Source organism: Pseudomonas sp. UBA6276, from assembly GCF_002438365.1.
Classification (GTDB): domain Bacteria; phylum Pseudomonadota; class Gammaproteobacteria; order Pseudomonadales; family Pseudomonadaceae; genus Aquipseudomonas; species Aquipseudomonas coleopterorum.
Map to the genome: position 1 here is coordinate 1 of NZ_DJUS01000106.1, position 43,928 is coordinate 43,928.

Below are 43,928 nucleotides of genomic sequence, written 5' to 3' on the forward strand. Positions count from 1 at the left end.
GCCTGCGCTTTTGCCGCTTCCTGCGCCTGCAGACGCTCTTTTTCCAGCGCCTTCAGACGCTGCTGTTCCGCGGCCTGCTTCTGCTGCAGCTCTTCAGCCTGCTGCTGCGCCTGCTTCTCACGCTGCTGCTCGGCGCGCTGGCTGTCGCTTTTCTGGTTCTGTTGACGGTTGTACTGCTCTACCACGGCGCCAGGATCGACCATCACCGCGTCGATATCGCTGCCGCCGCCTCCGCCGCTCGCCTCAATATTCTCGTTGAAGGAGCTCCAGATCAGCAGGGCGATCAGTACCACGTGCAGAGCCACCGATATAATTATCGCGCGCTTTAACTTCTCGTTTTGCTCGGTTGCCTTCGACACACTCGGTTCCCAAAAAACGGTTCGACTTTAAATCGGCTGCGTCATCAAACCGACAGATTTAACGCCTGCCTGATGCAGCAGGTTGAGCGCTTTAATAATTTCGTCATAGGGCACATCCTTTGCGCCGCCGATTAAAAAGACGGTTTTCGGATTCGCCTCGATGCGACGCTGCGCTTCGCTCACCACCTGTTCCGGCGGCAACTGCTCCATACGATCGTGATCCACTACCAGGCTGTACTGACCGACGCCTGAGACCTCAACGATCACCGGCGGATTATCGTCGCTGGAGACCGTTTTCGAATCGGTGGCGTCCGGCAGGTCCACTTCTACGCTCTGGGTAATAATCGGCGCTGTCGCCATAAAGATCAGCAGCAGCACCAGCAGGACGTCGAGCAGCGGAACGATATTAATTTCCGATTTCAGGTCGCGGCGGCCGCGACCACGTACTCTGGCCATGGGTTACCTCCGCTTACTTCGCGCTGTCGCTGGAGAAGGCCTGACGGTGCAGGATGGCCGTGAACTCTTCCATAAAGTTGTCGTAGCCCTGCTCCAGCTTGTTGACGCGCTGGTTCAGTCGGTTGTAGGCCATGACCGCCGGAATCGCGGCGAACAGGCCGATCGCGGTGGCGATCAGCGCTTCGGCGATGCCCGGCGCAACCATCTGCAGCGTCGCCTGCTTGACCGCGCCCAGCGCGATAAAGGCGTGCATGATGCCCCATACGGTGCCGAACAGGCCGATGTAGGGGCTGATAGAGCCGACGGTGCCGAGGAAAGGAATATGGTTTTCCAGCGTTTCCAGCTCGCGGTTCATCGAGATGCGCATCGCGCGGCTGGCGCCTTCCACCACCGCTTCTGGCGCATGGCTGTTGGCGCGGTGCAGACGAGCGAACTCTTTAAAGCCGGCGTAGAAGATCTGCTCTGAACCGCTCAGCTCTTCACGGCGTCCCTGGCTCTCCTGATAGAGACGCGACAGCTCGATGCCGGACCAGAATTTATCTTCAAAGGCTTCCGCCTCGCGTCCCGCCGCGTTCAGAATTCGGGTGCGCTGAATAATGATGGCCCATGAGGCAATAGAAAAGCCGATCAAAATCAACATGATAAGTTTGACCAGAAGGCTCGCCTTCAGGAACAAATCAAGAACGTTCATGTCAGTCACTGCTTGAACTCCGCGACAATAGACTTGGGAAGCGCAATCGGCTTCATAAGATGTGGGTTAATGCAGGCAATCAGGACTTCTGCTTCATTCAGGACTCTGCCTTCTGCATTCACGATACGCTGGGAAAATGTCATGGTTGCGCGCGTCATAGCGGTGACTTCGCTCTGGATCTCCAGAAGGTCGTCAAGACGCGCCGCCGCAACATAGTCCACCGTCATGCGCCGCACCACAAAAGAAACCTGCTGTTCCAGCAGCGTTTGCTGATTGAAATGGCGCTGACGCAGCATTTCGGTACGTGCTCGTTCATAAAAAGCGATATAGCTGGCATGGTAAACCACGCCACCAGCATCGGTGTCTTCGTAATAGACCCGACACTGATGAGCGAACACCTGAACCCCGTTTTGCGCGCGCATACTCTAGTGCTTACTCCTCAGGTTGCCAATCCGCCCAGGCAACTGTTTTTTCGTTGCGTGTGCAGGCAAAGCGCAGGCGAAAGCTGCGTCAGCCCCTAGGACCACGCAAACCCGAATTAGATCGCTGCGCAATGGGCCTTTCATGCGTCGACTTCCTCGGACTGGGCATCACCAGCAGGCATGTCGCCCAACCGGTTGGGAATGTTCAAGCCGAAATGCAGGTAGGCGTGGCGAGTGACGACGCGCCCGCGCGGGGTTCGCATGATGTAGCCCTGTTGAATGAGGTAGGGCTCCAGAACATCCTCGATGGTGTGCCGCTCCTCGCTGATGGCCGCCGCCAGGCTGTCGACGCCTACCGGACCGCCGTCGAATTTCTCGATCATGGTCAGCAGAAGGCGCCGGTCCTGATGGTCGAAGCCGCGCTCGTCGACGTCCAGCATGTTCAGAGCCAGGTCGGCGATGGGCTTGGTGATGTGACCCTTGCCCCGTACCTGGGCGAAGTCCCGGACCCGGCGCAACAGCCGATTGGCGATTCGCGGCGTACCGCGGGCGCGCCGGGCGATCTCGAAGGCGCCTTCATCTTCGATCGCCAGCCCCAGAATGTTGCCCGAGCGGCTGACGATGGTTGCAAGGTCCGCCGTGCTGTAGAACTCCAGACGCTGGACGATGCCGAAACGGTCGCGCAGCGGGTTGGTCAACATGCCGGCGCGGGTAGTGGCACCGACCAGGGTGAACGGTGGCAGATCGAGCTTGATGGAGCGTGCCGCCGGCCCCTCGCCGATCATGATGTCGAGCTGGAAATCCTCCATGGCGGGATACAGGACTTCTTCGACGATGGGCGACAGCCGGTGGATCTCGTCGATGAACAGCACATCGTGGGGTTCCAGATTGGTCAGCAGGGCCGCCAGATCTCCCGGCCGCTCCAGTACCGGGCCCGAGGTGCTCTTGATCGACACGCCCATTTCCTGGGCAATGATGTTGGCCAGGGTCGTCTTGCCCAGCCCTGGCGGGCCGAAGATCAAGGTGTGGTCCAACGATTCGCTGCGCCCGCGTGCGGCCTGGATGAACAGCTCCATCTGCTCGCGCACGGTGGGCTGGCCGATGTACTCGGCCAGGCTGAGCGGGCGGATGGCCCGGTCCTGTACTTCTTCGCGATCGCGGCCAGTGGCAGCGATCAGGCGGTCGGCTTCGATCACTTAGATCATTCCCTTCAACGAGCGGCGGATCAATTCCTCGCTGCTCAGCCCCTTGGCATCGATGGCTGCCACGGCGCGGCTGGCTTCCTGGGGCTTGTACCCCAGGGAGATGAGCGCGCTGACGGCATCGGCTTCGGCGCTGCTGACCGGCGCAGGCCCCTGCGGCCCACTGGGCACCAGTTCGAACATGCTCGGCGTGGTTTGCCAGGCCTTGAAGCGATCCTTGAGCTCGACCAGCAGGCGCTCGGCTGTCTTCTTGCCTACGCCGGGCACCTTGACCAGCGCCGAGGTGTCCTGTGCCTGCACGCAACGCACCAGCTCATCGACATCCAACCCTGACATCAGTGCCAGGGCCAGTTTGGGACCGACGCCGTTCAGGCGGATCAGCTCGCGAAACAGCTCACGCTCGCGCTTTTCATAGAAGCCATAGAGTAACTGAGCGTCTTCGCGCACCACCAGATGGGTGTGCAAGGTCACGGTTTCGCCGACCGGCGGCAGGCGATAGAGCGTGGTCATCGGCACTTCGAGCTCATAGCCCAGCCCGTTGACGTCGAGAATCAGGTGCGGAGGCTGCTTTTCAGCCAGGGTACCGCGCAGGCGTCCAATCACGTTTGAATCCTTTGTCGGAAGGCGCAGTCACGCCCTGCTCATGCTGGCCGGATCTTCGAATCCGTGGCCATCATTGCAGGACTTGGGTGAGCTGCAAGCAAAAAAGTTTGAAACGATGTAAGCCGCTAAAGACGCAGGCGTCCACCGCGGCTGCGGGCGGTGCTCAAGCCATGGGGCATCAGGCTCGAACGGGTGTGCGCGTGGGTCAGTGCGATTGCCAGGGCGTCGGAAGCATCGATCTGGGGTTTCTGGGTCAACTTGAGCAGGTGCATGACCATCATCTGTACCTGTTCCTTGTTGGCTGCACCGGTACCGACGATGGCCTGCTTGACCTGAGTGGCGCTGTACTCGGCAATCTCCAGCCCCTCCTCGGCCGCCGCAACGATGGCCGCACCCCGTGCCTGACCCAGCTTCAGGGCCGAGTCGGCATTGCGAGCCATGAACACCCGCTCGATGCCCATGGTCACCGGACCGTAGGTCTGGATCACTTCGCGCACACCGCGAAAAACGATCTGCAGACGATCGTGCAGCAGCCCCCCGCCCGTACGGATGCAGCCTGAAGCTACGTACTCGCAGCCTCGTCCGGTTTCACGCACGACGCCAAACCCGGTGATGCGCGAGCCTGGGTCGATTCCAAGAATTAAAGTCATAAAGCCTGCAGTAGTGAGAAACACGGCTGATGCCTTCGCGGGTCATCTACCCGCGAAGAGGCCAGCCCTGTCGAAGCATGGCTTCGATGAAACAAACAGGCCGGTCAGCCGAGCTGTTCCATCACGGCATCGGATATTTCGGCATTGGAATAGACGTTTTGCACGTCGTCCAGGTCTTCGAGCATGTCGATCAGTTTGAGCACCTTCTCGGCACCTTCCGCGTCCAGTTCGGCGCTGGTGGTCGGGGCCATGACGATTTCCGCCTCGTCGGCCTTGAAACCCGCCGCCTGCAGCGCATTGCCCACCGCGTAGAAGCTGGCGAACGAGGTGAACACGTCCATCGAGCCATCAGCGTGGGTGACGATGTCGTCGGCATCGGCCTCCATGGCCGCTTCCATCAGGGCATCTTCATCAACGCCCGGAGCGAAGGACAACTGCCCCTTGCGCTCGAACAGATAGGCCACCGAGCCATCGGTGCCCAGGTTGCCGCCGCATTTGCTGAACGCATGGCGCACGGCGGCGGCGGTACGGTTGCGGTTGTCGGTCATGCACTCGACCAGCACCGCGACACCACCGGGACCATAACCCTCGTAGCTCAACTCGACCACGTCATCGCTGCCCGCCGCTCCGGTACCCCGGGCGATCGCACGATCGATGATATCGCGGCTCATGTTGGCGCTCAGCGCCTTGTCCAGCGCCAGCCGCAGACGCGGGTTGGACCCTGGCTCGCCGCCACCCTGACGGGCTGCGACAGTCAGCTCACGAATCCACTTGGTGAAGATCTTGCCCCTCTTGGCATCCTGGCGCTCTTTGCGGTGCTTGATGTTCGCCCACTTGGAATGACCAGCCATAACGCAACTCCGATTTCTGTGTGTTACCCATACGACCCTGCCTCGGCAAGGTTTTCCACTGCCCAACGCAAGGGCGCATCCGAAGATGCGCCCTGTCAGCCGTCACTCAGCCTTGGGCTGTTCGCGCAGACGAATGTGCAGTTCACGCAGTGCCTTGGCATCGACGACGCCAGGTGCCTGGGTCATGACATCGGCGGCACTTTGTGTTTTCGGGAAGGCAATGACTTCCCGAATCGACTGCGCGCCGGTCATCAGCATGACCAGACGATCCAGGCCGAAGGCTAGGCCGCCGTGTGGTGGCGCGCCGTATTTCAGGGCATCGAGCAGGAAGCCGAACTTCTCTTCCTGTTCCGCCGCTTCGATGCCGAGCAGACGGAACACCGCCTGCTGCATGTCCTTGCGGTGGATACGGATCGAACCGCCGCCCAACTCGGTGCCGTTGAGCACCATGTCGTAGGCACGCGACAGCGCTGTGGCCGGATTGGCCTCCAGCTCGGCCGGGGTGCATTTGGGGGCGGTGAACGGGTGGTGCAGCGCGCTGAAGCTGCCGTCTTCGTTCTCTTCGAACATCGGGAAGTCGACGACCCACATCGGCGCCCATTCGCAGGTCAGCAGGTCCAGATCGTTACCCAGCTTGATGCGCAGCGCGCCCAATGCCTCGCTGACGATCTTGGCCTTGTCGGCACCGAAGAACACGATGTCGCCATCGACCGCACCGACGCGATCCAGGATCACGTTGAGGTTGGCTTCCGGGATGTTCTTGACGATCGGCGACTGCAGGCCTTCGACGCCCTTGGCGCGCTCGTTGACCTTGATGTAGGCCAGGCCCTTGGCGCCGTAGATGCCGACGAACTTGGTGTAGTCGTCGATCTGCTTGCGCGGCATGCTCGCCCCGCCTGGAACGCGCAGTGCGGCAACGCGGCACTTGGCATCGTTGGCCGGACCGCTGAAGACCTTGAATTCGACGTCCTTGAGCTGGTCGGCAACGTCGACCAGTTCCATCGGGTTGCGCAGGTCCGGCTTGTCCGAACCGTAGCGCCGCATGGCTTCTTCGAAGGTCATGTGCGGGAACTCGCCGAATTCGACGTCCAGCACTTCCTTGAACAGCTGGCGCACCATGGTTTCGGTGAGACCGATGATTTCCTTCTCGTCGAGGAAGCTGGTCTCGATGTCGATCTGGGTGAACTCAGGCTGACGATCGGCACGCAGGTCTTCGTCGCGGAAGCACTTGGCAATCTGGTAGTAACGGTCGAAACCGGCCACCATCAGCAACTGCTTGAACAGCTGGGGCGACTGCGGCAGAGCGAAGAAGCTGCCGGGGTGGGTACGGCTGGGAACCAGGTAGTCACGCGCGCCCTCGGGTGTGGCCCGGGTCAGGATCGGCGTTTCGACATCGAGGAAGCCGTTCTCGTCGAGGTAGCGACGGATGCTGGTGGTGATGCGCGAGCGCAGGCGCAGCTTCTCGGCCATCTCGGGACGGCGCAGGTCGATGAAGCGATAGCGCAGGCGGGTTTCCTCTCCGACGTCGGAGTATTCGTTGAGCGGGAACGGCGGGGTTTCCGCTTCGTTCAACACTTCGAGCTCGTAGCCGAGCACTTCGATGGCGCCGGACGCCATGTTCGGGTTGACCGCGCCGGCCGGGCGCGCGCGGACCTTGCCGGTGACCTTGACCACGTACTCGCTGCGCACGCGATCGGCGGCGGCGAAGCTGTCGGCGCGATCGGGGTCGAAGACCACCTGGGCCATGCCTTCACGGTCCCGAATGTCGAGGAAGATCACCCCGCCATGGTCGCGACGGCGATGGACCCAGCCGCACAGGGTTATTTCCTGACCTTCCAGGGTCTCGTTCAGTTGGCCGCAATAGTGGCTGCGCATCATAGTAGTGGTTTCACTTCTCGTAATTCATGATTCGATGACGGCGTGTAGCTGGACACGCGGCACCCTGGACATCGTGCAGGAGCGGGCGGGAGCCGGACAACTCACTCGGCCTTGTCGCCACCCGCCAGATTCTTCTTGTTGCCGGTCTTGAAGTCGGTCTCGTACCAACCGGTGCCGCTCAGGCGGAAACCCGGCATGGAAAGCATCTTCTTCAATTTCGGCGCCTGGCAGGCAGGGCAATCGGTCAAAGGCTCGGCGCTGATCTTTTGAATGACTTCCATCTGGTGACCACAGGAAGCACATTGATAGTCGTACATCGGCATGGGTAGTGTCTCGGCAACCAAATAACCGCGGCGCGAGCGGCGCCAGGGTGAAACGCGGGATTATATCCGGTTAATCGGCGCCGCGCAGCCGTCCAAGGTAACAGACGACGCACGATCGCGCCCCATCAGGTGAGTGACGCAGACCACGCGCACCAGCCCGCTGAAATTCTTCACGCCGCCGTGACGCAGGTGGACTTCGCGGTCGACGTAGGAAAGCAGTGCGTTCACCGTGCACTCATTGGCCAGGGCGATGCGTTCCAGGATCTCCCAATAGATCCGTTCCAGACGCAGGCACGTGGCGAACCCGTTCAGGCGAACCGAGCGGGAGACGGGTCGAGCCATGCCCATGTCGAAGTTTTCTGCGTAGGGATCGACGGCAAGCCTGCTCGATCGGTCGAGCTGTCGTGCTCGGGTGATGATGTTTCCTTCCATGGATCCGTGCCTCCTTGATGATCGCCACCTCCAACCCTGGAGGTGTGCTGACGGATCTATGGAAGCGTATCGAGGCGCGATGCCGACAGAGGAATAAAGAGTTGCAGGTGTGCGAAGGGCGGCGTCGTTGCGTAGGAGCGAACCATGCTTCGACCGGACGCAAAGCGCCAGGATCGATACGGCGGACGCCCTGCTGGCGCGGGTGCCGCCGCACCAAGAAGGATCAGCCTTCGAGCAGCGAACGCAGCATCCACGCGGTCTTCTCATGCACCTGCATGCGCTGGGTCAGCAGGTCGGCCGTCGGCTCGTCACTGACCTTGTCCAGCAGCGGGAAGATGCCTCGGGCAGTACGGGTAACGGCTTCCTGACCTTCGACCAGTTGCTGGATCATGTCCTGGGCCGAGGGCACGCCCTCTTCTTCCTTGATCGAAGACAGACGGGCATAGATGGAATACGCGCCGGGCGCCGGGAAGCCCAGGGCACGAATACGCTCGGCAATGGAGTCCACCGCCAGTGCCAGTTCGGTGTACTGCTCTTCGAACATCAGGTGCAGCGTACGGAAAGCCGGGCCGGTGACGTTCCAGTGGAAGTTGTGGGTCTTGAGGTAGAGCACGTAGGTGTCGGAGAGCAGACGGGACAAGCCGTCCACGATCGATTTGCGATCTTCTTCGCTGATGCCGATATCGATTGCCATGTAATGTCCTTGTAGACGATGAATATACACCCCACTGGTGGACGCCCACTTTACCAAGACCCATCGACCCGCGCAGCCTTTGCCTTGCTCGCTTTGCGTCGACTATCCGCCCGACGGCGGTGGGCGGCACTCCGGCCGATTTGAGAAGGATCCGGCTTTGCTGTTAAATAGGCCGCGTGTCGCCCGGCGATTCATCAAGCCGCGGTGCATAGGCTGATCCCTGCAGATGCCCGGCAATTCTTGTCACCCCAACGCTGTGCGTGGTGCGGTATCAGCTCTTCCTGTATGCCTGATCTTAGAGTGAGCCAATCGAATGTTGAAAATCGTCCACCTCCTGACGGGCGCAGCGGCCGTGCTGCTGTCCTTCATACCAAGCCTGCGGGCCGATGTAGCGCCTTACCTGCAACAACCCGACGCAATCTACCTGGCGCTGTTCGGTCTGCTCAATCTGCTTTTGGCGCCAGTGATACCACGCTGGAACAAAGGTCCACGTCATCTGTTGCAAAACCTGGTCAGTGTCCTGCTAGTCGCCTCGGTGATCACCCAGACCCTGACATTGCTGGTACCGCTGCCGGCCATCGGCATCCTGCCGGGTCTGCTGTGCGCACTGCTCGCGTGCCTGGCGCACCTGTCGATCAGCTTCTACCGTGCGTCACCGGCGCCCAGCGCCGTGCAGTACGACATGACCAACCGCGATACGGGCACCGTCAAGTGGTTCAACACGTCCAAAGGCTTCGGCTTCATTTCGCGTGACTCGGGCGACGACATCTTTGTGCATTTTCGTGCCATTCGTGGCGAAGGTCATCGGGTATTGGTCGAAGGCCAGCGCGTCGAGTTTTCGGTGATGAACCGTGACAAGGGGCTGCAGGCCGAAGACGTGATTGCGGCATCGCCACGTCGCTGAATCCAGCAGGCAACAAAAAACGCGGGCACTGCCCGCGTTTTTTATTGCCTCGAAAAAATCTCAATAATGAGGCGGCGGCGCTTCCTGAGTGGCCGTCTCGAACTGGCCGACCATTTCTTCCTGCCGCTTGAGCAGTGCTGCGAGCTGCATCTGCAGGCGCTCGATGGCCCGCTGCTGCAGGATCAGCTCGTCGCTGAGCGAGGACAAGGTGTCATCCTGAAACGCCAGGCGCGTCTCCAGTTCCATCACTCGATCTTCCAGGCTCATGCCCTGCCCTCCGCGAAAACGAATTCGTCGCCCAGCAGGCTTGCCAGTTTTTCACGAACCGATGCCAGCTGCTCAGCGGTATAGGGTACCGCTGGCAACTTGCCCCAGACCGGCGCAGGCCAGGCGGCATCGGCGCGATACCGGACGATTACATGCATGTGCAACTGGCTGACTACATTGCCCAGGGTGGCAATATTGATCTTGTCGGCGTCATAGCCTTGGTGAAGCAACTTCGCCAAGGCATGGGTTTCATTCCACAGCATTTGATGGTCCGCCTCGTTCAACTGGAAGACTTCGCTGATATCGGGACGATGTGGCACCAGAATGAACCAGGGATAATTGGCATCATTGCTGAGCAGCAGACGACACAGTGGGAAGTCACCCAGGACATGAGTGTCTTGGGCAAGTCGGGCATCCAGGCTGAACACGGGCGTTCTCCAGAAAGCGGGATGGGGGACCGGGCCATGGCCACGAATCGTCGAGCACCAAGGATACCGTGCCTGGTCGATTTTTTTCGAGGTTGTCGCGCATTCAGCTGATCTACTGCGCCACGCGAGCCCGTCAGTATGCCCGGAACAGGGCACAGTGCTGGTGCCCTTCGCCCCAGGATCGCTCGCCTCGTTCAACCCTGAGCGGCACGCCCTGTGCGGACTTCACGCGTTCCATTCAGTACTACACGTAACTACCTGACCAGCGGTACTTCTTTAGGCCAGCGCCACGTTGCCAATTTCATAAGCTGGGCTAGCCTTGCGATTCGAGACGTCACTTTTCGCACCAAAAAGATCCACCAGGGACGCTGTCGGTGCACGCAGACTTCGGAATCTACCCACTCTTGTCACCCTACGGTAACGTTTGCGCTGCGAAATGGGAGGTGATCGCAATCACGACACAGTGACCGAAAAAACAGGACAGGGCTCGACAGGCTGGATTCCCGTGGGCTTCGCCGAGGAGAAGCAAGAAAAGTGAAAAATATGTGAAGGCCTGGCACGTTTGTGCACGCTTGTTGCATTCATCATCGCAAGGTTCAGCGGGGACGTGGGAAGACGATACCCGGGGACAAACAGTAAACCGCCGTATGACGTTTTCATGCGTTTGCAACTTGGCATTGTCAACGACTCAATTCACGGCAGTGCATAAAAGGCAACACGGATGAAACAGCGTTAGTGCACACGCGCAAGCGAAGTGCAGTTGCAAGCGCGAACTTGAAAGTATCGCCAACATGGCTGGCGTGGTATACGTTCCGCGCCGTCATAAAAAGAAAGAACTGCCTCAGATAAAAAAACAGGTGAGGCAGTGGTTACTCTTCTTAAAACCAAAGGAGCAAATCACGATGCGCGTGATGAAGTGGAGCATGATCGCACTGGCTGTAACAGCCGGCACCTCGCAGTTGGCTTTGGCGTCCGCCCAGGACGATTCCAAGGGTTTCGTGGAAGACAGCACCCTGAACCTCAAGCTGCGCGCCCTGTACATGAACCGTGACTACAAGCACGGCGCGGGCAACCCTACCGCTGGCAGCGACAAGGGCTATCGCGAAGACACCGGCCTTGGCGCCCAGATGTTCTACGAGTCGGGCTTCACCCAGGGCACCATCGGTGCAGGTGTGGATGCAATGGGCTTTGGTTCGGTACGCCTGGACGGCGGTACCGGTCGCCGCAGCAACGGCCTGTTCGCAGCCGATGACGAAGGCAACCTGGAGCACAGCCAGACCAAGGGTGGCGCGGCCGTCAAGTTCCGCTTCTCCAATACCGTGCTCAAATACGGCCAACAGATCGTTGCCAGCCCGGTCTTCGCGACCGATGACGGTCGTCTGTTGCCTGAAGTCGCCACCGGCACCTCGATCACCAGCAACGAAATTCAGGACCTGACCCTGAACATCGGCCGCTTCACCTCGATGAGCGCGCAGACCGGCATGGGTCGCGACTCCCTGGGCCTGAAGTCCGCCGACATCGCCGGCGCTACCTACGCCTTCACCAAGAACTTCACCGGTACGGTTGCAGCGTCCGACGTGGAAGACTACTGGAAGCGTCAGTACGTCAACCTGAACTACACCCTGCCGATCGACGATCTGCAGTCGCTGAACTTCGACTTCAACGCCTATCGCACCAAGAGCCAGGGCGAAGACCTGGGCGGCGACGTCGACAACAAGATCTGGAGCACCGCGGTTGCCTATAGCCTGGGCGCGCACAAGTTCACCCTGGGCTACCAGCGCAGCTCCGGTGACACCGGTTACGCCTATGGCGTGGACGGTGGTGGCACCGTGTTCCTGAACAACTCCGTACAGTACTCCGACTTCGTCGGCGCCGAAGAGAAGTCGTGGCAGGTTCGCTACGACCTCAACATGGCTACCTACGGCGTACCGGGCCTGAGCTTCATGACTCGCTATATCACTGGCGACAACATCGAAGCCAGCAACGGCGAAGAAGGCAAAGAGCACGAGTGGGACTTCGAGACCAAGTACGTGGTTCAGCAGGGCCCGATCAAGGACATGTCCTTCCGCCTGCGTAGCGCCGTCTACCGCGCCAACAACGCCTACGACGCCGACTACGGTCCGTCGAACAACGATCTGCGCTTCATCGTCGAGTACCCGCTCAGCATCATGTAATTCGCTGCGGGTAGCTGCACCCTTGAAAAGCCCGGCCCCGCCGGGCTTTTCTGCGTCTGGGTTCCCGTGCTCCGCAAAGCGCGGCCCTATGCCTGTACGTCGTCCAATCACGCCCGTACAATGCCAGGCCTCGATAAAATTTCGCCAAGACAACGGTCAACCATGCGCACCAGTCAATATCTGCTCGCCACACAGAAAGAAACCCCTTCCGATGCCGTCGTGATCAGCCACCAGCTGATGCTGCGTGCCGGCATGATCCGCAAGCTCGCCTCGGGCCTGTACACGTGGCTGCCGATGGGTCTTCGGGTGATGCGCAAGGTTGAGCGGATCGTGCGCGAGGAAATGGACGCCGCCGGTGCCCTCGAGGTGCTGATGCCGGGTATCCAGCCGGCAGAACTGTGGCAGGAATCGGGTCGCTGGGAGCAGTACGGTCCTGAACTGCTGCGCCTGAAGGACCGCCACGACCGTGAGTTCTGTGCAGGCCCCACCCACGAAGAAGTCATCACCGACCTGATGCGCAACGAGCTGAACAGCTACAAACAGCTGCCCATCAATCTGTACCAGATCCAGACCAAATTCCGTGACGAGATCCGTCCGCGCTTCGGCCTGATGCGTGGCCGCGAATTCATCATGAAGGATGCTTACTCCTTCCATGCCGACCAACCGTCGCTGCAGGTCACCTACGACCGCATGCACCAGGCCTACAGCAACATCTTCACTCGCCTGGGCCTGAAGTTCCGCGCTGTGGAAGCCGACAACGGCTCTATCGGCGGCGCCGGCTCCCACGAGTTCCATGTGCTGGCAGAGTCTGGCGAAGACGACATCGTGTTCAGCGATACGTCCGACTACGCGGCCAACATCGAGAAGGCCGAAGCGATTCCACGCGAGACCGAGCGTGGCGCCGCGCAGGAAGAACTGCGCCTGGTCGACACGCCCAATGCCAAGACCATCGCGCAACTGGTGGAAAACTTCGGCCTGCCGATCGAGAAAACCGTCAAGACGCTGGTGGTCCATGCCGCCGAAGAAGGCAAGTTGATTGCCTTGGTCATCCGTGGCGATCATGAGCTGAACGAGATCAAGGCGGCCAATCAGCCTCAGGTCGCCAGCCCGCTGGTCATGGCCAGCGAAGCCGAACTGCGTGAGGCCATCGGTGCAGGTGCAGGTTCCCTGGGCCCGCTGAACCTGCCCCTGCCGTGCATCATCGATCGCTCCGTCGCCTTCATGAGCGATTTCGGCGTAGGCGCCAACATCGACGACAAGCATTACTTCGGCGTCAACTGGGAACGTGATCTCCCGCTGCCTGAGGTGGCCGATCTGCGCAACGTGGTTGACGGCGACGCCAGCCCGGATGGCCAGGGCACCCTGACCATCAAACGTGGTATCGAGGTAGGTCATATCTTCCAGCTGGGCACCAAGTACAGCGAAGCCATGAAGTGCCAGGTACTGGGCGAGAACGGCAAGCCGGTGACTCTGGCCATGGGCTGCTACGGGATTGGCGTATCGCGCGTGGTCGCAGCGGCCATCGAGCAGAACAACGATGCCGGGGGCATCATCTGGAGCGACACCCTGGCGCCCTTCCAGGTGGCACTGGTACCGCTGCGCTACGAAACCGAACAGGTCCGCGAGGCCACCGATCGGTTGTACGCGCAACTGACCGAAGCGGGTTTCGAAGTGCTGCTGGACGACCGCGACAAGAAGACCAGCCCCGGCATCAAGTTCGCCGACATGGAGCTGATCGGCATTCCTCACCGGATCGTCATCAGCGACCGCGGCCTGGCCGAAGGCAACCTGGAATACAAGAGCCGTACCGAGGACGCAGCCCAGGCTTTGCCTGTCGACGAAGTCCTGTCTTTCATCCAGGCTCGCGTGCGCCGCTGACAGACTCGAGAAACCATGTTCAAGCGAACTACCATGGCCCTCGGGGGTGCTGCCCTGTGCAGCACCCTGCTGGTCAGTGGCTGTGCCAACCAGATGTCGCAGCGCAACGAACACGAAGAGCGGATCGAGCGCAAGCTGCTCGAACACAGCCTACAGATCGACCTGGGCAAGCCCGAGGTCCTGCAGACACCGCAACGCCGCGTGCGCATTCGCGAACTCAAGGACTTCGAAGTCACGGCGTTCGAGACCACCCGTCACTACGATCGCTACACCCCCTACCAACCCTGGCGCGAGGTCTACGAGATTCCGCTGGGCGCAGTTGCCGTGGTGGCGGGTGTGGGCGCCAATGTGGTGAACGTGGCGACATTTGGCAGTCTGCCCGATAGCGTTACCAAGGATTGGGTCAGCTATGGATTTGCCGGCCTCAATCCGTTCATGAACGTGCAATCCAACGGCCGCGCCGAGCAGAACCTGGCCAGCATCGACGAGGTGCAGACCGACAAGCGCGTGGAGCACAACAGCACGCCCTGGAGCGAGCGGCCCGTTCAGGTCGGCACCGGTCGCAAGACCTTCGACCTGGAGACCGATGCCAACGGCGTATTGCGCATCAACCTGCTGGACAGCCCGTTCGCGGAACAGGATCTGACCCGTGTCACGCGCTTGCAGCTGAGCGTGGTGGACGAGGACAGCCAGACCCGCGCCAGCGCCCTGCTGCCGGTCAGCCCGGATCTGCGCGGCAAGCTTGCCGAAGCGCACAGGCTGATTTTCGATGACCTGGAAGGCGACGAGGTGGGTCAGTGGGTGTTTCGGGTCAAGCGACTGGCTGAACTGGGTCTGGAAGATGAAGCCAGTGAGCTGGAACAGAGCCTGATCGAATTGACCCGCAACGATCCTGAATTGCAGCAGGATTTCCTCAAGTCGCTGCGCAAGGAAACCGGGCGACTGGTTGCCGATCCTGGGACCTGAGCCCGCCGATCAGCGCTCGCTGAACAGTTCCAGTTGCTCGTGAGCGCCACGCAGGTCCAGCAGACGCACGCCGATGCCCAACAGCCGCACCGGCTTGCCACCCCGGGCGAAGGCCTGACCCAATAGCTGCTGGTAGCTTTCCAGGTCCCTGCCCGCCCCCGCCTGCTCCAGGGTGGTCTGGGTGAAGTCGTGGAACTTCACTTTGACGAACGGCTTGCCGGGGCGGTAGCTGCTGTCGATCCGCCCGATGCGTTCTGCCAGGGTCTGCATCAGCTCCGGAAGCTTGCCAAGGCAGCTGGCCAAGTCCGGCAGGTCTGCCTCATACGTGTTTTCCACGCTGATGGACTGCCGCCGGCTATCGTTCTGCACCACACGATCGTCGATACCGCGGGCCAGGCTGTAGAGGCGCTCGCCGAAGCTGCCGAATTCGCGCACCAGCGCCAATTTGCTCCACTCACGCAACTCCAGGCAGCTGTCGATGCCCAGGCGCGCCAGCTTGTCGGCAGTGACCTTGCCCACGCCGTGCAGCTTGGTAACCGGCAAGGCTGCAACGAAGTCCTCGACCTGGGGCGGGGTGATGACGAACAGCCCATCGGGCTTGCGCCAGTCGCTGGCAATCTTGGCCAGAAACTTGTTCGGCGCCACGCCGGCCGAAACGGTGATGTGCAGACGCTTGGAAACCTTGCGCCGAATGTCCTGAGCGATACGCGTGGCGCTGCCGGAAAAATGCGGGCAGTCGGAGACGTCGAGGTAAGCCTCGTCCAGTGACAGCGGCTCGATCAGGTCGGTGTACTCGCGAAAGATGCCCTGAATCTCCCGCGATGCTTCTTTATAGGCATCCATGCGGGGCTTGACGATGGTCAGGTCGGGACAGAGTTTGACTGCATGACGTGAACTCATGGCCGAGCGTACGCCATAGGCGCGCGCCTCGTAGTTGCAGGTTGCGATCACGCCGCGACGCTCCGCAGAGCCACCGACGGCCAGAGGCTTGCCGGCCAGCCGCGGGTCGTCACGCATTTCGATGGCGGCGTAGAAGCAGTCACAGTCGACATGGATGATCTTGCGCTGCGTCATGGTCTGGGCGGGGTACCGGGCGGGTAATGGATCGTACACATACCACGGTATTATCCCACTCGCAGCGCTAAGCGCCATCACCAAAGGCTGACGGCGCTGTCTCGGCTCATCGGAAAAACATCGGGAATACCGCTGAAAGCCCCGGCCGGCCTGACTCTTCCGGCCACTGGCAAAGCTAAGCGATTGATGGAAAAGAGTTTTCTTGAAATCAGGGTTTGACAAGCGCGCGCTGCGCTGTAGAATAGCCCACACAGACGCGGGATGGAGCAGTCTGGTAGCTCGTCGGGCTCATAACCCGAAGGTCGTCGGTTCAAATCCGGCTCCCGCAACCAAACAACGAAGAAGGCCACTTGAAAAAGTGGCCTTTTTTGTTGCCTGCGTTTTGCCCGACCGCTGATTATTCAATCAGGTCGTCAGGCCGATCCACATCGCGGTAGATACCCAGGTCATCGCACGCCACACGATGCAGGTGTTCTTCGGCAAACAGTCGTCGTGCACCTTGATCGCCACGCAACAGCAGCAGCTGTTCGCGGAAAGCGCGGCCAAAGCCCACCGGGTGCCCCTGCCCTTGCGGGCCATGGGCGATGCTGATGCGCTCCAGCGCCATGGACCGGCGCACCTTGGCGAAGGTGCCAGCAGTCACGAACGGCATGTCGCCCAGGCACACCAACCAGCCATCGGCATTGGCACTGGCTTCGACGCCGGTGCGCAGGCTGTCGCCCATGCCTGCGGAGTCGAGAAGCACCACTTCGCAGCCGTAAGCCTGGGCGACCTCTATCACTTGTGTCTTGTGCGTACGGGTGACCAGCACACGACGCTCGACTGCCTCGCCGAGATTGCGCAGCACCTGCTCGATGACGCTGCGCTCGATGCCATCCAACCCTCGGCACCGGGCGAGCAGTTTGTCGCTGCCCTGCCCTGCCGCTTCCTGAAAACGCCGACCCTCTCCCGCAGCGAGGATCAGGGCGCAAGGTGCAATAATGGCTGACATGTCGTTGAGCTCCGGTGATCACATGGCGCACTGCAGATGGAATGGCGTCGCGATCAATACAGGTTGGGTTCCATTTCCAGCGCTACGCCAAAGCGCGACTGGATATCGTCCTGGATCCGCTGAGCCAGCGCATACAGCTGCTTGCCTGAGGCGCCGCCGTAGTTGACCAGCACCAGCGACTGCAAGCGGTGCACGCCAGCGTCGCCGTCGCGATAGCCTTTCCAGCCTGCGCGCTCGATCAACCAGCCGGCCGCCAGCTTGAAGAGCCCATCGGCCTGGGGATAGGCCACTGCATCGGGATGCTCGCGGCGAATGGCGTCCAGCACCGGCGCGGTCACTACCGGATTCTTGAAGAAGCTGCCGGCGTTGCCCAGTTCGGCAGGATCGGGCAGCTTTTCGCGACGAATGCTGCAGATGGCGGCACTGACGTCGTTGGGCGTGGGGTGCTGGATACCCTGGTCGGCCAATCGTTGACGCACAGGGCCGTAGTCCAGATGCACCGGCGCCGAGCGCGACAGCTTGAAACGCACACGCAGGATCACCCAGCGTCCGGGCTGGCGCTTGAACACGCTGTCGCGATAGCCGAAGGCGCAGTCGGTGACACTGAAGTCGCGGACCTGCAGCGTGTCCCGGTCCAGCGCGGTCAGGCCGGCGAACACGTCCTTGATCTCGACACCGTAGGCACCGATGTTCTGCATCGGTGCCGCGCCCACGGTGCCGGGGATCAGGCTGAGGTTTTCCAGCCCCGCCAGACCCAGCTCGAGCGTCTGCAACACGAAAGGATGCCACGGCTCGCCGGCTTCGGCTTCCAGCAATACCTGATCGCCATTTTCTTCGAGCACACGGGCACCACGGTTGTCCATGCGCACCACCAGCAGCTCGCTCAGGTCAGTGGTCAGCAGCAGGTTGCTGCCGCCACCGATGACCAGCACGCGCAGATTCCTCGTCGCCGCCCACGCCAGTGCCTGCTCGAGTTCGCCATCGCTGTGCACGGAGACGAAGAACGCCGCTCGAACGTCGATGCCGAAGGTGTTGTAGGGCTTGAGCGACTGGTTGGCACGGATGTCCAGGCTCATGACGCCAGCAGGCGCCGCACGCGCTCAAGATCTTCGGCGGTGTCGACACCGGCGGGTGGCGCCTGGACGGCGTCGGCGACATGGATGCGCACACCGTGCCAGAGCGCCCGCAGCTGCTCCAGACGCTCTGTGCTTTCCAGCCAGCAAGGGCCCCACTGCACGAAATCCTGCAGGAAGCCGGCACGGTAGGCATAGATGCCGATGTGACGACGATAGGGCACCTGGGCTGGCAGGACGTCGCGATCGTTGGCGAAGTCATCGCGCGCCCAGGGCAGCGGTGCGCGGCTGAAAGTCAGCGCCAGGCCGTTAAGGTCCGTGACGACCTTGACCACGTTGGGGTTGAACAGTGCCTCCACGTCTACGATCGGCTCGGCCAAGGTCGCCATGGCGGCCTCGCGACTGGCGGCGAGATTGGCCGCCACCTGGTCGATCACCACGGGCGGAATCAACGGCTCGTCGCCCTGCACATTGACCACGATCGCGTCGGCATCCAGGCCCAGCGCCTGGCAGACCTCGGCCAGGCGGTCGGTGCCGGACTCGTGGTCAGGACGGGTCATCACCACTTCGGCGCCGAAGGCACGGCAGGCGGACTCGATACGACCGTCGTCGGTGGCGACCACCACCCGCGCAGCGGTGCTCTTGCAGGCCTGCTCCCAGACATGCTGGATCATCGGCTTGCCAGCGATCATCTGCAGCGGCTTGCCCGGCAGGCGCGTCGACTGGTAGCGGGCGGGGATCACGACAGTGAAGGCCGTGCTCATTTATCCAGGCGCTCGTCGTCGGTGAGGGTGCGGGCTTCGGTTTCCAGCATCACCGGAATGCCGTCGCGAATGGGATACGCCAGGCCTGCGCCCTTGCTGATCAGTTCGGTCTTGTCGGCGCTGAGCTTGAGCGGACCCTTGGTGATCGGGCAGGCGAGAATGTCGAGCAGTTTGGTGTCCATGGAAAATCCTTCAAGGCAAGAGAATCAGGGCAAAAGGCCGGTCAGGCGCTGGTCGAGCCAACCGATGAAGCGTGGTGAGGGCTGGGCGTCGACGGCCAGGTACCACCAATCCGCGGCGGCGAACTCGCGGCACTTCACGGCATCCTTCTCGGTCATGACGACCGGCAGCGGCGGCTCGAAACTCAGGGCCTGAGGCGTGAACCGGGCATGGTCGGCGAAAGGGTGCGCGACAGGCTGCCAGTGTAGCGCCTGCAGGGTGTCGAAGAAACGTTGCGGATTGCCGATCCCGGCCACGGCGTGAAGGGCCTGTCCGGGGGGGAAATGGCTCAAGGGTCGGCGTTCGCCACTGCGCACGTTGATCAGCGCCTGGGCTTGCAGGGCCAGGCCGTAGCCTTGCGGGGAATCGTCGGCGGCACCGTTGCACAGCACGGCATCCACCGTCTGCAGGCGTTCGGCGGGTTCGCGCAGCGGGCCTGCAGGCAGGCAGCGGCCATTGCCCAGTCCGCGCGCGGCGTCGATCAGGACCAGTTCGATGTCACGAGCCAGGCGGTAATGCTGCAGACCATCGTCACTGAGGACGAGGTCCACGGGTTCGGCATCGAGCAGCGCACGCACAGCGCGGCCCCGATCGGGGTCGATCACCAGCGGTACGCCACTGCGCTGCACGATCAGCAGCGGTTCATCGCCCGCCTGGGCTGCGTCCTGATCGGCGCTGACCCGCCACGGCAGGCTCGGCGGCTGGGCGCCGTAGCCGCGACTGACCACGCCGACGCGCAGGCCGCGGGCGCGGCAATGCTCGATCAGCCAGAGGATCATCGGTGTCTTGCCGGTGCCACCGACGGTAATGTTGCCGACCACCAGCACCGGTACCGGTGCTCGGTAGATCTCGCCCTGCCCGGCCTCGAAGCGCCGCCGCTTGCGCAGCACAACGTGGCGGTACAGGCATTCCAGCGGACGCAACAGCCACAGCGCACGATGGCCGGTGTACCAGGCGGCGGACAAGCGGTCGGCGAGGCTCATCAGGGATTTGCCTGCGCCTCGACAGTGATCATGCTGATCTGGCTGAAGCCGAGCTTGCCGGCAGCATCCATGGCACTGATCACTGCCTGATGGGGCGTCTTGCCATCGGCACTGATCGACAGGGGCAACGTGCTGTCACCCGCCGATGCGGTGCGCAGGGCCTCGATCAGGGTCGGCAGGTCGCTCTTGGGCAGCAGCTGGTTGTTGACCGCGTAGACGCCCTCGGCGCTGATGGCGATGTCGATGCGCTTGAGGTCGCTGGCCTGCTCCGGCGCGCCATTCACCGCTTCGGGAAGCTCGACACGCAACTGGGTCTCGCGGGTGAACGTAGTAGTGATCACGAAGAACAGCAGCAGCACGAAGACGACGTCTATCAGCGAGATCAGGTTGAGCTCGATGTTCTCCCGACTGCGACGACGAAACTTCACGCTTTTTCCTCGGCCAGGTCGACCTCGCGATCACCCTGCACGACTTCCACCAGCTTGATGGCTTCCTGTTCCATGCCCACTACCAACTCATCGATGCGGCGCTGCAGCAGGCGATGGAAGAACAGCGCCGGGATCGCGACGATCAGGCCGGACGCGGTGGTGACCAGTGCCTTGGAGATACCGCCAGCCATGACGCTGGGATTGCCGCTCACGGCGCCGCCGGTGAACGAGCCGAAGATCTCGATCATGCCGATCACCGTGCCCAGCAGGCCGAGCAGTGGGGCCATCGCAGCAATGGTGCCCAGGGTGCTGATATAGCGTTCAAGCTCGTGGATGACGCGGCTGGCGGCTTCCTCGATGCTTTCCTTCATGATTTCGCGGCCGTGGCGCGAGTTGGCCAGGCCAGCGGCGAGAATTTCACCGAGGGGCGAGTCGGCGCGCAGCTCCTTGAGCTTTTCCTTGCTCAACTGCTTGTCTTTCTTCCAGCGCCAGACCTGGCCGACCAGATGGGCGGGCGAGACGCGGCTGGCACGCAAGGTCCACAAGCGCTCGGCGATGATGGCCAGCGCAACGATGGAGCTCACTATGATTGGCAACATCATCCAGCCGCCAGATTTAACCAATTCCCACACAGGTGCGATCCCCTCGAAAAAGTTCGCCACTCTACCATAGGGGTGCGGCGGGTCGAAGTGCGTGATGACCGCTGGAAAGCTCACGGCGCGATGGCCGTGTCACGCCAGAAACGTCGCTGGTCACGCTGTCGCTGCACGGGACCATAGGTCCCCAACTGGACGCGCAATGCGCCCGCCTCGGCTGTGTCGTGAGGAGTGATGCCCAAGGCCTGGTAACGCGCCAGTACGTCGGCGTGTGGATGACCAAAGGTGTTGTCGTGTCCACGCGATATCAGCGCGGCGTGAGGCTGCACCGCTTCAAGGAACGGCTTGCTCGATGAGGTCTTGCTGCCATGATGTGGCGCCTGCAACCAATGCGCCTGAGGCGCCAGACCACTGCCGAGCAGGGCCCTTTCGGCCGACGCGTCGATGTCGCCTGCGAGCAACAGCCGTTCGCCGTTGGCTTCGACCCAGAGCACGCAGGAAGCGGGATTGCCGGGTACCGCCGACGGCCAGCGCCACAGCACGAACCTGACCTCATCCCATTCCCAACTACGACCCGGCTTGCAGGGCTGCGCCTGCCATGCGGCCGGCAGTGCGCCGGGTTCTCCGGCCAACGTCTGGGTGACTGGCAGGCGTCGCCGCACGGAGCCTGCACCGCCAGAGTGATCGAGGTGGGCATGACTGATGATCATCGCATCCAGGTGCCGTACACCCAGCGCGACCAGGCTGGGCACGACGACACTGGTGCCGGCATCGACTTCGCCCAGCCCAGGACCGGTGTCATAGAGCACTTGGTGGTGGGCGGTGCGTACCAGCACCGCCAGGCCCTGGCCAACGTCCAGCACCCAGATATCGGCCTGGCCCACGGGCGGCGCCTGACGCGGGCTGAACAGCAGCAGCCCGACCATCGGCACGCTCAGCCAGCGCAACGGCACGCCCGCTGGCAGCAACAGCAGCAGGATGCCGATCGCGAGCACCAGCCATACTTCTGGCGACACGCCGGGCGGCAGCCAGGGAGGGCTCCATTCGGCGGTCCAGGTCAGCCATTGAAACAGCCCGCGCAATGCCCCGCCAGCCAGCCACAACAGGCTTTCGCCGATCCAGGGTGCCGGTAGCAGCACGGCGCCGGCCATGGCCACTGGCAGTACCACAAGGCTGATCCAGGGTACGGCGAGCAAATTGACCAGCGGCCCGCTGACACTGACCGGCAGGGCCAGGGCCACCATCACCGGCAGCAGCCCGACGGCCACGCAGCACTGCGCACGGGTCCAGGCCTGCCACCAGCGCCACCCCCCGAGGCGCCCTGAGAACGTCAGCAGCAACACCCCCACGGCAGTGAACGATAGCCAGAAGCCGGGCTGCAGGCTCACCAGTGGGTCGACCAGCAACACCAGGGTGAACGCCAGCAGCAGCGGCCACCAGACGCCCAGGTGGCGAAAGCGCAGCCGCCACATCAGCACCAGGCCGATCATGATGCAGGCGCGACGTACCGGCACCTGGAAGCCGGCCAGTAATCCGTATGACAACGCGGCGGCGAACGCGAAGGCGCAGGCGCAGGGTAACCACGGCCACCGCGCCGGCCACAGGCCGACTTTGGCCAACAAAGCCACCAGTCCATACACCAGCCCCGCCAGCAGGCCGACATGCTGGCCGGAAATGACCAGCAGGTGCACGGTGCCGGTGGCCTGGAGCACTTCCCACTGCTGGCGCGAGACCGCGGAACCGTCACCCAGCAGCAACGCGGCCAGGGTACCGCCCTGTTGTTGGCTGTCGACCGCCAGCAGACGCTGGCGCAGTCCATCGCGCCAGGCCAGGCGGGCTGTACGCACCCGCTCGCCGGCCTTGACGCTGCCCGTGGCGCCAAACCCCTTGGCCAGGGCCCAGGCCCGGGCGTCGAAACCGCCGGGATTGACCAACGCACGCGGGCGTTTGAGCTTTACCGCCAGGCGCCACCGTTCACCGCTGGCCACCGGCGGGCCACCGTACCAGGCCAGACGCAGTCGTGACGGCAACTGCGCGCGGCGCGACCAGGCATCCGTCAGTTCGAAGCGAACGGTGCTGCCGTTCGCCGCAGGCAAACCGACCACTTCGCCTTCGAGCCACAGGGTCTGCCCATCGAGCGCCAGCGCCAGTTGATCATTCATCGCCCAGTGGGCATGCAGGCATGCCCAGCACAACCCCAGCAGAAACAGCCCGAAGTGCCAGCGGCGCGCCACCAGCAATAGCGATGCAACCGCCGCCATGCCCATCAACCAGCCCAGCGACGGCAAGGCTGGCAGCCCGCGCAGACACACCATCCCGGTCGCCAGCGCCAACATCGCCGTGCGCATACCTTCCTCCCTGGAAAAACCGCCGGCCAAGGCTAAGGGGAATCGCAGCGCGGCGCGCCTTATCAAATGTCACAAAGTCTGAGCTCCGACGTCGGGGAACTTGTGCATACTGCCGGACACATCCAGACAGATATGTGCGAGACCGCTATGCCGCGTCGCCTGTTCAAGCGCTACATGCCGGACCCAGAGACGATCCGCGAACACAAGTCGCTGCGATTTCTGGGTCGCCTCCTGCATGACGCCAACCTCTGGCACCTGAACCGTCATTCGGTGGCCCGGGCCATGGCGGTCGGGTTGTTTGCCGCCTTCATGCCGATTCCCTTGCAGATGCTGCTGGCTGCGGCGCTGGCGATCGTGGTGCGTGGCAACATGCCGATCGCGGTCAGCCTGGTGTGGCTGACCAACCCGATCACCATGCCGCCGGTGTTCTATTGCACGTACAAGGTGGGCTCGTGGCTGTTGGGCCAGCCGCCCCGGCAACTACCCGATTCCTACAGCTGGGACTGGGTCATGAGCCAGATGTCCACGCTGTGGCAGCCGTTTCTGCTCGGCTCGGTGGTGACAGGCGTGGTCCTGGGCGCCCTGGCCTACCTGTTGACCATGCTGTACTGGCGCTGGTGGGTGAGCCGCCAGTGGCGCCGACGCAAGCAACGGCGCTAGCGGTTCCCTGGCTGACAGGGAAATCGGCACCCGCGCATCGCGGGGCGATTTCGGTGTATCGTGCGGCCGGTCAGGACGAGTGGTCGCGTTAAAAGTTCAGCGGTTTGGCAACTTGCCACCAGTGCGCTTGTCCTAGCCTCGAACGTCAACACAGCATTCTCCTCTAGGGACTCCGTCATGCTCCGATCATTGCGCTTCGCTGCCCTGCTTGGCGGCTTCATCATGAGTGCGTCCGCGTTGGCGAAGGATATCGACCCCGCCACCTATGGCTATCCGCTCACCAACCCGTTCGAGGCCACCATCGCGTCGACGCCGCCGGAGTTGCGCCCCAAGCTGCCTCTGGACGAAGACATCGATCAGGCCGACTACAGCCTGAACCTGCGCCCGGAGCGCGAGTTCATCCTGCCGGACAATTTCTGGGCGGTGAAGAAACTGCGTTATCGCCTGGCCCAACAGGACCACGCCGCGCCGCTGATCTTCCTCATCGCCGGCACCGGCGCGCCCTATAGCAGCTCGCTCAACGAATACCTGAAGAAGCTGTATTACCAGGCCGGCTACCACGTTGTTCAGCTGTCCTCGCCGACCAGCTTCGACTTCATCAGCGCTGCCTCGCGCTTCGCCACACCGGGCGTGACCCGCGAAGATGCCGAAGACCTGTATCGAGTCATGCAGGCCGTACGTGCACAGCATCCCAAGTTGCCGATCACCGAGTTCTATCTGACCGGCTACAGCCTTGGTGCGCTGGACGCGGCATTCGTCAGCCAACTGGATGAAACGCGCCGCAGTTTCAATTTCAAGAAAGTGCTGCTGCTCAACCCGCCGGTCAATCTGTACACGTCGATCACCAACCTCGACAAACTGGTGCAGACCCAGGTCAAGGGCATCAACAACAGCACCACGTTCTATGAACTGGTCCTGAACAAGCTGACGCGCTACTTCCAGCAGAAGGGCTACATCGACCTCAACGATGCCCTGCTCTACGATTTCCAGCAGTCCAAGCAGCACCTGTCCAATGAACAGATGGCCATGTTGATCGGCACCTCGTTCCGCTTTTCGGCCGCCGACATTGCCTTTACGTCCGACCTGATCAACCGCCGCGGGCTGATCACGCCGCCCAAGTATCCGATCAGTGAAGGCACCAGCCTCACGCCGTTCCTGCGCCGGGCGCTGCAGTGCGACTTCGACTGCTACCTGACCGAGCAGGTGATTCCGATGTGGCGCGCCCGTACCGATGGCGGCAGCCTGCTGCAGCTGGTGGATCAGGTGAGCCTGTATGGCATCAAGGACTACCTGCAGAACAGCCCCAAGATCAGCGTCATGCACAATGCCGACGACGTGATCCTGGGCCCTGGCGACCTGGGCTTCCTGCGCAAGACCTTTGGCGATCGCCTGACCGTTTACCCTTATGGCGGCCATTGCGGCAACCTCAATTACCGCGTCAACAGCGACGCTATGCTGGAGTTCTTCCGTGGCTAGAAAATTCCTGTTGATGGCAACGCTGCTCTGCGCAGGCTTTGCCCAGGCCGACGACAGCACCGTACAGAAGGTCGACAGCGACGGCTTCAAGCAACCGTTGCAGGTTCTCAAATTCAATCCGGGCCTGGATCAGCGCGAGTTCGAGCGCTCCACCCTGACGGCGTTGAACGTGTACGACCCGCTGGAAAACCTGAACCGACGCCTCTACCACTTCAACTACCGCTTCGACGAGTGGGTGTTCCTGCCGGTGGTGAACGGCTACACCTATATCACGCCGTCGTTCCTGCGCACGGGCGTGAGCAACTTCTTCAGCAACCTGGGGGAAGTGCCGAGCCTGGTCAACAGCCTGCTGCAGTTCAAGGGCAAGCGTGCCCTGGACACGTCCGGACGGCTGTTGGTGAACACCACGCTCGGTGTGGCAGGGCTGTGGGATCCAGCGACCTGGTTCGGCCTGCAGAAGCAGTCCGAGGATTTTGGCCAGACCCTGGGCTTCTACGGTGTACCCAACGGTGCCTACCTGGTGCTGCCAATTCTGGGTCCGTCCAACCTGCGTGACACCACTGGCCTGGTGTTCGACTTTGCCGTCGAGAACCAGATCAACTTCCTCAATGTAGCCGAGGTGAGCAGCAACCATCCGGAGCTGTGGGCACTGCGTGCCGTGGACCGACGCTACAGCAACAGCTTTCGCTACGGCCAGATGAACTCGCCGTTCGAGTACGAGAAGGTGCGCTACGTGTATACCGAGGCGCGCAAGCTGCAGATCGCCGAGTAGGTACATCTGCGACGGGCCTCTTCGCGGGTAGAACCTGCTCCCACAGGAACCGCGCGAAGAGACCGTCAGGGCTGGTTCATCGGCGCTTGTCGTAGAGTTTGGGGGCACCGGTCGGTCGTGACTTGAAGCGCCGGTGGGCCCACAGATACTGCTCAGGGCATTCGGTCACGGCCTGCTCCACCCACTGGTTGATGCGCAATGCATCAGCCGCTTCGCTTTCGCCGGGGAACCCTTCCAACGGCGGATGCAGAACCAACCGATAGCCACTGCCATCTTCCAGCCGTCGTTGCGTGAACGGGATGACCCGTGCCTTGCCCAGACGGGCGAAGTGGGTGGTCGCCGTCACCGTCGCTGCTTCGATGCCGAACAACGGTACGAAAATACTCTGCTTGGCGCCGTAGTCCTGATCGGGGGCATACCAGATCGCGCGGCCCTTGCGCAGCAGCTTGATCATGCCGCGCACGTCCTCGCGCTCCACCGCCAGCGAATCGAGATTGTGGCGCTCGCGGCCCTGGCGCTGCACGAAGTCGAACAACGCATTGCGATGCTCGCGGTACATGCCGTCGATGGTATGACGCTGGCCCAGCAGCGCCGCGCCAATCTCCAGGGTGGTGAAATGCAGGGCCATCAGAATCGCCCCCTCGCCGTCACGCTGGGCCGCTTGCAGGTGTTCGAGCCCTTCGATGTGCGCGAGCTTGGCCAGGCGTGCTTTAGGCCACCACCAACTCATGGCCATTTCGAAGAAGGCGATGCCGGTCGAGGCGAAGTTTTCCTTGAGCAGGCGCTTTCTTTCGACGGGCGGCATCTGCGGGAAGCACAGCTCCAGGTTGCGCGCCGCTACGCGGCGGCGTTCGCTGGCCACGCGGTACATGCCCAGACCCAGCCAGCGCCCCAGGCGCAGCAACGCGCCGTAGGGCAGTTGCACGACCAGCCACAACCCGCCCAGCCCCAGCCACAGGGGCCAGAAGCGCGGATGAAGAAAATATCGGCGAAAGCGCGGGCGTTCCATTGACGATTCCGTACAGGCAACAAGGCCGCGCATTCTACATGGGTTGACCTTCCATCGCTGCGTCGCGGCTTGCAGGGGAAGGTGGTTCTCGCTATAAGTCTCGGCACTTTTTTAGTTACAAGGCGCGTTTTGCCGACCATGAGCCAGACCGATCAGCTAGACCAGGAACCTGTGTTCCAACTCAAGGGCAGCATGCTCGCCATCACCGTGCTTGAGTTGGCGCAGAACAACCTTGCCGCCCTGGACCGCCAATTGGCAGCCAAGGTGGCCCAGGCACCGAACTTCTTCAGCAACACGCCGCTGGTGCTGGCGCTGGACAAGCTGCCCGCCAACCAGGGCAGCATCGACCTGCCCGGCCTGATGCGCATCTGCCGTCATCATGGCCTGCGGACCCTGGCAGTGCGCGCCAGCCGTATCGAAGACATCGCCGCAGCGATCGCCATCGACCTGCCCGTGCTGCCGCCGTCGGGCGCGCGCGAGCGGCCTCTGGAAGTTGAAGAAAAGAAGCCGGAAAAGCCGCCCGAGCCTTTGATCCAGCCCACTCGCGTGATCACCACGCCGATCCGCGGTGGCCAGCAGATCTATGCCCAAGGCTGCGATCTGGTGGTGATCAGCTCGGTCAGTTCGGGTGCGGAACTTCTCGCCGATGGCAACATCCATGTCTACGGCCCGATGCGCGGACGCGCCCTGGCCGGCATAAAGGGCGACCGCAAGGCGCGCATCTTCTGTCAGCAACTGGGCGCCGAGCTGCTGTCCATCGCCGGGCAATACAAGGTCTCCGAGGACCTGCGACGCGACCCGTTGTGGGGTTCACCCGTTCAGGTCAGCTTATCCGGGGATGTGTTGAACATCACCCGTCTTTAACGGATACTGCCGCCATTTTCAGCGCAACTTTCAAATAGCGCGGTTGTCGCGCGGTACCGCTTCCAGTACCGCCGGCTCATGCAGTCCGCCGATGTTTTGAAGTCATGTTTTTTCGGGGATTAACCGTCCCTTTTTCAGTAGAGGTGATACACCTTGGCCAAGATTCTCGTGGTTACATCCGGCAAGGGTGGTGTGGGCAAGACCACCACCAGCGCCGCCATCGGCACCGGCCTCGCATTGCGCGGCCACAAAACCGTCATCATCGACTTCGACGTCGGCCTGCGTAACCTTGACTTGATCATGGGCTGCGAACGCCGCGTGGTGTACGACTTCGTCAACGTGGTGAACGGCGAAGCGACCTTGCAACAGGCCCTGATCAAGGACAAGCGCGTCGAGAACCTCTTCATCCTGGCTGCCAGCCAGACGCGCGACAAGGACGCCCTGACCAAGGAAGGCGTCGAGAAGATCATCAACGAGCTGTCCAAGACCCACGACTACATTCTGTGCGACTCCCCGGCGGGCATCGAGAAAGGTGCTCACCTGGCCATGTACTTCGCCGACGAGGCGATCGTGGTGACCAACCCGGAAGTCTCCTCGGTGCGAGATTCGGACCGCATGCTGGGCTTGCTGGCGAGCAAATCGCGCCGCGCCGAACAGGGCGAGGATCCGATCAAGGAACACCTGCTGATCACCCGCTACAGCCCCGAGCGCGTCAGCAAGGGCGAAATGCTGGGCGTCGAGGACGTCGAGGAAATCCTCTCGGTCCGTCTGCTGGGCGTCATCCCGGAATCCGAGGCCGTGCTCAAGGCATCCAACTCGGGTACGCCGGTGATCTTCGACGACCAGAGCGACGCCGGCCAGGCGTACAGCGATGCCGTCGACCGTTTGTTGGGCAAGGAAAAGCCTCACCGTTTCCTTGATTTCAAGAAAAAGGGCTGGATCGAGCGCCTGTTTGGAGGTCGCTAATGAATATTTTCGACTTCTTTCGCGATCGCAAGAAAGGCAGCACCGCGTCGGTTGCGAAAGAGCGTCTACAGATCATCGTGGCGCATGAACGCGGCCAACGCACGACCCCTGATTACTTGCCCGCCCTGCAGAAAGAGCTGGTGGAAGTGATTCGCAAGTATGTGAACATCGAGAGCGACCAGGTACAGGTTGCACTCGAGAATCAGGGTAGCTGCTCGATTCTGGAATTGAACATTACCTTGCCTGACCGCTGAGCCTCGCGCTCGGCTCCACGGCGGCCCGCCGGCCCTTTGTTGAAAAGGGTCGACGCGCCGCCGTTGGCGTTTCTGAGAGATAGACTTTCATGCCGTTGTCGAACATTCGCATCATTCACCAGGACGCCGCCGTGCTGGTCATCGACAAGCCGACCCTGTTGCTCTCGGTGCCGGGCCGCGCCGAAGACAACAAGGACTGCCTGATCACCCGCCTGCAGGAGAACGGGTTTCCCGAGGCGCGTATCGTGCACCGCCTGGACTGGGAAACCAGCGGGATCATTCTGCTGGCGCGGGATGCCGACAGCCATCGCGAGTTGTCCCGTCAGTTTCACGATCGCGAAACGGAAAAGGCCTACACCGCACTGGCTTGGGGGCAACCGGCGCTGGACAGCGGCAGTGTCGACCTGCCGCTGCGCTACGACCCGCCGACCAAGCCCCGGCATGTGGTGGACCACGAGCAGGGCAAGCATGCGCTGACCTTCTGGAAGGTGCTGGAGCGCTGCGGGGAGTGGTGCCGCGTCGAGCTGACGCCGATCACCGGGCGTTCGCACCAGTTGCGCGTGCACATGTTGTCGATCGGTCATCCGTTGCTGGGTGACCGGCTGTATGCCCATCCGCAGGCGCTGGAGGCCCATGAGCGGCTGTGCCTGCACGCGAGCATGCTGGCATTCACCCATCCGGTGACAGGTGAGCGGATGAAATTCGAGTGTGCTGCGCCGTTTTGAATTGTGATGGGGTCTTCGCGGGTACGCCGGATACACTGCGGCGGGGCTTCCGCGGGCAGAGGGCTCGCCGCCCGCCCCGATCCCACAAGTACCGCGGTGGGGTCATCGTGGGCAGGGGGTTCGCCACCAAGGATTGAGCAGCCCTATCCGTGGGCAATCGGGTAAACTGGCTGCATTGCTGTCTGGAGTTTTCTATGCGCGAAGCTTTGAACCAGGGCCTGATCGATTTCCTCAAGGCCTCCCCTACCCCCTTCCACGCCACTGCCACCTTGGCGCGACGCCTCGAAGCAGCCGGTTTTCAGCGGCTGGACGAGCGCGAGAGCTGGAACACGGTGCCCGGCGGGCGCTACTACGTGACCCGCAACGATTCCTCGATCATCGCCGTCAAGCTGGGCAAGCACTCACCGCTGCTCAACGGGCTGCGCATGGTCGGCGCCCACACCGACAGCCCCTGCCTGCGCGTGAAGCCGCAACCCGAGTTGCAGCGCCAGGGCTTTTTCCAACTGGGTGTCGAGGTGTATGGCGGTGCCCTGCTAGCACCCTGGTTCGACCGCGACCTGTCGCTGGCCGGCCGGGTAACGTTTCGCCGCGACGGCAAGGTCGAAAGCCAGCTGATCGATTTCCGCCTGCCGATCGCCGTGATACCCAACCTGGCCATCCACCTCAACCGCGAGGCCAATCAGGGCTGGGCGATCAATGCCCAGACCGAACTGCCACCCGTGCTGGCCCAGGTAGCCGGGGATGAGCGCGTGGATTTCCGCGCTCTGCTGACCGAACAGCTGGCTCGCGAACACGGGCTGAACGCCGATGTGGTGCTCGATTACGAGCTGAGTTTCTATGACACGCAAAGTGCTGCGGTCATTGGCCTGAACGGTGATTTCATCGCCGGCGCGCGGCTCGACAACCTGTTGTCCTGCTATGCGGGCCTGCAGGCCCTGCTCGATACGCAAGGCGACGAAAGCTGCGTGCTGGTGTGTACCGACCATGAAGAGATCGGTTCCAGCTCCGCCTGTGGCGCTGACGGTCCGATGCTCGAACAGGTGCTGCAACGCCTGATCCCTGAGGGCGACGAGTACGTGCGCAGCATCCAGCGTTCGCTGCTGGTGTCGGCGGACAACGCCCACGGCGTGCACCCCAACTATGCCGAGAAGCACGATGCCAATCACGGACCCAAGCTCAATGCCGGGCCGGTGATCAAGGTCAACAGCAACCAGCGCTATGCGACCAACAGCGAGACGGCCGGGTTTTTCCGGCACCTGTGCATGGCGGTGGAAGTGCCGGTGCAGAGCTTCGTGGTGCGCAGCGACATGGGTTGCGGCTCGACCATCGGCCCGATCACCGCCAGTCACCTGGGGGTGAGGACCGTCGACATAGGCCTGCCGACCTTCGCCATGCATTCGATTCGCGAGCTGGCTGGCAGCCATGACCTGGCGCATCTGGTCAAAGTGCTGGGTGCCTTCTACGCCAGCAACGAGCTGCCCTAGTCACGCCCCTGCCGCGACGTGGCCCGACCTGAACACCCGTACGCGGGCAGAGGTCGTTCTCTGTCCGCGCAGGGCGCACCACCCAAACACCGATCTACAGGTGACTCCACTGATGGTCCTTTTCCTGCGCCTGGCGCTTGCCGTCCTGCTTTTGCTGCCCATTACCGCTCAGGCAGTCGGCCTGCCCGGCCTGTTGGGGGGCAGCTCGGAGAAGCCGGCCGAACAGCCCGCCCAGCCGTTGGGCCAGTCATTGGATCAGGTGATCCAGACCCTGGAAAACGACCAGCAACGCACCAAGCTGTTGAGCGACCTGAAAAAGCTGAGGGACAGTACCCGGCAGGCCCAGCCGGCCGCCGAGCAAGGCGTGCTGGGCATGATCGGCAGCGCCCTGGCCCACGTCGACCAGCAGTTTTCCGGGGACAACAGCCCGTTCCGGCGCTGGGGTGAGGAAGTCGCCCTGGCCCACGATGAATTGCTGGCGCTGGCCCTGCCCATGGCGGAATGGCCGCCGATCATCGGCGCTTTTTTGTTGATCATGCTGGTGTGGAGCCTGCTCGCCTACAGTCTGATCTGGATCGGCCATCGCGTGCGCCTGCGCTTCGGCCTGTCGGAAGAACTGCCGCAGCATCCACGCACCCTCGACCTGCTGCGCTTTGCCTTGCGCAAGCTGGGGCCGTGGCTGGTGGCGCTGGTCATTACCGTGTACGTGGGCTACGCGCTGCCTTCGTCGCTGGGCAAGAGCCTGGCCATGGTCATGGCCTATGCACTGGTGGTGGGCACGCTGTTCTCCGCGATCTGCGTGATCGCGTTTTCCCTGCTGGACGGTCCGCATCGGCACCGTGCCTTGAACATCCTGCGGCATCGGGCCTTTCGGCCGCTGTGGCTGATCGGCAGTTTCGCGGCCTTCGGCGAGGCGCTCAGTGACCCGCGCATGGTCGCCGCGCTCGGTCAGCACTTGGCCCACAGCGCGGCAACCCTGGCCAACGTTCTGGCCGCCCTGTCGACCGGCCTGTTCATCCTGCGCTTCCGTCGGCCCATCGCCCACCTGATCCGCAATCAGCCCTTGTCGCGGCGGCTGACGCGTCGGGCGTTGAGCGACACCATCGAGATTCTCGGCAGCTTCTGGTACCTGCCGGCCCTGGTGCTGGTGGGCATCTCGCTGTTCGCCACGTTCTTCTCGGCCGGCGACACCAGCACGGCGCTGCGTCAGTCGCTGATGTGCGCGGTGCTGCTGATCCTGTGCATGGTCATCAATGGCCTCATCCGTCGCCATGCCCTGCGCCCGCCCAAGGGCCCTCGGCGCCATGCCTTGTATTCAGAGCGCCTGAGTCACTTCGCCTACACCCTGATGCACCTGCTGATCTGGGTGTTGTTCATCGATCTGGGCCTGCGTGTGTGGGGCATGTCGCTGATCGGTTTCACCGAGGGCGATGGTCACGAAATCTCGGTGCGCCTGGCCAGCCTGGTGGGCACTCTGATTTTCGCCTGGCTGGTGTGGATTCTGGCCGACACCGGCATCCATCATGCCCTTACCCGCTCGCGCAAGGGCATGGCCAACGCGCGCGCGCAGACCATGATGCCGCTGATCCGCAACGTGCTGTTCGTGACCATTTTCATCATTGCCGCGATCATCGCCCTGGCCAACATGGGCATGAACGTGACGCCGCTGCTGGCGGGTGCGGGGGTGATCGGTCTGGCCATCGGTTTCGGTGCACAGTCGTTGGTGGCAGACCTGATCACCGGGTTGTTCATCATCATCGAGGACTCGCTGGCCATCGATGACTACGTGGATGTGGGCGGCCATCTGGGCACCGTCGAGGGCCTGACCATCCGTACGGTTCGCCTGCGCGACATCGACGGTATCGTGCACACCATCCCCTTCAGCGAAATCAAGAGCATCAAGAACTACTCGCGGGAATTCGGCTACGCCATCTTTCGTGTGGCGGTGCCCTACAGCATGGGGATCGACGACGCCATCAAGATGATGCGCGAAGTGGGCCAGAAGATGCGCAGCGATCCGTTGCATCGGCGCGATATCTGGTCTCCGCTGGAGTTTCAGGGGGTGGAAAGCTTCGAGTCGGGCACGGCGATCCTGCGCGCGCGGTTCAAGACCGGGCCGATCAAGCAGTGGGAAGTGTCGCGGGCCTTCAACCTGGCACTCAAGCGCCAGTTGGATGAAGCCGGGCTGGACCTGGCGACACCGCGCCTGAGCGTGCAGGTGGTCACGGCGGGGGCGGTTGGCGAGAAATAGCGGGGTAGCCTTTGCGGGCGGCTTGTTCGTCCACTTTTTTGTCACAGGAATTGAGGTGTGGCTCAGGCCCCATTCGCGGGCAGAGCCCGCTCCCACAGTGATCGCTGCGGGCTGAATTGTTTTCTGTGGGAGCCGGGCGGGCGGCTGAGGCCTCTGCCCGCGAAAGGGGCGCTGCGGTGTTACAGGTTCACCACATTGGCGATCCGCACCGGGGCGTTCTCGTCGATGCGCAGGTTGTGGAAATCGAACAGGTCGCGGTCGGCCAGCTGCGACGGCATCACGTTCTGCAGGCTGCGGAAGATACTGTCGGTGCGGCCGGGCGTCTTGCGTTCCCAGTCCAGCAGCATGTCCTTGACCACCTGGCGCTGCAAGTTCTCCTGGGAGCCGCACAGGTTGCAGGGGATTATCGGAAAGCCCTTGAAGTCCGAGTACGCCTGGATGTCTTTCTCATGGCAGTAAGCCAACGGCCGAATGACCACATTGCGCCCGTCGTCGGCGCGCAGCTTGGGTGGCATGGCCTTGAGCGAGCCGTTGAAGAACATGTTGAGGAAGAATGTCTCGACGATATCGTCGCGATGGTGCCCCAGAGCCATCTTGGTCGCGCCGATCTGGTCGGCGAAGGTGTACAGCGTGCCGCGGCGCAGGCGCGAGCACAGCGAGCAGGTGGTCTTGCCTTCCGGGATCAGCTCCTTGACCACCGAATAGGTGTCTTTCTCGACGATGTGGTATTCGACGCCCAGCTGTTCCAGGTAGGCCGGCAGCACATGCTCGGGGAAGCCCGGCTGCTTCTGGTCCATGTTCACCGCCACGATGCTGAACTGGATGGGTGCGACCTTTTGCAGGTGCAGCAGCACATCGAGCAGGGTGTAGCTGTCCTTGCCACCCGAGAGGCAGACCATGACCTTGTCGCCGTTCTCGATCATGTTGTAGTCGGCGACGGCTTCACCGGCCAGGCGACGGAGGCGTTTCTGCAGTTTGTTCTGGTTGACTGAAAGAGTGCCCATGGCGACAGGATCCCGCGAGGTGGGTGACAAAGGCCGGGCATTTTACGCACTTTGATGCGTGCCGTGTACCGTCTGCGAAGCGTGAGGGCCGCACGGCACCGACGGATGGCTCGGCACTGCACGGAGGTTGCGGCATAATCGCTGCACCTGGAGTGTGTCGAAGAATGCCCGAGCAACTCAATCAACGCGTCGAAGCCTGCTTTCGCCAGGCCGAGCTGTTTTTCAAGCGCCCTTTCCGGCGCCCGGTGGTCAGCACCCAGCTGCGCGGGCAGAAGGCCGGTGTGGCGCACTTGCACGAAAACCTGCTGCGCTTCAATCCGCAGCTCTACCGCGAGAATGCCGAAGACTTCCTCAAGCAGACCGTGCCCCACGAGGTCGCGCACCTGGTGGCGCACCAGCTGTTCGGCGATCGCATCGCGCCTCACGGCGAGGAATGGCAACTGATCATGCGCGGTGTCTATGAACTGACCCCGCACCGCTGCCACAGCTACGCCGTGAAGCGTCGCCAGGTCATGCGCTACCTGTACAAATGCCCCTGCCCCGACAGCGAGTTCGCCTTCTCGGCGCAACGCCATGGCCTGGTCGGCAGAGGTCGCCGCTACCTGTGCCGGCGCTGTCGCCAGACCCTGGTGTTCAGCGGTGAAACGCGGGTGCAATGATCGCCATTCCCTTGCACGACCAGGCTGGGCAGAATGCGCACATGAATACAGCCCTCCCCGCTTGCCTGAGCGACCTGCGACAACACTGGCCCCTGCCCGAGGCCGTGCCCGGCGCGCGTTTGTTCAGCAGCCGTTTCGATCACCGCGCGCTGACCGCCGAAGACTTCGCGCAGTGCGGCATTGCCCCGCCTGCGTCGATTCAGCGTTCGGTGGCCAAGCGTCAGGCCGAGTACCTGGCAGGACGGGTCTGCGCACGTGACGCGCTACAGGCGTTGACCGGCGAGGCGCAGGTGCCGGCCATCGGCGCCGACCGCGCCCCGGTCTGGCCTGAGCAAATCGTCGGGTCGATCACCCACGGCAGTGGTCGGGCCGCGGCCGTGGTCGCCCATCGGGACCACTGCCTGGGGCTGGGTCTGGATATCGAAAGCCTGCTGCCAGCGGCGCGCGCCGAACGGCTGTGCGCGGAAATCCTCACCCCGGCGGAAATGACGCGGATGGATCCGGCGCAGGTGGATACGCTAGTCACCCTGACCTTCTCGCTCAAGGAAAGCCTGTTCAAGGCGTTGTACCCGTTGGTCGGGCAGCGTTTCTATTTCGAGCATGCCGAAGTGCTGCAGTGGTCGGCCGAAGGGCATGCGCGGCTGCGCCTGTTGACCGACCTGTCACCACAGTTTGGCGACGGATTCGAAATCGACGGGCAGTTTGCCTGGTTCGACGGACACCTGTTGAGCCTGGTAGCGGTCCGTTGAGGCCAGCCCAGGGGCAGCGTATCCGGCGTTCTGCGGCCTTGCTCGTCACGCTGGCCCTGTGGGTCGGCCTGACCGGCGCTACCGGTCCCGACAGCCCGCGCCTGCTGGACCAGACGCTAAATAGCCAGAGCGCCCGGCAATCCATCGCGCGCATCGTCGCTTCGCCTCCGTCAGGGAATACGCCCTATCAAAGCGCCCGCGACTTTCTGCAGGCTCAGAGGCTGGCCAACCACACAACAACCGCCTGGGCCGCCTTGGACAGCCTGCCTGCGGCGGGAAACAGCCTGATGCTGCTGGACCGGCAAACGCCGCTGTCCACCCAGCAGGTCGACCGACTGTTGGACTGGGTACAGCGCGGCGGACGCCTGCTGACGGTGGCCGACGCCCTGTGGGACGAAGCCAGCGCCACCAGCGGCGATGCGTTGCTCGATCGTCTGCAGATCCGCGTTCAGTTGAGCGCGCAGCTGCCGCAGCTTCCCCCTGCTGCGGACGATGAGTACCCGAGCCTGACCAAGCTCTATCTGGAAGACGAGGAAGCGCCGGCGTATTTCAGCTTCGATACGCAACGCCATCTGGATGACCCGACCGGCAAGGTTCAGGCATGGGCCAACAGCAATGGCGCCACCCATCTGATGCAGATGGCCTACGGCGATGGCCTCATCACTCTTGTCAGCGATGCGCAACTGTGGAAGCGCGAGCAGATCCAGCGCTACGACAATGCCTGGCTGCTGTGGTACCTGAATCAGGGCAGTGACGTGACCTGGCTGTTCGAACCGGCGGCCGATCAGCCTGGACGATACGTGCCGTGGGCGCTGGTCGTACTGTTGCTGGCCGCCGGGTCGGGGCTCTGGTGGATGAGGACGCGGCGGCGTCCCTACCAGGGCTTGAACGGGCTGGACCGACATCAGCTGCGCCGGCTACGTGGATACGGACGTCAGTGTCTGCGCGAGCAGGGTCCACAGGCGTTGCTCGGCCATCTGCGCCAAGACGTGCTGCAGCGCGCGTGTCTGCATCATCCCGGCTTCGACAAGCTCGCCGTTGCCGACCAGTGGCAGGTGCTGGCGCAACTGTCGCAGCATTCGACCCGCAGCGTTGGCGCCGCGTTGATGCCAGCCGGCCACCGACGTCTGTCGAGTCGAGCATTCACCCGCGCGGTGGCGCAACTGCAAAGCCTGCGGGACAGCCTGGGACCGATGTCGGTCGGCGCGCGGATCAACCGCCCTTTGAGTGTGGCCGCAAGAGAGGCCGACCCAGTGGTGATGATGCTGCTGGACGGCGGCGCCTGGGCCGGCCACCGCGAAACCGACCTGAGGCATGCCGTGCACGCGTGTCTGCAAGTAGGCGAAGCAGCGCTGACGGACGGGTATGCCGTGGGCCTGCAGGTGTCATCCTGCGTGACGCCGGTGAGCCTGGCGGCGCAATCCGGGGCCGAGCAGCTGCAGCGAATGGCCGAAGCGCTTGCGCATCTGCAACCCTCCTCGACGGCGGGTGACTCGACCGCGACCCTGGATGCCTTGCTTGTCGAAGACGAGGCCATTGTGCTGGTGGTCATGGTCACCGGCTTCCAGGAGATTGACGAGCCGGACAGGGTCTCTGCGTTGGCCAAGGTAGCGGTGCGCCATCCGGTGCTGCTGGCCAGCTTGCGCGACGAAGCCCTCGAGCGCCTGCGTCAGCAGCCGGTCAAGACTCGGCGCGATGCCCTGCTCTATTGCGGGGTGATGCAGCGGCTGCTCTGGCGTCAGGGGCTGCACGATCGGCTGGTCGCGGCAGGTGTTACTGTCGTGGATGCATGGCCGGGAGAGATCGCCACCGAAGCGCTGCTGCGCTATCGAAGCCTGCGCCAGCCGCGGGTCTGAGCCCAGGGTCCCTGCTCAGGACGAAGTACCTTGAGGATGGAACGTGAAATAGTGGCGCAATGCGTCCACCAGCTTGAGAAACTCCGTCGGCGCCGGGCCCTGCAATTCGAAGCCTGAATCGTAGTGCCCAGGGGTCGCGTCTTCCTTGCACCACAGGCAGTGCGCCGACAGGTCGATCAGCTTGGGCTCGCCCTCGACCGAGGGGATTTTCACCTGCAGTTCGAACACCGGACCGACCAACAGCGGCAGTTCGCTGATCAGCATCAGGCCGACGTCCGAAATGTTGCCCATGTAGCCCATGGCGCGGCCGGTGTAGCGGTTGTAGACCTTCAGGTAGTACGGCAACTGGTGCCGTTCGATCCGACGCTCGGTGTACATGATGGGTCTGCTGTAGATATCCGGCATAAGTGTCGCGTTCGTCCTCTGTCGTTTCACAGGTACACCCGTTCAGGTGTCCCAGGCGTTTTCCAGATCGTTTCAGAGTACAGGAAATTCACCTCAGAATGCCGCTGGACGTGGCTGTGCAGGCACACCGGGACTCATGTGGCCAAGCTGATCCAGGGTTTGCAGACGGGCCTGGGCGCGGTAGGCGTATTCGCTGGAGGGATAGCGATTGATGATGTACTGGTAGGTCTGTGCCGCATCGACGTAGAGCTTCTGGCGCTCCAGGCACTGGCCTCGCAGCATCGAGACTTCCGGTTGCACGTACGGCCGCGAACGGCTCTTGCGGTCGACCTGGGACAGCTCCAGCACGACCTTCTCGCAGTTGCCGTCGTCGTAGGCGCGGTAGGCGCTGTTCAGGTGCTGGTCCATCGACCAGCGGGTGCAGCCTGACACGGCGATGGCCAGGGCAATCAATACAAGCGCGCGCATGGGACTCTCCTGCCGCAGGGGGTATGAGGCTTTATCGACCCGTTGCCGGGAATCTTCAATACCCGGGCGTCCGATGCCGGCGCGCGCCAACTGTCTCTGTCCAAATCCTCTCTATCGAGTGCAGAGGAACGATGACGCCAGCGCAATTGAGGAGTAGCCTTTGCCAGCGCTTCAATAAAGGAGTCAGTGCATGACCGCTCGCCGTACCAAAATCGTTGCCACCCTGGGCCCCGCCTCCAACTCGCCGGAAGTGATCGAACAACTGATCAAGGCCGGCCTGGATGTCGCTCGCCTGAACTTTTCCCACGGTACACCGGATGAGCACAAGGCTCGCGCCCGTCTGATCCGCGAGATCGCTGCACGGCTGGGGCGTCACGTCGCCCTGCTGGGCGATCTGCAAGGTCCGAAGATTCGCATCGCCAAGTTCGCCAACAAACGCATCGAACTGAAGGTCGGCGACCGCTTCACCTTCTCCACCAGCCATCCGCTCACCGAGGGCAACCAGGACGTCGTGGGTATCGACTACCCTGACCTGGTCAAGGACTGCGGTGTCGGCGACGAGCTGTTGCTCGACGACGGTCGTGTGGTCATGCGCGTGGAAACCGCCACCGCCGACTCGCTGCATTGCTCGGTGCTGATCGGCGGTCCACTGTCCGACCACAAGGGCATCAACCGTCGCGGTGGCGGCCTGACCGCCCCGGCCCTGACAGAGAAAGACAAGGCCGACATCAAGCTGGCCGCAGAAATGGACCTGGACTACCTGGCCGTGTCCTTCCCGCGCGATGCGTCGGACATGGAATACGCGCGCCAGCTGCGTGACGAGTCGGGCGGTACCGCCTGGCTGGTGGCCAAGATCGAACGCGCCGAAGCCGTTGCCGACGACGAGACCCTCGACGGCCTGATCCGCGCCAGCGACGCCGTCATGGTGGCGCGTGGCGACCTGGGTGTTGAAATCGGCGACGCCGAGCTGATCGGTATCCAGAAGAAGATTATCCAGCACGCCCGCCGCAACAACAAGGCGGTGATCGTGGCGACCCAGATGATGGAGTCGATGATCCAGAACCCGATGCCGACCCGCGCCGAAGTGTCCGACGTGGCCAACGCCGTGCTCGACTACACCGACGCCGTGATGCTTTCGGCCGAAAGTGCTGCCGGTTCCTATCCGATCGAAGCCGTGCAGGCCATGGCACGCATCATCGTCGGCGCGGAAAAGCACCCGACCAGCAAGAAGTCCAGCCATCGTCTGTACACCCAGTTCGAGCGCTGCGACGAAAGCATCGCGCTGGCCGCCATGTACACGGCGAACCATTTCCCGGGCGTGAAGGCGATCATCGCCCTGACCGAAACCGGGTACACCTCGCTGATCATGTCGCGCCTGCGCTCGTCGGTACCGATCTTCGCCTTCTCGCCTCAGCGCGCCACCCAGGCACGTGCGGCGATGTTCCGCGGCGTCTACCCGGTCGACTTCGATCCGGCCGTGCTGCCGCCGAGCGAAGTGAGCAAGGCCGCCATCGACAAGCTGCTGGAGATGGGCATCGTGCAGCAAGGCGACTGGGTCATCCTGACCAAGGGCGACAGCTACGCCACGACCGGTGGCACGAACGGGATGAAGATCCTGCACGTGGGTGATCCGCTGGTCGATTGATGATTGCTCGCTGAAAGACCAAAGGCCCCGGGGTTGAAACCTCGGGGCCTTTTGCATTTCTGTAGGAGCGGTCTGAGGCCGCGAAGGATGCGCTGCGGTGTGTCAGGTATAGCCTGGGGCTCTTTTCGCGGCCGATGACCGCTCCTGGAGGGGGCGGTCATCGCCTCAGCCGCGGCCGACGAACACGTCGCTGTACAGCTGGCTTCTGGGCAGCCCGGCCAGGAACAGCCGTCGGGAGAACTCCTCCACACTGATCGGCGAACCGCACACCAGCGCGATGGTCTGACGCGAGGAAAGCCGCAAGGGCGGTGGCTCGCCGGCCGGGAACTGCTCGACCATCAGGTTGGGATGAAGCTGGGCAAGCGCCCGCAAGGGTTCATCCAGATAGTGCTCATCGGCCATGTGGAGCACGCGGATCGGTCCCTGATGCCCTTGCCGCAACGCCTCGCGCAGCACGCCCCACAAGGGCGCCAGACCGGTACCGGCGGCGAACAGCCACAGTGGCCGGGACTGCCATTCGGGATCGTAATGCAAGGCGCCGCCGCGGACTTCGCCTACCTGCACAACATCGCCCACCTTGAACTGACGGGCCTGATCGATGAAAGCGCCGGTGCGTCGACAACTCAGATGAAACTCCAGAAACTCGTCGGCCTGGGCGAGGCTGGCGATGGAATAAGGCCGCGCGACCCGCACTCCTGCGGCCGTGGCGGTCCAGAGCACCATGTGCTGCCCGGCGTGATAGCGCAGTTCACGTTCCGCCTGCAGCCGCAGGCGCAGCACGTTGGCCGACAGCCAGTCATGGCCGATCACTCGTGCAGCCGTACCGTCACCTTGAGGATCGAACACCGCCACCTGCAAGTCCTCGACGATTTGACACTGGCAGGCCAGGCGCCAGCCCTGCTCGCGCTTGCCGACACTCAGGGCGTCAGGTTTGCGGTCGTGGGGCTCACCAGCCAGGCAGCGCACCAGACACGCATGACAACTGCCTGCGCGACAACTGAAAGGCACCTGCAGGCCGGCCTCGTTGAGGGCATCGAGCAGGTTGCTGCCGGCCGCGACCGTCCAGCGCTGCCGGCCTGTTTCCAGTTCAGGCATCGGCCATGTCCCAAGCTGCCGCGCAGCGGTTGCGACCCTCGCGCTTGGCCCGATACAGCGCCTGGTCGGCACGCTGCAGCGCGTCATCCAGATCGTCGCCCGGCGCCAGCAAGGTCATGCCCACCGACAGACTCAGATTGGCCGCGCCCAGGCCCTGCGGGTCGGCGTCGGCAAACGCGCGACGCAGCCGCTCGCAGCTGCGCACCAGATGATCCGCATCGACTTGCGGCATCAACAGCACGAATTCTTCGCCGCCATAGCGGGCCAGTACATCGGTATCGCGCAGGCAGTCCTGGGTCACGGCGGCAAAGGCCTGCAGCACCTGATCACCGGCTGCGTGGCCGTGGATGTCGTTGATGCGCTTGAAGTGATCGAGGTCGATCAAAGCCAAGCCATGCTCGACACCCGGCTTGAGCGTGGCCAGCTCGCGCGACGCCAGGCGCAGGAAATGCCGACGATTGAACAGGCCCGTGAGTTCATCGGTGGCCACCAGGTCTTCGAGCTGGCGCATCATGCCGCGCAGGGTGTCCTGGTGCGCCTGCAGGGCGTAGCGACGCTGGCGCATGCGCTGGCGCGAGCTCTGCACGTAGCTGGCGTACATGCATAACCACAGCAGCACCACCAGCATGGCGCAGATCTGCAGCGTGGCCAGCCCCGGATCCGGCAGCGCCATGCGATAGGCTTCCCACAGATTGACCCCGACGAAGGCGACGAACACCACCAGCGCACAGCGCACGAACGCCAGGCGCGGCAGGTGGAACACGCCGAACAGCAGGATCAACACGTAGACCACCATGAAGGTGCCGCGAGCCACTTCCAGATTGGCGATCAGCCAGGTATGCCAGGCCACGGCCAGCAGCACCTGGAACTCGGTAAGGCTGGGGTCGCGAAAGCGCAGATTGGTGCCGCTGCGGAAGACCCAGTACAGCACGCCCTGGCTGACGACGACCAGGCAAGTACTGCCCACCGCTGTCACCAGCGACACGCTGCAATACTGAGTCAGGATGGCCACCCACACGAGCACCAGCACCAACGCATAGGTGCAGGCAGCCAGCGAGAAACGCTTGATCAGTAGATGTTGAAGGGCGGACTCGGTCACTCGCAGACTCGCTGTGCTGAACGGGAATCCATCCCCTGATTGCACCGTAACAGTGCAAAGGTGTGATGCCATAATAATGGCCAAGGGGTCAAATAACTATTCAATTTTGGAGGGCTCGACGAAGTCTACCGGGTATCGGACCAACGGTGTATCCGCCTCAACCCCACGCCACTCCATCGATCCAGCGTGTCAGCTCGGTTCAGCCGCGCTATACTGCCGCGCCTTTTTCGCGCCAACCTGCTACACGTTGACGCACCTCGAAAGCCGTGCGCCAGGCTAGACCTGACCCGCTTTCTTAACGAATGTTCCCCACCAAGAGGAGCGCGCCCCATGACCGTGATCAAACAAGACGACCTGATTCAGAGCGTCGCCGACGCCCTGCAATTCATTTCCTATTACCACCCCGTGGACTTCATCCAGGCCATGCACCAGGCCTACCTGCGTGAAGAGTCCCCGGCGGCGCGCGACTCCATCGCCCAGATCCTGATCAACTCGCGCATGTGCGCCACCGGCCACCGGCCGATCTGCCAGGATACCGGCATCGTCACCGTGTTCGTGCGCGTGGGCATGGACGTGCGCTGGGACGGCGCCACCATGGGCCTGGACGATATGATCAACGAGGGCGTGCGTCGCGCCTACAACCTGCCGGAAAACGTCCTGCGCGCCTCGATCCTGGCCGACCCGGCCGGCGCTCGCAAGAACACCAAGGACAACACCCCGGCGGTGATCCACTACTCCATCGTGCCCGGCAACACCGTGGAAGTGGACGTAGCAGCCAAGGGTGGCGGCTCCGAGAACAAGTCGAAGATGGCCATGCTCAACCCGTCCGATTC

At 62.7% G+C, this 43,928-nt stretch carries 47 protein-coding genes and 1 tRNA gene; 19 read left to right on the forward strand and 29 right to left on the reverse strand.

Going from position 1 to position 43,928, the window contains the following annotated elements; translation table 11 throughout:
- The 12 genes from tolA to B2V21_RS12170 all read right to left on the reverse strand — a co-directional run.
- On the reverse strand, window positions 1–359 hold a 359-nt coding region (tolA, locus tag B2V21_RS21605), incomplete at its 3' end, for a cell envelope integrity protein TolA (RefSeq protein WP_414708395.1).
- 27 nt (window positions 360–386) lie between these two features.
- Entirely contained in the window at window positions 387–815 is a 429-nt protein-coding gene (tolR, locus tag B2V21_RS12120; RefSeq protein ID WP_033751683.1) for a colicin uptake protein TolR, read from the reverse strand.
- A 13-nt stretch (window positions 816–828) separates the two neighbouring features.
- On the reverse strand, window positions 829–1,506 hold the full coding sequence (gene tolQ, locus B2V21_RS12125; RefSeq protein WP_253296901.1) for a Tol-Pal system protein TolQ: 678 nt from the start codon (window positions 1,504–1,506) through the stop codon (window positions 829–831).
- 5 nt (window positions 1,507–1,511) lie between these two features.
- On the reverse strand, window positions 1,512–1,928 hold the full coding sequence (ybgC, locus tag B2V21_RS12130; RefSeq protein ID WP_286916962.1) for a tol-pal system-associated acyl-CoA thioesterase: 417 nt from the start codon (window positions 1,926–1,928) through the stop codon (window positions 1,512–1,514).
- A gap of 140 nt (window positions 1,929–2,068) precedes the next feature.
- Window positions 2,069–3,124: a Holliday junction branch migration DNA helicase RuvB gene (ruvB, locus tag B2V21_RS12135; RefSeq protein ID WP_286916963.1), complete on the reverse strand. Its 1,056-nt coding sequence runs from the start codon at window positions 3,122–3,124 to the stop codon at window positions 2,069–2,071.
- The gene (ruvA, locus tag B2V21_RS12140) at window positions 3,125–3,733 is read right to left on the reverse strand and encodes a Holliday junction branch migration protein RuvA (protein ID WP_049861518.1); all 609 of its coding nucleotides are present in this window, start codon (window positions 3,731–3,733) and stop codon (window positions 3,125–3,127) included.
- Window positions 3,734–3,858: 125 nt separating this feature from the next.
- On the reverse strand, window positions 3,859–4,383 hold the full coding sequence (gene ruvC / locus B2V21_RS12145; protein ID WP_043193311.1) for a crossover junction endodeoxyribonuclease RuvC: 525 nt from the start codon (window positions 4,381–4,383) through the stop codon (window positions 3,859–3,861).
- Between the two features lie 104 nt (window positions 4,384–4,487).
- Window positions 4,488–5,234, reverse strand: a complete 747-nt coding sequence (locus B2V21_RS12150) for a YebC/PmpR family DNA-binding transcriptional regulator (protein WP_049861519.1) — start codon at window positions 5,232–5,234, stop codon at window positions 4,488–4,490.
- Window positions 5,235–5,336: 102 nt separating this feature from the next.
- Window positions 5,337–7,112 (reverse strand): aspartate--tRNA ligase, encoded by a 1,776-nt coding sequence (gene aspS / locus B2V21_RS12155; protein WP_056843360.1) that lies wholly within the window; start codon window positions 7,110–7,112, stop codon window positions 5,337–5,339.
- A 101-nt stretch (window positions 7,113–7,213) separates the two neighbouring features.
- Window positions 7,214–7,435, reverse strand: coding sequence for an FmdB family zinc ribbon protein (locus B2V21_RS12160; RefSeq protein WP_286916964.1), 222 nt, complete (start codon window positions 7,433–7,435; stop codon window positions 7,214–7,216).
- 60 nt (window positions 7,436–7,495) lie between these two features.
- Window positions 7,496–7,867: a ribbon-helix-helix domain-containing protein gene (locus B2V21_RS12165; RefSeq protein WP_056843361.1), complete on the reverse strand. Its 372-nt coding sequence runs from the start codon at window positions 7,865–7,867 to the stop codon at window positions 7,496–7,498.
- Window positions 7,868–8,090: 223 nt separating this feature from the next.
- Complete coding sequence (locus B2V21_RS12170) at window positions 8,091–8,561, reverse strand: Dps family protein (RefSeq protein WP_043187180.1); 471 nt, start codon at window positions 8,559–8,561, stop codon at window positions 8,091–8,093.
- A gap of 313 nt (window positions 8,562–8,874) precedes the next feature.
- Between B2V21_RS12170 and B2V21_RS12175 the strand changes: the two genes are divergently transcribed.
- Window positions 8,875–9,465, forward strand: a complete 591-nt coding sequence (locus B2V21_RS12175) for a cold-shock protein (RefSeq protein ID WP_049861522.1) — start codon at window positions 8,875–8,877, stop codon at window positions 9,463–9,465.
- 60 nt (window positions 9,466–9,525) lie between these two features.
- Here the strand turns inward: B2V21_RS12175 and B2V21_RS12180 are convergent, their stop codons facing one another.
- On the reverse strand, window positions 9,526–9,732 hold the full coding sequence (locus B2V21_RS12180) for a SlyX family protein (protein ID WP_049861523.1): 207 nt from the start codon (window positions 9,730–9,732) through the stop codon (window positions 9,526–9,528).
- Window positions 9,729–10,160, reverse strand: a complete 432-nt coding sequence (locus B2V21_RS12185; RefSeq protein WP_286916965.1) for an HIT domain-containing protein — start codon at window positions 10,158–10,160, stop codon at window positions 9,729–9,731. Before B2V21_RS12185 ends, B2V21_RS12180 begins: the two co-directional genes overlap by 4 nt.
- A gap of 902 nt (window positions 10,161–11,062) precedes the next feature.
- Between B2V21_RS12185 and B2V21_RS12190 the strand changes: the two genes are divergently transcribed.
- The 3 genes from B2V21_RS12190 to B2V21_RS12200 all read left to right on the forward strand — a co-directional run bounded on the left by B2V21_RS12190 (window position 11,063) and on the right by B2V21_RS12200 (window position 15,178).
- Complete coding sequence (locus B2V21_RS12190) at window positions 11,063–12,334, forward strand: OprD family porin (RefSeq protein ID WP_049861525.1); 1,272 nt, start codon at window positions 11,063–11,065, stop codon at window positions 12,332–12,334.
- Between the two features lie 162 nt (window positions 12,335–12,496).
- The gene (locus B2V21_RS12195; RefSeq protein ID WP_049861526.1) at window positions 12,497–14,212 is read left to right on the forward strand and encodes a proline--tRNA ligase; all 1,716 of its coding nucleotides are present in this window, start codon (window positions 12,497–12,499) and stop codon (window positions 14,210–14,212) included.
- A 15-nt stretch (window positions 14,213–14,227) separates the two neighbouring features.
- Complete coding sequence (locus B2V21_RS12200; protein WP_122741583.1) at window positions 14,228–15,178, forward strand: hypothetical protein; 951 nt, start codon at window positions 14,228–14,230, stop codon at window positions 15,176–15,178.
- Window positions 15,179–15,187: 9 nt separating this feature from the next.
- On the opposite strand, the gene dinB is transcribed toward B2V21_RS12200, so the two are convergent.
- On the reverse strand, window positions 15,188–16,252 hold the full coding sequence (dinB, locus tag B2V21_RS12205) for a DNA polymerase IV (RefSeq protein ID WP_049861528.1): 1,065 nt from the start codon (window positions 16,250–16,252) through the stop codon (window positions 15,188–15,190).
- Window positions 16,253–16,507: 255 nt separating this feature from the next.
- Between dinB and B2V21_RS12210 the strand changes: the two genes are divergently transcribed.
- Window positions 16,508–16,584, forward strand: a tRNA-Met gene (locus B2V21_RS12210).
- 65 nt (window positions 16,585–16,649) lie between these two features.
- Here B2V21_RS12210 and B2V21_RS12215 read toward each other — a convergent pair.
- The 8 genes from B2V21_RS12215 to B2V21_RS12250 all read right to left on the reverse strand — a co-directional run bounded on the left by B2V21_RS12215 (window position 16,650) and on the right by B2V21_RS12250 (window position 23,654).
- The gene (locus B2V21_RS12215) at window positions 16,650–17,243 is read right to left on the reverse strand and encodes a nucleotidyltransferase family protein (protein WP_286916966.1); all 594 of its coding nucleotides are present in this window, start codon (window positions 17,241–17,243) and stop codon (window positions 16,650–16,652) included.
- 53 nt (window positions 17,244–17,296) lie between these two features.
- Window positions 17,297–18,319, reverse strand: a complete 1,023-nt coding sequence (gene murB, locus B2V21_RS12220) for a UDP-N-acetylmuramate dehydrogenase (protein WP_286916967.1) — start codon at window positions 18,317–18,319, stop codon at window positions 17,297–17,299.
- Window positions 18,316–19,080, reverse strand: a complete 765-nt coding sequence (gene kdsB, locus B2V21_RS12225; protein WP_282347919.1) for a 3-deoxy-manno-octulosonate cytidylyltransferase — start codon at window positions 19,078–19,080, stop codon at window positions 18,316–18,318. The genes murB and kdsB overlap by 4 nt, the downstream gene beginning before the upstream one ends.
- Window positions 19,077–19,262, reverse strand: coding sequence for a Trm112 family protein (locus tag B2V21_RS12230; protein WP_049861532.1), 186 nt, complete (start codon window positions 19,260–19,262; stop codon window positions 19,077–19,079). Before B2V21_RS12230 ends, kdsB begins: the two co-directional genes overlap by 4 nt.
- 24 nt (window positions 19,263–19,286) lie before the next feature.
- On the reverse strand, window positions 19,287–20,282 hold the full coding sequence (lpxK, locus tag B2V21_RS12235; RefSeq protein WP_286916968.1) for a tetraacyldisaccharide 4'-kinase: 996 nt from the start codon (window positions 20,280–20,282) through the stop codon (window positions 19,287–19,289).
- Window positions 20,282–20,710 carry an ExbD/TolR family protein gene (locus tag B2V21_RS12240; protein WP_056843368.1) on the reverse strand — a complete coding sequence of 143 codons (429 nt, stop codon included), beginning with the start codon at window positions 20,708–20,710 and terminating at the stop codon, window positions 20,282–20,284. The genes lpxK and B2V21_RS12240 overlap by 1 nt, the downstream gene beginning before the upstream one ends.
- Entirely contained in the window at window positions 20,707–21,342 is a 636-nt protein-coding gene (locus B2V21_RS12245; protein WP_043193308.1) for a MotA/TolQ/ExbB proton channel family protein, read from the reverse strand. Before B2V21_RS12245 ends, B2V21_RS12240 begins: the two co-directional genes overlap by 4 nt.
- Window positions 21,343–21,422: 80 nt before the next feature.
- Entirely contained in the window at window positions 21,423–23,654 is a 2,232-nt protein-coding gene (locus B2V21_RS12250) for a DNA internalization-related competence protein ComEC/Rec2 (RefSeq protein WP_286916969.1), read from the reverse strand.
- A gap of 147 nt (window positions 23,655–23,801) precedes the next feature.
- Between B2V21_RS12250 and B2V21_RS12255 the strand changes: the two genes are divergently transcribed.
- The 3 genes from B2V21_RS12255 to B2V21_RS12265 all read left to right on the forward strand — a co-directional run bounded on the left by B2V21_RS12255 (window position 23,802) and on the right by B2V21_RS12265 (window position 26,562).
- Window positions 23,802–24,314, forward strand: a complete 513-nt coding sequence (locus B2V21_RS12255) for a DUF2062 domain-containing protein (RefSeq protein WP_122741577.1) — start codon at window positions 23,802–23,804, stop codon at window positions 24,312–24,314.
- A gap of 177 nt (window positions 24,315–24,491) precedes the next feature.
- Window positions 24,492–25,790 carry a serine/threonine protein kinase gene (locus tag B2V21_RS12260; RefSeq protein WP_286916970.1) on the forward strand — a complete coding sequence of 433 codons (1,299 nt, stop codon included), beginning with the start codon at window positions 24,492–24,494 and terminating at the stop codon, window positions 25,788–25,790.
- Window positions 25,783–26,562, forward strand: coding sequence for an MlaA family lipoprotein (locus tag B2V21_RS12265; protein ID WP_286916971.1), 780 nt, complete (start codon window positions 25,783–25,785; stop codon window positions 26,560–26,562). The genes B2V21_RS12260 and B2V21_RS12265 overlap by 8 nt, the downstream gene beginning before the upstream one ends.
- A 76-nt stretch (window positions 26,563–26,638) precedes the next feature.
- Here B2V21_RS12265 and B2V21_RS12270 read toward each other — a convergent pair whose 3' ends face one another.
- On the reverse strand, window positions 26,639–27,571 hold the full coding sequence (locus tag B2V21_RS12270; RefSeq protein WP_286916972.1) for a lipid A biosynthesis lauroyl acyltransferase: 933 nt from the start codon (window positions 27,569–27,571) through the stop codon (window positions 26,639–26,641).
- Window positions 27,572–27,709: 138 nt separating this feature from the next.
- On the opposite strand from B2V21_RS12270, the gene minC reads away from it, so the two are divergent.
- The 6 genes from minC to B2V21_RS12300 all read left to right on the forward strand — a co-directional run bounded on the left by minC (window position 27,710) and on the right by B2V21_RS12300 (window position 34,115).
- Window positions 27,710–28,435: a septum site-determining protein MinC gene (gene minC / locus B2V21_RS12275; RefSeq protein ID WP_049861540.1), complete on the forward strand. Its 726-nt coding sequence runs from the start codon at window positions 27,710–27,712 to the stop codon at window positions 28,433–28,435.
- 153 nt (window positions 28,436–28,588) lie between these two features.
- Window positions 28,589–29,401, forward strand: coding sequence for a septum site-determining protein MinD (minD, locus tag B2V21_RS12280; RefSeq protein ID WP_049861541.1), 813 nt, complete (start codon window positions 28,589–28,591; stop codon window positions 29,399–29,401).
- On the forward strand, window positions 29,401–29,655 hold the full coding sequence (gene minE, locus B2V21_RS12285) for a cell division topological specificity factor MinE (RefSeq protein ID WP_049861542.1): 255 nt from the start codon (window positions 29,401–29,403) through the stop codon (window positions 29,653–29,655). Before minD ends, minE begins: the two co-directional genes overlap by 1 nt.
- Window positions 29,656–29,744: 89 nt before the next feature.
- A complete protein-coding gene (locus B2V21_RS12290) occupies window positions 29,745–30,380 on the forward strand; it encodes an RluA family pseudouridine synthase (RefSeq protein ID WP_049861543.1) in 636 nt (211 codons plus the stop codon).
- 194 nt (window positions 30,381–30,574) lie between these two features.
- Window positions 30,575–31,864: a M18 family aminopeptidase gene (locus tag B2V21_RS12295; protein ID WP_056843373.1), complete on the forward strand. Its 1,290-nt coding sequence runs from the start codon at window positions 30,575–30,577 to the stop codon at window positions 31,862–31,864.
- A 112-nt stretch (window positions 31,865–31,976) separates the two neighbouring features.
- Window positions 31,977–34,115: a mechanosensitive ion channel domain-containing protein gene (locus B2V21_RS12300; RefSeq protein ID WP_286916973.1), complete on the forward strand. Its 2,139-nt coding sequence runs from the start codon at window positions 31,977–31,979 to the stop codon at window positions 34,113–34,115.
- A 179-nt stretch (window positions 34,116–34,294) separates the two neighbouring features.
- Here B2V21_RS12300 and ttcA read toward each other — a convergent pair whose 3' ends face one another.
- Window positions 34,295–35,119, reverse strand: a complete 825-nt coding sequence (ttcA, locus tag B2V21_RS12305; RefSeq protein ID WP_049861546.1) for a tRNA 2-thiocytidine(32) synthetase TtcA — start codon at window positions 35,117–35,119, stop codon at window positions 34,295–34,297.
- Window positions 35,120–35,283: 164 nt separating this feature from the next.
- On the opposite strand from ttcA, the gene B2V21_RS12310 reads away from it, so the two are divergent.
- Genes B2V21_RS12310 through B2V21_RS12320 form a run of 3 tightly spaced genes read left to right on the forward strand, consistent with a single transcriptional unit; the run spans window position 35,284 to window position 38,383 of the window.
- A complete protein-coding gene (locus B2V21_RS12310) occupies window positions 35,284–35,778 on the forward strand; it encodes a SprT family zinc-dependent metalloprotease (RefSeq protein WP_049861547.1) in 495 nt (164 codons plus the stop codon).
- A gap of 41 nt (window positions 35,779–35,819) precedes the next feature.
- On the forward strand, window positions 35,820–36,527 hold the full coding sequence (locus B2V21_RS12315) for a 4'-phosphopantetheinyl transferase family protein (protein ID WP_286916974.1): 708 nt from the start codon (window positions 35,820–35,822) through the stop codon (window positions 36,525–36,527).
- A 38-nt stretch (window positions 36,528–36,565) separates the two neighbouring features.
- Window positions 36,566–38,383, forward strand: coding sequence for a DUF4350 domain-containing protein (locus tag B2V21_RS12320; RefSeq protein ID WP_286916975.1), 1,818 nt, complete (start codon window positions 36,566–36,568; stop codon window positions 38,381–38,383).
- A 15-nt stretch (window positions 38,384–38,398) separates the two neighbouring features.
- On the opposite strand, the gene B2V21_RS12325 is transcribed toward B2V21_RS12320, so the two are convergent.
- Together B2V21_RS12325 and B2V21_RS12330 are read right to left on the reverse strand one after the other, a co-directional pair.
- On the reverse strand, window positions 38,399–38,761 hold the full coding sequence (locus tag B2V21_RS12325) for a PilZ domain-containing protein (protein ID WP_122742343.1): 363 nt from the start codon (window positions 38,759–38,761) through the stop codon (window positions 38,399–38,401).
- Window positions 38,762–38,881: 120 nt separating this feature from the next.
- Window positions 38,882–39,256 carry a tetratricopeptide repeat protein gene (locus B2V21_RS12330; protein ID WP_286916976.1) on the reverse strand — a complete coding sequence of 125 codons (375 nt, stop codon included), beginning with the start codon at window positions 39,254–39,256 and terminating at the stop codon, window positions 38,882–38,884.
- A gap of 190 nt (window positions 39,257–39,446) precedes the next feature.
- Between B2V21_RS12330 and pyk the strand changes: the two genes are divergently transcribed.
- On the forward strand, window positions 39,447–40,901 hold the full coding sequence (gene pyk / locus B2V21_RS12335) for a pyruvate kinase (RefSeq protein WP_286916977.1): 1,455 nt from the start codon (window positions 39,447–39,449) through the stop codon (window positions 40,899–40,901).
- A 165-nt stretch (window positions 40,902–41,066) separates the two neighbouring features.
- Here the strand turns inward: pyk and B2V21_RS12340 are convergent, their stop codons facing one another.
- Window positions 41,067–41,996 carry an iron-sulfur-binding ferredoxin reductase gene (locus B2V21_RS12340; RefSeq protein ID WP_286916978.1) on the reverse strand — a complete coding sequence of 310 codons (930 nt, stop codon included), beginning with the start codon at window positions 41,994–41,996 and terminating at the stop codon, window positions 41,067–41,069.
- On the reverse strand, window positions 41,989–43,095 hold the full coding sequence (locus B2V21_RS12345) for a GGDEF domain-containing protein (protein ID WP_286916979.1): 1,107 nt from the start codon (window positions 43,093–43,095) through the stop codon (window positions 41,989–41,991). Before B2V21_RS12345 ends, B2V21_RS12340 begins: the two co-directional genes overlap by 8 nt.
- A 330-nt stretch (window positions 43,096–43,425) precedes the next feature.
- On the opposite strand from B2V21_RS12345, the gene B2V21_RS12350 reads away from it, so the two are divergent.
- Window positions 43,426–43,928 (forward strand): fumarate hydratase (locus B2V21_RS12350; RefSeq protein WP_286916980.1); only part of this gene is annotated, 503 nt, incomplete at its 3' end.

What these genes read in the sequence shown, in the direction of transcription:
- tolR (WP_033751683.1), bottom strand. Translation starts at nt 815, where the DNA reads ATGGCCAGAGTACGTGGTCGCGGCCGCCGCGACCTGAAATCGGAAATT.
- tolQ (WP_253296901.1), bottom strand. Translation starts at nt 1,506, where the DNA reads ATGAACGTTCTTGATTTGTTCCTGAAGGCGAGCCTTCTGGTCAAACTT.
- ybgC (WP_286916962.1), bottom strand. Translation starts at nt 1,928, where the DNA reads ATGCGCGCGCAAAACGGGGTTCAGGTGTTCGCTCATCAGTGTCGGGTC.
- ruvC (WP_043193311.1), bottom strand. Translation starts at nt 4,383, where the DNA reads ATGACTTTAATTCTTGGAATCGACCCAGGCTCGCGCATCACCGGGTTT.
- B2V21_RS12150 (WP_049861519.1), bottom strand. Translation starts at nt 5,234, where the DNA reads ATGGCTGGTCATTCCAAGTGGGCGAACATCAAGCACCGCAAAGAGCGC.
- aspS (WP_056843360.1), bottom strand. Translation starts at nt 7,112, where the DNA reads ATGATGCGCAGCCACTATTGCGGCCAACTGAACGAGACCCTGGAAGGT.
- B2V21_RS12160 (WP_286916964.1), bottom strand. Translation starts at nt 7,435, where the DNA reads ATGCCGATGTACGACTATCAATGTGCTTCCTGTGGTCACCAGATGGAA.
- B2V21_RS12165 (WP_056843361.1), bottom strand. Translation starts at nt 7,867, where the DNA reads ATGGAAGGAAACATCATCACCCGAGCACGACAGCTCGACCGATCGAGC.
- B2V21_RS12170 (WP_043187180.1), bottom strand. Translation starts at nt 8,561, where the DNA reads ATGGCAATCGATATCGGCATCAGCGAAGAAGATCGCAAATCGATCGTG.
- B2V21_RS12175 (WP_049861522.1), top strand. Translation starts at nt 8,875, where the DNA reads ATGTTGAAAATCGTCCACCTCCTGACGGGCGCAGCGGCCGTGCTGCTG.
- B2V21_RS12180 (WP_049861523.1), bottom strand. Translation starts at nt 9,732, where the DNA reads ATGAGCCTGGAAGATCGAGTGATGGAACTGGAGACGCGCCTGGCGTTT.
- B2V21_RS12190 (WP_049861525.1), top strand. Translation starts at nt 11,063, where the DNA reads ATGCGCGTGATGAAGTGGAGCATGATCGCACTGGCTGTAACAGCCGGC.
- B2V21_RS12195 (WP_049861526.1), top strand. Translation starts at nt 12,497, where the DNA reads ATGCGCACCAGTCAATATCTGCTCGCCACACAGAAAGAAACCCCTTCC.
- B2V21_RS12200 (WP_122741583.1), top strand. Translation starts at nt 14,228, where the DNA reads ATGTTCAAGCGAACTACCATGGCCCTCGGGGGTGCTGCCCTGTGCAGC.
- dinB (WP_049861528.1), bottom strand. Translation starts at nt 16,252, where the DNA reads ATGACGCAGCGCAAGATCATCCATGTCGACTGTGACTGCTTCTACGCC.
- B2V21_RS12215 (WP_286916966.1), bottom strand. Translation starts at nt 17,243, where the DNA reads ATGTCAGCCATTATTGCACCTTGCGCCCTGATCCTCGCTGCGGGAGAG.
- murB (WP_286916967.1), bottom strand. Translation starts at nt 18,319, where the DNA reads ATGAGCCTGGACATCCGTGCCAACCAGTCGCTCAAGCCCTACAACACC.
- kdsB (WP_282347919.1), bottom strand. Translation starts at nt 19,080, where the DNA reads ATGAGCACGGCCTTCACTGTCGTGATCCCCGCCCGCTACCAGTCGACG.
- B2V21_RS12230 (WP_049861532.1), bottom strand. Translation starts at nt 19,262, where the DNA reads ATGGACACCAAACTGCTCGACATTCTCGCCTGCCCGATCACCAAGGGT.
- lpxK (WP_286916968.1), bottom strand. Translation starts at nt 20,282, where the DNA reads ATGAGCCTCGCCGACCGCTTGTCCGCCGCCTGGTACACCGGCCATCGT.
- B2V21_RS12250 (WP_286916969.1), bottom strand. Translation starts at nt 23,654, where the DNA reads ATGCGCACGGCGATGTTGGCGCTGGCGACCGGGATGGTGTGTCTGCGC.
- B2V21_RS12255 (WP_122741577.1), top strand. Translation starts at nt 23,802, where the DNA reads ATGCCGCGTCGCCTGTTCAAGCGCTACATGCCGGACCCAGAGACGATC.
- B2V21_RS12260 (WP_286916970.1), top strand. Translation starts at nt 24,492, where the DNA reads ATGCTCCGATCATTGCGCTTCGCTGCCCTGCTTGGCGGCTTCATCATG.
- B2V21_RS12270 (WP_286916972.1), bottom strand. Translation starts at nt 27,571, where the DNA reads ATGGAACGCCCGCGCTTTCGCCGATATTTTCTTCATCCGCGCTTCTGG.
- minC (WP_049861540.1), top strand. Translation starts at nt 27,710, where the DNA reads ATGAGCCAGACCGATCAGCTAGACCAGGAACCTGTGTTCCAACTCAAG.
- minE (WP_049861542.1), top strand. Translation starts at nt 29,401, where the DNA reads ATGAATATTTTCGACTTCTTTCGCGATCGCAAGAAAGGCAGCACCGCG.
- B2V21_RS12290 (WP_049861543.1), top strand. Translation starts at nt 29,745, where the DNA reads ATGCCGTTGTCGAACATTCGCATCATTCACCAGGACGCCGCCGTGCTG.
- B2V21_RS12295 (WP_056843373.1), top strand. Translation starts at nt 30,575, where the DNA reads ATGCGCGAAGCTTTGAACCAGGGCCTGATCGATTTCCTCAAGGCCTCC.
- B2V21_RS12300 (WP_286916973.1), top strand. Translation starts at nt 31,977, where the DNA reads ATGGTCCTTTTCCTGCGCCTGGCGCTTGCCGTCCTGCTTTTGCTGCCC.
- ttcA (WP_049861546.1), bottom strand. Translation starts at nt 35,119, where the DNA reads ATGGGCACTCTTTCAGTCAACCAGAACAAACTGCAGAAACGCCTCCGT.
- B2V21_RS12310 (WP_049861547.1), top strand. Translation starts at nt 35,284, where the DNA reads ATGCCCGAGCAACTCAATCAACGCGTCGAAGCCTGCTTTCGCCAGGCC.
- B2V21_RS12315 (WP_286916974.1), top strand. Translation starts at nt 35,820, where the DNA reads ATGAATACAGCCCTCCCCGCTTGCCTGAGCGACCTGCGACAACACTGG.
- B2V21_RS12325 (WP_122742343.1), bottom strand. Translation starts at nt 38,761, where the DNA reads ATGTACACCGAGCGTCGGATCGAACGGCACCAGTTGCCGTACTACCTG.
- B2V21_RS12330 (WP_286916976.1), bottom strand. Translation starts at nt 39,256, where the DNA reads ATGCGCGCGCTTGTATTGATTGCCCTGGCCATCGCCGTGTCAGGCTGC.
- pyk (WP_286916977.1), top strand. Translation starts at nt 39,447, where the DNA reads ATGACCGCTCGCCGTACCAAAATCGTTGCCACCCTGGGCCCCGCCTCC.
- B2V21_RS12340 (WP_286916978.1), bottom strand. Translation starts at nt 41,996, where the DNA reads ATGCCTGAACTGGAAACAGGCCGGCAGCGCTGGACGGTCGCGGCCGGC.